This is a genomic window from Escherichia sp. KTE172 (assembly GCF_000408845.1).
GTDB lineage: Bacteria > Pseudomonadota > Gammaproteobacteria > Enterobacterales > Enterobacteriaceae > Escherichia > Escherichia coli.
This window is the reverse complement of the sequence record NZ_KE137316.1, coordinates 2,279,450-2,337,120: the sequence shown is the minus strand read 5'-3', so window position 1 is coordinate 2,337,120 and position 57,671 is coordinate 2,279,450. Positions and strand designations below refer to the sequence as shown.

Annotated in this window: 55 protein-coding genes and 1 tRNA gene (2 of these 56 running past the window's edge); 20 read left to right on the top strand and 36 right to left on the bottom strand. The window is 52.1% G+C overall.

All coding sequences use genetic code 11. From position 1 onward, the window contains the following. The 7 genes from tdcC to cyuA all read left to right on the top strand — a co-directional run. Window positions 1-236: the end of a threonine/serine transporter TdcC gene (tdcC, locus tag G434_RS12740; protein ID WP_000107721.1), read on the top strand. The gene continues 1,096 nt to the left of window position 1, outside the view; only the last 236 of its 1,332 coding nucleotides appear in the window; its start codon lies off the left edge, out of view; its stop codon occupies window positions 234-236. Between the two features lie 25 nt (window positions 237-261). Further along, window positions 262-1,470, top strand: coding sequence for a propionate kinase (tdcD, locus tag G434_RS12745; protein ID WP_001297162.1), 1,209 nt, complete (start codon window positions 262-264; stop codon window positions 1,468-1,470). 33 nt (window positions 1,471-1,503) lie between these two features. Next, window positions 1,504-3,798: a 2-ketobutyrate formate-lyase/pyruvate formate-lyase gene (gene tdcE / locus G434_RS12750; protein ID WP_000861703.1), complete on the top strand. Its 2,295-nt coding sequence runs from the start codon at window positions 1,504-1,506 to the stop codon at window positions 3,796-3,798. A 13-nt stretch (window positions 3,799-3,811) separates the two neighbouring features. After that, on the top strand, window positions 3,812-4,201 hold the full coding sequence (locus tag G434_RS12755; protein ID WP_000719979.1) for an enamine/imine deaminase: 390 nt from the start codon (window positions 3,812-3,814) through the stop codon (window positions 4,199-4,201). 71 nt (window positions 4,202-4,272) lie between these two features. Then, window positions 4,273-5,637 (top strand): L-serine ammonia-lyase, encoded by a 1,365-nt coding sequence (gene tdcG, locus G434_RS12760; RefSeq protein WP_000622115.1) that lies wholly within the window; start codon window positions 4,273-4,275, stop codon window positions 5,635-5,637. 275 nt (window positions 5,638-5,912) lie between these two features. Beyond that, entirely contained in the window at window positions 5,913-7,244 is a 1,332-nt protein-coding gene (locus tag G434_RS12765) for an SLC5/6 family protein (protein WP_000401593.1), read from the top strand. Between the two features lie 27 nt (window positions 7,245-7,271). Further along, a complete protein-coding gene (cyuA, locus tag G434_RS12770) occupies window positions 7,272-8,582 on the top strand; it encodes a cysteine desulfidase (RefSeq protein WP_000460504.1) in 1,311 nt (436 codons plus the stop codon). Window positions 8,583-8,714: 132 nt separating this feature from the next. Here cyuA and yhaL read toward each other — a convergent pair whose 3' ends face one another. Together yhaL and G434_RS12780 are read right to left on the bottom strand one after the other, a co-directional pair. After that, a complete protein-coding gene (gene yhaL / locus G434_RS12775) occupies window positions 8,715-8,879 on the bottom strand; it encodes a protein YhaL (protein ID WP_001306007.1) in 165 nt (54 codons plus the stop codon). Between the two features lie 22 nt (window positions 8,880-8,901). Further along, window positions 8,902-9,603 carry a pirin family protein gene (locus G434_RS12780; RefSeq protein WP_000633594.1) on the bottom strand — a complete coding sequence of 234 codons (702 nt, stop codon included), beginning with the start codon at window positions 9,601-9,603 and terminating at the stop codon, window positions 8,902-8,904. Between the two features lie 104 nt (window positions 9,604-9,707). Between G434_RS12780 and yhaJ the strand changes: the two genes are divergently transcribed. Next, entirely contained in the window at window positions 9,708-10,604 is an 897-nt protein-coding gene (gene yhaJ, locus G434_RS12785; RefSeq protein WP_001041010.1) for a DNA-binding transcriptional regulator YhaJ, read from the top strand. A gap of 50 nt (window positions 10,605-10,654) precedes the next feature. Here yhaJ and G434_RS12790 read toward each other — a convergent pair whose 3' ends face one another. The 13 genes from G434_RS12790 to exuT all read right to left on the bottom strand — a co-directional run bounded on the left by G434_RS12790 (window position 10,655) and on the right by exuT (window position 18,697). After that, the gene (locus tag G434_RS12790) at window positions 10,655-11,011 is read right to left on the bottom strand and encodes a DUF805 domain-containing protein (protein WP_001198802.1); all 357 of its coding nucleotides are present in this window, start codon (window positions 11,009-11,011) and stop codon (window positions 10,655-10,657) included. 241 nt (window positions 11,012-11,252) lie between these two features. Continuing rightward, window positions 11,253-11,618 (bottom strand): DUF805 domain-containing protein, encoded by a 366-nt coding sequence (locus tag G434_RS12795; protein ID WP_000384145.1) that lies wholly within the window; start codon window positions 11,616-11,618, stop codon window positions 11,253-11,255. A 291-nt stretch (window positions 11,619-11,909) separates the two neighbouring features. Further along, window positions 11,910-12,896, bottom strand: coding sequence for a glutathionyl-hydroquinone reductase YqjG (yqjG, locus tag G434_RS12800; RefSeq protein WP_000531209.1), 987 nt, complete (start codon window positions 12,894-12,896; stop codon window positions 11,910-11,912). A 69-nt stretch (window positions 12,897-12,965) separates the two neighbouring features. Then, window positions 12,966-13,358 (bottom strand): DoxX family protein, encoded by a 393-nt coding sequence (locus G434_RS12805; RefSeq protein WP_000732240.1) that lies wholly within the window; start codon window positions 13,356-13,358, stop codon window positions 12,966-12,968. 186 nt (window positions 13,359-13,544) lie between these two features. Then, a complete protein-coding gene (locus G434_RS12810; protein ID WP_000096084.1) occupies window positions 13,545-13,844 on the bottom strand; it encodes a YqjK-like family protein in 300 nt (99 codons plus the stop codon). Then, entirely contained in the window at window positions 13,834-14,238 is a 405-nt protein-coding gene (locus G434_RS12815) for a phage holin family protein (RefSeq protein WP_000785722.1), read from the bottom strand. Before G434_RS12815 ends, G434_RS12810 begins: the two co-directional genes overlap by 11 nt. A gap of 2 nt (window positions 14,239-14,240) precedes the next feature. Then, complete coding sequence (locus G434_RS12820; protein WP_000031415.1) at window positions 14,241-14,546, bottom strand: ElaB/YgaM/YqjD family protein; 306 nt, start codon at window positions 14,544-14,546, stop codon at window positions 14,241-14,243. A gap of 37 nt (window positions 14,547-14,583) precedes the next feature. Continuing rightward, entirely contained in the window at window positions 14,584-14,952 is a 369-nt protein-coding gene (gene yqjC / locus G434_RS12825; protein ID WP_001306004.1) for a DUF1090 family protein YqjC, read from the bottom strand. A gap of 146 nt (window positions 14,953-15,098) precedes the next feature. Next, entirely contained in the window at window positions 15,099-15,482 is a 384-nt protein-coding gene (gene mzrA, locus G434_RS12830; RefSeq protein ID WP_001166760.1) for an EnvZ/OmpR regulon moderator MzrA, read from the bottom strand. A 3-nt stretch (window positions 15,483-15,485) separates the two neighbouring features. Continuing rightward, window positions 15,486-16,148 carry a DedA family general envelope maintenance protein YqjA gene (yqjA, locus tag G434_RS12835; RefSeq protein WP_000422149.1) on the bottom strand — a complete coding sequence of 221 codons (663 nt, stop codon included), beginning with the start codon at window positions 16,146-16,148 and terminating at the stop codon, window positions 15,486-15,488. A gap of 21 nt (window positions 16,149-16,169) precedes the next feature. Continuing rightward, the gene (gene yqiM, locus G434_RS30480) at window positions 16,170-16,253 is read right to left on the bottom strand and encodes a hypothetical protein (protein ID WP_212735802.1); all 84 of its coding nucleotides are present in this window, start codon (window positions 16,251-16,253) and stop codon (window positions 16,170-16,172) included. 239 nt (window positions 16,254-16,492) lie between these two features. Further along, complete coding sequence (gene exuR / locus G434_RS12840) at window positions 16,493-17,269, bottom strand: transcriptional regulator ExuR (protein ID WP_000406487.1); 777 nt, start codon at window positions 17,267-17,269, stop codon at window positions 16,493-16,495. Between the two features lie 129 nt (window positions 17,270-17,398). Further along, window positions 17,399-18,697: a hexuronate transporter ExuT gene (gene exuT, locus G434_RS12845; protein ID WP_001226463.1), complete on the bottom strand. Its 1,299-nt coding sequence runs from the start codon at window positions 18,695-18,697 to the stop codon at window positions 17,399-17,401. A 482-nt stretch (window positions 18,698-19,179) separates the two neighbouring features. Between exuT and uxaC the strand changes: the two genes are divergently transcribed. The 3 genes from uxaC (at window position 19,180) to G434_RS12860 (ending at window position 22,728) form a co-directional block, all read left to right on the top strand. Then, window positions 19,180-20,592: a glucuronate isomerase gene (uxaC, locus tag G434_RS12850; protein ID WP_000187438.1), complete on the top strand. Its 1,413-nt coding sequence runs from the start codon at window positions 19,180-19,182 to the stop codon at window positions 20,590-20,592. Between the two features lie 14 nt (window positions 20,593-20,606). Further along, a complete protein-coding gene (gene uxaA, locus G434_RS12855) occupies window positions 20,607-22,094 on the top strand; it encodes an altronate dehydratase (protein WP_001199383.1) in 1,488 nt (495 codons plus the stop codon). A gap of 82 nt (window positions 22,095-22,176) precedes the next feature. Continuing rightward, a complete protein-coding gene (locus G434_RS12860; protein ID WP_016239089.1) occupies window positions 22,177-22,728 on the top strand; it encodes a YgjV family protein in 552 nt (183 codons plus the stop codon). Window positions 22,729-22,732: 4 nt separating this feature from the next. Here the strand turns inward: G434_RS12860 and sstT are convergent, their stop codons facing one another. The 5 genes from sstT to G434_RS12885 form a co-directional block, all read right to left on the bottom strand. Beyond that, window positions 22,733-23,977, bottom strand: a complete 1,245-nt coding sequence (gene sstT, locus G434_RS12865; RefSeq protein ID WP_000211655.1) for a serine/threonine transporter SstT — start codon at window positions 23,975-23,977, stop codon at window positions 22,733-22,735. Window positions 23,978-24,592: 615 nt separating this feature from the next. Then, on the bottom strand, window positions 24,593-25,558 hold the full coding sequence (alx, locus tag G434_RS12870; protein ID WP_001098823.1) for a TerC family membrane protein Alx: 966 nt from the start codon (window positions 25,556-25,558) through the stop codon (window positions 24,593-24,595). A 282-nt stretch (window positions 25,559-25,840) separates the two neighbouring features. After that, window positions 25,841-26,827, bottom strand: a complete 987-nt coding sequence (locus G434_RS12875; RefSeq protein WP_001377074.1) for a Gfo/Idh/MocA family protein — start codon at window positions 26,825-26,827, stop codon at window positions 25,841-25,843. A 78-nt stretch (window positions 26,828-26,905) separates the two neighbouring features. Next, complete coding sequence (locus tag G434_RS12880; RefSeq protein ID WP_001183054.1) at window positions 26,906-27,589, bottom strand: SanA/YdcF family protein; 684 nt, start codon at window positions 27,587-27,589, stop codon at window positions 26,906-26,908. A gap of 76 nt (window positions 27,590-27,665) precedes the next feature. Continuing rightward, on the bottom strand, window positions 27,666-28,169 hold the full coding sequence (locus G434_RS12885) for a M48 metallopeptidase family protein (RefSeq protein ID WP_001309773.1): 504 nt from the start codon (window positions 28,167-28,169) through the stop codon (window positions 27,666-27,668). A gap of 84 nt (window positions 28,170-28,253) precedes the next feature. Here G434_RS12885 and rlmG point away from each other — a divergent pair, with 84 nt between their 5' ends. The 3 genes from rlmG to higA all read left to right on the top strand — a co-directional run bounded on the left by rlmG (window position 28,254) and on the right by higA (window position 30,402). After that, window positions 28,254-29,390, top strand: coding sequence for a 23S rRNA (guanine(1835)-N(2))-methyltransferase RlmG (rlmG, locus tag G434_RS12890; RefSeq protein ID WP_000018677.1), 1,137 nt, complete (start codon window positions 28,254-28,256; stop codon window positions 29,388-29,390). A gap of 284 nt (window positions 29,391-29,674) precedes the next feature. Continuing rightward, window positions 29,675-29,989: a type II toxin-antitoxin system toxin HigB gene (higB, locus tag G434_RS12895; RefSeq protein WP_000550189.1), complete on the top strand. Its 315-nt coding sequence runs from the start codon at window positions 29,675-29,677 to the stop codon at window positions 29,987-29,989. Continuing rightward, entirely contained in the window at window positions 29,986-30,402 is a 417-nt protein-coding gene (gene higA / locus G434_RS12900) for a type II toxin-antitoxin system antitoxin HigA (protein ID WP_000560253.1), read from the top strand. The genes higB and higA overlap by 4 nt, the downstream gene beginning before the upstream one ends. A gap of 44 nt (window positions 30,403-30,446) precedes the next feature. Here the strand turns inward: higA and fadH are convergent, their stop codons facing one another. The 7 genes from fadH to ebgR all read right to left on the bottom strand — a co-directional run bounded on the left by fadH (window position 30,447) and on the right by ebgR (window position 42,409). Then, window positions 30,447-32,465, bottom strand: coding sequence for an NADPH-dependent 2,4-dienoyl-CoA reductase (fadH, locus tag G434_RS12905; RefSeq protein WP_000121438.1), 2,019 nt, complete (start codon window positions 32,463-32,465; stop codon window positions 30,447-30,449). 170 nt (window positions 32,466-32,635) lie between these two features. Then, entirely contained in the window at window positions 32,636-34,987 is a 2,352-nt protein-coding gene (gene ygjK / locus G434_RS12910) for an alpha-glucosidase (protein ID WP_000695439.1), read from the bottom strand. Window positions 34,988-35,003: 16 nt separating this feature from the next. Beyond that, window positions 35,004-36,074, bottom strand: coding sequence for a protein YgjJ (gene ygjJ / locus G434_RS12915; RefSeq protein ID WP_000767672.1), 1,071 nt, complete (start codon window positions 36,072-36,074; stop codon window positions 35,004-35,006). 133 nt (window positions 36,075-36,207) lie between these two features. After that, a complete protein-coding gene (locus G434_RS12920) occupies window positions 36,208-37,641 on the bottom strand; it encodes an amino acid permease (protein ID WP_001285446.1) in 1,434 nt (477 codons plus the stop codon). Window positions 37,642-37,703: 62 nt separating this feature from the next. Further along, the gene (locus G434_RS12925; protein ID WP_001219954.1) at window positions 37,704-38,153 is read right to left on the bottom strand and encodes a beta-galactosidase subunit beta; all 450 of its coding nucleotides are present in this window, start codon (window positions 38,151-38,153) and stop codon (window positions 37,704-37,706) included. Next, on the bottom strand, window positions 38,150-41,242 hold the full coding sequence (ebgA, locus tag G434_RS12930) for a beta-galactosidase subunit alpha (protein ID WP_001082832.1): 3,093 nt from the start codon (window positions 41,240-41,242) through the stop codon (window positions 38,150-38,152). Before ebgA ends, G434_RS12925 begins: the two co-directional genes overlap by 4 nt. A gap of 183 nt (window positions 41,243-41,425) precedes the next feature. Continuing rightward, window positions 41,426-42,409, bottom strand: coding sequence for a transcriptional regulator EbgR (gene ebgR, locus G434_RS12935; RefSeq protein WP_000212457.1), 984 nt, complete (start codon window positions 42,407-42,409; stop codon window positions 41,426-41,428). A gap of 218 nt (window positions 42,410-42,627) precedes the next feature. Here ebgR and G434_RS12940 point away from each other — a divergent pair, with 218 nt between their 5' ends. Next, a complete protein-coding gene (locus tag G434_RS12940; RefSeq protein WP_000450587.1) occupies window positions 42,628-42,960 on the top strand; it encodes a tRNA-binding protein in 333 nt (110 codons plus the stop codon). Between the two features lie 41 nt (window positions 42,961-43,001). Here G434_RS12940 and ygjG read toward each other — a convergent pair whose 3' ends face one another. Continuing rightward, complete coding sequence (ygjG, locus tag G434_RS12945; RefSeq protein WP_001309772.1) at window positions 43,002-44,381, bottom strand: putrescine aminotransferase; 1,380 nt, start codon at window positions 44,379-44,381, stop codon at window positions 43,002-43,004. Between the two features lie 417 nt (window positions 44,382-44,798). On the opposite strand from ygjG, the gene aer reads away from it, so the two are divergent. Next, a complete protein-coding gene (gene aer, locus G434_RS12950) occupies window positions 44,799-46,319 on the top strand; it encodes an aerotaxis sensor receptor Aer (RefSeq protein WP_000094732.1) in 1,521 nt (506 codons plus the stop codon). A gap of 104 nt (window positions 46,320-46,423) precedes the next feature. On the opposite strand, the gene nfeR is transcribed toward aer, so the two are convergent. Next, window positions 46,424-47,047, bottom strand: a complete 624-nt coding sequence (gene nfeR, locus G434_RS12955) for a DNA-binding transcriptional regulator NfeR (RefSeq protein WP_000018005.1) — start codon at window positions 47,045-47,047, stop codon at window positions 46,424-46,426. 276 nt (window positions 47,048-47,323) lie between these two features. Here nfeR and nfeF point away from each other — a divergent pair, with 276 nt between their 5' ends. Continuing rightward, window positions 47,324-48,088 carry an NADPH-dependent ferric chelate reductase NfeF gene (gene nfeF / locus G434_RS12960; RefSeq protein ID WP_001065878.1) on the top strand — a complete coding sequence of 255 codons (765 nt, stop codon included), beginning with the start codon at window positions 47,324-47,326 and terminating at the stop codon, window positions 48,086-48,088. Window positions 48,089-48,141: 53 nt separating this feature from the next. Here the strand turns inward: nfeF and G434_RS12965 are convergent. After that, window positions 48,142-48,217, bottom strand: a tRNA-Ile gene (locus G434_RS12965). Between the two features lie 124 nt (window positions 48,218-48,341). Between G434_RS12965 and mug the strand changes: the two genes are divergently transcribed. Continuing rightward, entirely contained in the window at window positions 48,342-48,848 is a 507-nt protein-coding gene (gene mug / locus G434_RS12970) for a G/U mismatch-specific DNA glycosylase (RefSeq protein ID WP_000228937.1), read from the top strand. Window positions 48,849-48,926: 78 nt separating this feature from the next. On the opposite strand, the gene rpoD is transcribed toward mug, so the two are convergent. From rpoD to rpsU, 3 genes are all read right to left on the bottom strand, one after another. After that, the gene (gene rpoD, locus G434_RS12975) at window positions 48,927-50,768 is read right to left on the bottom strand and encodes an RNA polymerase sigma factor RpoD (RefSeq protein WP_000437371.1); all 1,842 of its coding nucleotides are present in this window, start codon (window positions 50,766-50,768) and stop codon (window positions 48,927-48,929) included. A 194-nt stretch (window positions 50,769-50,962) separates the two neighbouring features. Next, window positions 50,963-52,708 (bottom strand): DNA primase, encoded by a 1,746-nt coding sequence (dnaG, locus tag G434_RS12980; RefSeq protein ID WP_000918827.1) that lies wholly within the window; start codon window positions 52,706-52,708, stop codon window positions 50,963-50,965. A gap of 110 nt (window positions 52,709-52,818) precedes the next feature. Next, window positions 52,819-53,034 carry a 30S ribosomal protein S21 gene (gene rpsU, locus G434_RS12985; RefSeq protein WP_001144069.1) on the bottom strand — a complete coding sequence of 72 codons (216 nt, stop codon included), beginning with the start codon at window positions 53,032-53,034 and terminating at the stop codon, window positions 52,819-52,821. A 237-nt stretch (window positions 53,035-53,271) separates the two neighbouring features. On the opposite strand from rpsU, the gene tsaD reads away from it, so the two are divergent. Next, complete coding sequence (gene tsaD, locus G434_RS12990; protein WP_001264352.1) at window positions 53,272-54,285, top strand: tRNA (adenosine(37)-N6)-threonylcarbamoyltransferase complex transferase subunit TsaD; 1,014 nt, start codon at window positions 53,272-53,274, stop codon at window positions 54,283-54,285. Window positions 54,286-54,327: 42 nt separating this feature from the next. Here tsaD and ttdT read toward each other — a convergent pair whose 3' ends face one another. Genes ttdT through ttdA form a run of 3 tightly spaced genes read right to left on the bottom strand, consistent with a single transcriptional unit; the run spans window position 54,328 to window position 57,352 of the window. Then, window positions 54,328-55,791, bottom strand: coding sequence for an L-tartrate/succinate antiporter (gene ttdT, locus G434_RS12995; RefSeq protein WP_000804946.1), 1,464 nt, complete (start codon window positions 55,789-55,791; stop codon window positions 54,328-54,330). Between the two features lie 47 nt (window positions 55,792-55,838). Further along, window positions 55,839-56,444 carry a L(+)-tartrate dehydratase subunit beta gene (ttdB, locus tag G434_RS13000; protein WP_001530899.1) on the bottom strand — a complete coding sequence of 202 codons (606 nt, stop codon included), beginning with the start codon at window positions 56,442-56,444 and terminating at the stop codon, window positions 55,839-55,841. Further along, window positions 56,441-57,352 carry a L(+)-tartrate dehydratase subunit alpha gene (gene ttdA, locus G434_RS13005; protein ID WP_000986797.1) on the bottom strand — a complete coding sequence of 304 codons (912 nt, stop codon included), beginning with the start codon at window positions 57,350-57,352 and terminating at the stop codon, window positions 56,441-56,443. Before ttdA ends, ttdB begins: the two co-directional genes overlap by 4 nt. Window positions 57,353-57,558: 206 nt before the next feature. On the opposite strand from ttdA, the gene ttdR reads away from it, so the two are divergent. Next, window positions 57,559-57,671: the 5' portion of an L-tartrate utilization transcriptional activator TtdR gene (gene ttdR, locus G434_RS13010; protein ID WP_000935206.1), read on the top strand. The gene runs 820 nt beyond the window's last position; only the first 113 of its 933 coding nucleotides appear in the window; it begins with the start codon at window positions 57,559-57,561; its stop codon lies off the right edge, out of view.

Below are 57,671 nucleotides of genomic sequence, written 5' to 3'. Positions count from 1 at the left end.
TCAGCATGATCTTCATCATGGGCTCCACCTGGGTTGTTGCCTACGCCAACCCGAACATCCTCGACCTGATTGAAGCCATGGGCGCACCGATTATCGCATCCCTGCTGTGCCTGTTGCCGATGTATGCCATCCGTAAAGCGCCGTCTCTGGCGAAATACCGTGGTCGTCTGGATAACGTGTTTGTTACCGTGATTGGTCTGCTGACCATCCTGAACATCGTATACAAACTGTTTTAATCCGTAACTCAGGATGAGAAAAGAGATGAATGAATTTCCGGTTGTTTTGGTTATTAACTGTGGTTCGTCTTCGATTAAGTTTTCCGTACTCGATGCCAGCGACTGTGAAGTATTAATGTCAGGTATTGCCGACGGTATTAACTCGGAAAATGCATTCTTATCCGTAAATGGGGGAGAGCCAGCACCGCTGGCTCACCACAGCTACGAAGGTGCATTGAAGGCAATTGCATTTGAACTGGAAAAACGGAATTTAAATGACAGTGTGGCCTTAATTGGCCACCGCATCGCTCACGGCGGCAGTATTTTTACCGAGTCCGCCATTATTACCGATGAAGTCATTGATAATATCCGTCGCGTTTCTCCACTGGCACCCCTGCATAATTACGCCAATTTAAGTGGTATTGAATCGGCGCAGCAATTATTTCCGGGCGTAACTCAGGTAGCGGTATTTGATACCAGTTTCCACCAGACGATGGCTCCGGAAGCTTATTTATACGGCCTGCCGTGGAAATATTATGAAGAGTTAGGTGTACGCCGTTATGGTTTCCACGGCACGTCGCACCGCTATGTTTCCCAGCGCGCGCATTCTTTGCTGAATCTGGCGGAAGATGACTCCGGCCTGGTTGTGGCGCATCTTGGCAATGGCGCGTCAATCTGCGCAGTTCGCAACGGTCAGAGTGTTGATACCTCAATGGGAATGACGCCGCTGGAAGGCTTGATGATGGGTACCCGCAGTGGTGATGTCGACTTCGGGGCGATGTCCTGGGTCGCCAGCCAAACCAACCAGAGCCTGGGTGACCTGGAACGCGTAGTGAATAAAGAGTCGGGATTATTAGGTATTTCCGGTCTTTCTTCGGATTTACGTGTTCTGGAAAAAGCCTGGCATGAAGGTCACGAACGCGCGCAACTGGCAATTAAAACCTTTGTTCACCGAATTGCCCGTCATATTGCCGGACACGCAGCCTCATTACGTCGCCTGGATGGAATTATATTCACCGGCGGAATAGGAGAAAATTCAAGTTTAATTCGTCGTCTGGTCATGGAACATTTGGCTGTATTAGGCGTAGAGATTGATACAGAAATGAATAATCGCTCTAACTCCTGTGGAGAGCGAATTGTTTCCAGTGAAAATGCGCGTGTCATTTGCGCCGTTATCCCAACCAACGAAGAAAAAATGATTGCTTTGGATGCCATTCATTTAGGCAAAGTTAACGCGCCCGCAGAATTTGCATAATTTAGTTGAAGTATTGTAGAGAGATTATTTTTCATGAAGGTAGATATTGATACCAGCGATAAGCTGTACGCCGACGCATGGCTTGGCTTTAAAGGTACGGACTGGAAAAACGAAATTAATGTCCGCGATTTTATTCAACATAACTATACACCGTATGAAGGCGATGAATCTTTCCTCGCTGAAGCGACGCCAGCCACCACGGAATTGTGGGAAAAAGTGATGGAAGGCATTGGTATCGAAAACGCAACCCACGCGCCGGTTGATTTCGATACTAATATTGCTACCACCATTACCGCTCATGATGCGGGATATATTAACCAGCCGCTGGAAAAAATAGTGGGCCTGCAAACGGATGCGCCATTAAAGCGTGCGCTGCATCCGTTCGGTGGCATTAATATGATTAAAAGTTCATTCCACGCCTATGGCCGTGAAATGGACAGTGAATTTGAATATCTGTTTACCGATCTGCGTAAAACCCATAATCAGGGCGTATTTGATGTTTACTCACCAGATATGCTGCGCTGCCGTAAATCGGGTGTACTGACTGGTTTGCCAGATGGTTATGGCCGTGGGCGCATTATCGGTGACTACCGCCGCGTGGCGCTGTATGGCATCAGTTATCTGGTGCGGGAACGCGAACTGCAATTTGCCGATCTCCAGTCCCGTCTGGAAAAAGGCGAGGATCTGGAAGCCACTATCCGTCTGCGTGAGGAGCTGGCAGAGCATCGTCATGCGCTTTTGCAGATTCAGGAAATGGCGGCGAAATATGGCTTTGATATCTCTCGCCCGGCGCAGAATGCACAGGAAGCGGTGCAGTGGCTCTACTTCGCTTATCTGGCGGCAGTGAAATCGCAAAATGGCGGCGCGATGTCGCTGGGGCGCACGGCATCGTTCCTCGATATCTACATTGAGCGCGACTTTAAAGCTGGCGTACTCAATGAGCAGCAGGCACAGGAACTGATCGATCACTTCATCATGAAGATCCGTATGGTACGCTTCCTGCGTACACCGGAATTTGATTCGCTGTTCTCCGGCGACCCAATCTGGGCGACGGAAGTGATCGGCGGGATGGGGCTGGACGGTCGTACGCTGGTGACCAAAAACTCCTTCCGCTATTTGCACACCCTGCACACTATGGGGCCGGCACCGGAACCTAACCTGACCATTCTTTGGTCGGAAGAATTACCGATTGCCTTCAAAAAATATGCCGCGCAGGTGTCGATCGTCACCTCTTCCTTGCAGTATGAAAACGACGATCTGATGCGTACTGACTTCAACAGCGACGATTACGCGATTGCCTGCTGCGTCAGCCCAATGGTGATTGGTAAGCAAATGCAGTTCTTTGGTGCACGCGCTAACCTGGCGAAAACGCTGCTGTACGCAATTAACGGCGGGGTGGATGAGAAGCTGAAGATTCAGGTCGGTCCGAAAACGGCACCGCTGATGGACGACGTGCTGGATTACGACAAAGTGATGGACAGTCTCGATCACTTCATGGACTGGCTGGCGGTGCAGTACATCAGCGCGCTGAATATCATTCACTACATGCACGACAAGTACAGCTACGAAGCTTCGCTGATGGCGCTACACGATCGTGATGTCTATCGCACCATGGCGTGCGGCATCGCGGGCCTGTCGGTGGCGACGGACTCCCTGTCTGCTATCAAATATGCCCGCGTGAAACCAATCCGTGACGAAAACGGCCTGGCGGTGGATTTCGAAATCGACGGTGAATATCCGCAGTACGGCAACAACGACGAGCGCGTAGACAGTATTGCCTGCGACCTGGTTGAACGCTTTATGAAGAAAATTAAAGCGCTGCCAACCTATCGCAACGCCGTCCCTACCCAGTCGATTCTGACTATCACTTCTAACGTGGTGTACGGCCAGAAAACCGGTAACACGCCAGACGGTCGTCGTGCGGGTACACCGTTCGCACCGGGCGCTAACCCGATGCACGGTCGTGACCGCAAAGGTGCCGTGGCCTCATTGACGTCGGTGGCGAAACTGCCGTTCACCTACGCCAAAGACGGGATCTCGTACACCTTCTCGATCGTGCCTGCGGCGCTGGGCAAAGAAGATCCAGTACGTAAAACCAACCTTGTCGGCCTGCTGGATGGGTATTTCCACCACGAAGCGGATGTCGAAGGCGGTCAACACCTCAACGTCAACGTAATGAATCGGGAAATGCTGCTGGATGCCATCGAGCACCCGGAAAAATATCCTAACCTGACAATCCGTGTCTCTGGCTACGCCGTGCGCTTCAACGCACTGACCCGTGAACAGCAGCAGGATGTTATTTCACGTACCTTTACCCAGGCGCTCTGACGCCGGAGGATGTATGAAAAAGATTATCGAAACGCAACGTGCCCCAGACGCAATCGGCCCTTATGTTCAGGGCGTTGATTTAGGCAGCATGGTCTTCACCTCCGGTCAAATTCCGGTTTGCCCACAGACCGGTGAGATCCCGGCTGATGTGCAAGATCAGGCGCGTTTAAGCCTCGAAAACGTCAAAGCGATCGTGGTTGCTGCCGGGCTGAGCGTGGGCGATATCATCAAGATGACCGTGTTCATCACCGATCTGAATGATTTTGCCACCATCAACGAAGTCTATAAGCAGTTCTTCGATGAGCATCAGGCGACCTACCCGACCCGGAGCTGTGTACAGGTCGCGCGTTTGCCGAAAGATGTGAAGCTGGAAATTGAAGCCATCGCAGTACGTAGTGCGTAAAGCCTCGTGAGCGGGACGGTCGCAAGGTCGTTCCGCTCCACTTCACTGAACGGCAATCCGAGGGTGTGGATATGATTAGTGCATTCGATATTTTCAAAATTGGGATTGGTCCCTCCAGTTCGCATACCGTGGGGCCAATGAATGCCGGAAAAAGTTTTATTGATCGGCTGGAAAGTAGCGGCTTATTAACCGCGACGAGCCATATTGTGGTCGATCTGTACGGGTCGTTGTCACTGACGGGCAAAGGCCATGCCACGGATGTCGCCATCATCATGGGACTGGCAGGAAATAGTCCGCAGGATGTTGTCATTGATGAGATCCCTGCATTTATAGAGTTAGTAACGCGCAGCGGGCGGCTGCCAGTGGCATCTGGTGCGCATATTGTTGATTTTCCTGTAGCAAAAAACATTATCTTCCATCCCGAAATGTTGCCTCGCCATGAGAACGGAATGCGGATCACTGCCTGGAAGGGACAGGAAGCGCTATTAAGTAAAACCTATTACTCTGTCGGCGGCGGGTTTATTGTCGAAGAAGAACACTTCGGCCTGTCGCACGATGTCGAAACGTCCGTACCTTACGATTTCCACTCAGCAGGTGAACTGCTGAAAATGTGTGATTACAACGGCCTGTCTATATCTGGTCTGATGATGCACAACGAGCTGGCGCTGCGCAGCAAAGCGGAAATTGACGCAGGGTTTGCCCGTATCTGGCAAGTGATGCATGACGGTATTGAACGCGGGATGAACACTGAAGGCGTGCTGCCTGGTCCGCTCAATGTGCCGCGTCGTGCCGTAGCGCTGCGTCGTCAGCTGGTTTCCAGCGATAACATCTCTAACGATCCGATGAATGTCATCGACTGGATCAATATGTACGCGCTGGCGGTTAGTGAAGAAAACGCAGCTGGCGGGCGTGTGGTAACGGCACCGACTAACGGTGCGTGCGGCATTATTCCGGCAGTGCTGGCTTATTACGATAAGTTCCGTCGTCCGGTAAACGAGCGGTCAATTGCCCGCTATTTTCTGGCAGCGGGGGCTATTGGCGCGCTGTATAAAATGAACGCCTCCATCTCTGGCGCGGAAGTCGGCTGTCAGGGGGAGATTGGCGTGGCCTGTTCAATGGCGGCGGCAGGGTTAACTGAACTCCTGGGCGGCAGTCCGGCGCAGGTGTGCAATGCGGCGGAAATCGCGATGGAGCATAACCTTGGGCTGACCTGCGATCCGGTTGCCGGACAGGTACAAATCCCGTGCATTGAACGTAATGCCATTAATGCCGTGAAAGCAGTAAATGCCGCACGGATGGCGATGCGCCGCACCTCGGCACCGCGTGTTTCACTCGATAAAGTGATCGAGACGATGTATGAAACCGGCAAAGATATGAACGATAAATACCGCGAAACATCACGCGGAGGACTGGCCATTAAAGTGGTCTGCGGCTGACATTACTGTCAGCTTTCATCATTGGGTGCACAAATGTGCACCTTTTTTTTTGTGATCTGCCGCAAATAGAGAATGAATATTCTCTTGCGATTAATTTAGTAGAAAATTCTTATCCATCTCCGTTATTTCAAAGTCTTGATTGTGAAGATTTTCTCTGACCTCGCGCGTATCATTTCTTTATTCTAATAACTCGCCTGCAAAAACGTAGACCGCATATCGCCTTGATGCGGCTCGGAAAAAAATAATAAGCCCTACAAAATATTGAGCGAGAAATTATGGAAATTGCATCGAATAAAGGCGTCATTGCAGACGCTTCGACCCCGGCGGGTCGTGCTGGAATGAGTGAGAGCGAGTGGCGAGAAGCGATCAAATTCGACAGTACTGACACCGGCTGGGTGATTATGAGTATCGGGATGGCGATTGGCGCGGGGATTGTTTTTCTCCCGGTGCAGGTCGGTTTGATGGGATTGTGGGTATTTTTGCTCTCATCGGTGATTGGTTACCCGGCAATGTATCTGTTTCAGCGGTTGTTTATTAATACGCTGGCAGAATCACCAGAATGTAAAGATTACCCGAGCGTCATTAGCGGCTATTTAGGTAAAAACTGGGGCATCCTGTTAGGTGCACTCTATTTCGTAATGCTGGTGATTTGGATGTTCGTCTATTCCACCGCCATCACCAACGATAGTGCTTCCTACCTGCATACCTTCGGCGTGACGGAAGGGTTGCTGTCAGACAGTCCCTTTTATGGTCTGGTACTGATTTGCATTCTGGTGGCGATCTCCTCACGCGGCGAGAAATTGTTATTCAAAATTTCGACGGGCATGGTGCTGACCAAGCTGCTGGTGGTCGCGGCGCTGGGCGTGTCGATGGTGGGAATGTGGCATCTGTATAACGTCGGTTCGCTACCGCCGCTGGGGCTGCTGGTGAAAAACGCCATTATTACGCTGCCGTTTACCCTGACGTCGATTCTGTTTATCCAGACGTTAAGCCCGATGGTGATCTCTTATCGCTCGCGGGAAAAATCAATTGAAGTGGCGCGGCATAAAGCATTGCGGGCAATGAATATCGCGTTTGGCATTTTGTTTGTCACCGTCTTTTTCTACGCCGTGTCGTTCACGCTGGCGATGGGACATGACGAAGCGGTAAAAGCCTACGAGCAGAATATTTCCGCGTTGGCGATTGCCGCACAGTTTATTAGCGGTGACGGCGCAGCGTGGGTGAAAGTGGTCAGCGTCATTCTCAATATCTTTGCTGTAATGACTGCATTCTTTGGCGTCTATTTAGGCTTTCGCGAAGCAACGCAAGGGATCGTAATGAACATCCTGCGTCGCAAGATACCTGCCGAGAAGATTAACGAAAATCTCGTTCAGCGCGGCATCATGATTTTCGCCATTTTGCTGGCCTGGAGCGCCATCGTACTGAACGCCCCGGTGTTGAGCTTCACCTCTATCTGTAGCCCGATTTTCGGCATGGTAGGGTGCCTGATCCCGGCGTGGCTGGTTTACAAAGTACCGGCATTGCACAAATACAAAGGGATGTCTCTGTACCTGATTATCGTCACTGGTTTGTTGCTTTGTGTTTCTCCGTTCCTGGCATTTTCTTGATTTACCTGAAATTTTAAGGTTTTTAATATGTTTGATTCGACTTTAAATCCGTTATGGCAGCGTTACATCCTCGCCGTTCAGGAGGAGGTAAAACCGGCGCTGGGGTGTACTGAACCGATTTCACTGGCGCTGGCAGCGGCGGTTGCTGCGGCTGAACTGGAAGGTCCGGTTGAACGTGTAGAAGCCTGGGTTTCGCCAAATCTGATGAAGAACGGTCTGGGCGTCACCGTTCCCGGCACGGGAATGGTGGGGCTGCCGATTGCGGCGGCGCTGGGAGCGTTAGGTGGAAATGCTAACGCCGGGCTGGAAGTGCTGAAAGATGCAACTGCGCAGGCAATTGCCGATGCCAAAGCACTGCTGGCGGCGGGGAAAGTCTCAGTTAAGATCCAGGAACCTTGCGATGAAATCCTCTTCTCACGCGCCAAAGTCTGGAACGGTGAGAAGTGGGCGTGTGTCACCATTGTCGGCGGGCATACCAACATTGTGCATATTGAGACGCACAATGGTGTGGTGTTTACCCAGCAGGCGTGTGTGACAGAGGGCGAGCAAGAGTCGCCGCTGACGGTGCTTTCCAGGACGACGCTGGCTGAGATCCTGAAGTTCGTCAATGAAGTCCCGTTTGCGGCGATCCGCTTTATTCTCGATTCTGCGAAGTTAAATTGTGCGTTATCGCAGGAAGGTTTGAGCGGTAACTGGGGGCTGCATATTGGTGCGACGCTGGAAAAACAGTGCGCGCGCGGTTTGCTGGCGAAAGATCTCTCTTCATCCATTGTGATTCGTACCAGCGCGGCATCCGATGCGCGTATGGGCGGCGCTACGCTTCCGGCAATGAGTAACTCCGGCTCGGGTAACCAAGGGATCACCGCAACAATGCCTGTGGTGGTGGTAGCAGAACACTTCGGAGCGGATGATGAACGGCTGGCGCGTGCGCTGATGCTTTCGCATTTGAGCGCGATTTACATCCATAACCAGTTACCGCGTTTGTCTGCGCTTTGTGCCGCAACGACCGCAGCAATGGGGGCCGCCGCCGGGATGGCATGGCTGGTGGATGGGCGTTATGAAACCATTTCGATGGCGATCAGCAGTATGATCGGCGATGTCAGCGGCATGATTTGCGATGGTGCGTCGAACAGCTGCGCGATGAAGGTTTCGACCAGTGCTTCGGCTGCGTGGAAAGCGGTGTTAATGGCGCTGGATGATACCGCCGTGACCGGCAATGAAGGGATTGTGGCGCATGATGTTGAGCAGTCGATTGCCAACCTGTGTGCGTTAGCAAGCCATTCGATGCAGCAAACGGATCGGCAGATTATCGAGATTATGGCGAGCAAGGCCAGATAAACGCCAGGTTTTGGGTATCGTGCCGGATGCGATGCTGGCGCGTCTTATCTGGCCTACGAATTGCACAATTTGTTGATGTTGTTGGGTTTTGTAGGCCGGATAAGGCGTTTACGCCGCATCCGGCACCTGTCTTTACGCGGTAGCTTCATCCTCGGCTAAACGCGTTTCAGCATCCGCGACGATGGCTTCCAGCTCGCTCAACATCTCTTCATAGCCAAAATTATTGGCGGTGCGAGCAGGTTCTTTCGCCACCACGGGCTTCACTGGCTGACGCTTTTTGGCCGATTTTTTACTCATCATCATCTCCCTGTAAAAACAACTAGACAGGCAAATCTATCAGCAAAGCGCGCAGTGGGGAATCGGCAACCAGCGTAATGTTAGCCTCGTCACGAATAAACGCCCCATCACCGCAGGTTAGCGCCGCTTTCTCTTCATGATGCGTAAGCGCATGAAATTTCCCGTGAATCGATTGCAAATACGCGCGTGGCCCATGCAACTGGAAATTCGCACTTTCGCCTTTGTCGAGCACGATATGGTGCAGCCACACTTGTTGGCGTAATTGCAGGCTTCCCATCGCACCCTCTGGCGAGGCGATTAATTGCTGCTTGTCCATATTAAGCGCCAGCTTTTGAATCAGCGGATTCTCTCGCTGCGGGCAGGCATCCAGCCAAAGCTGCATTCGCGTTAACGGTTTGTCTTTGCTGAGATTGTGTTCGCTATAGCTGACACCCGGCTGGGTAGAGAGCAGCAACGCCTCACCGGAGCTGGCCTGAACATGATTGCCTTCGCTGTCGCGATACTCTGCTTCTCCATCCAGAATCACATTTAAAATATCGACTTTGGGATAGGTTCGCGGCTGAAAGGCGGCACCTGGGGCCAGCACTTCCTGGTTAAGCACGCGCAGGGAGGCATAGCCTAACAATTTCGGGTCGAAGTAGTGTCCAAAGGAAAAAGTATACCGGGCCTGCAACCATCCGTAGTCTGCTTGTCCACACTGCCTGGCAGTTCGGGTAGTAATCATAATTCTTGACCTCTCTTTACTTCCTTTTATGGTAAGGGGCTGGACGCTACATTGTTAGCCAGATATTCTGCCCGGTATGTTCAAATTTCCTGAATGAGAACGAAATGGCCAAAGAAAGGGCATTAACGCTGGAAGCACTACGGGTTATGGATGCGATCGATCGCCGGGGCAGTTTTGCGGCGGCGGCGGATGAGCTGGGACGCGTGCCTTCCGCACTTAGCTACACCATGCAAAAACTGGAAGAAGAGCTGGATGTGGTGCTGTTTGACCGCTCGGGCCATCGCACCAAATTCACCAATGTCGGGAGGATGTTGCTGGAGCGAGGGCGCGTTTTGCTGGAAGCCGCAGATAAACTGACTACCGATGCGGAAGCTCTCGCGCGCGGTTGGGAAACGCATCTCACCATTGTGACCGAGGCGCTGGTACCGACACCTGCCTTTTTCCCGTTAATCGACAAACTGGCGGCAAAAGCCAATACCCAACTGGCAATTATCACCGAAGTGCTGGCGGGGGCGTGGGAACGGCTGGAGCAGGGGCGGGCGGATATTGTTATCGCGCCGGATATGCATTTTCGTTCCTCGTCGGAGATCAACTCGCGCAAGCTCTATACGTTAATGAACGTCTACGTTGCCGCGCCTGATCACCCGATTCATCAGGAGCCGGAACCGTTATCTGAAGTGACGCGCGTGAAATATCGTGGAATTGCGGTGGCGGATACCGCTCGTGAGCGCCCGGTGTTGACCGTACAGCTGCTGGACAAACAGCCGCGCTTAACGGTGAGCACGATTGAAGATAAACGTCAGGCATTACTGGCGGGGCTTGGCGTGGCGACGATGCCGTATCCGATGGTCGAAAAAGATATTGCGGAAGGGCGGTTGCGTGTCGTCAGCCCGGAATCGACCAGCGAGATCGATATTATTATGGCCTGGCGTCGTGACAGTATGGGGGAAGCGAAATCCTGGTGTCTGCGGGAAATTCCCAAACTTTTTAGCGGAAAATAATATTTGTTATTGTTAATAACAAGGGGCGAAATATCGCCCCAATTTTAATATTAATTTGAACCAAATTTCGGATCGTTTCCGTAACGATTGCTGCCAGAATTGCCCTCTAAACAGGCAAATACAAACAGAACTAACCAGCCAATGATCGGTACCAGATAGAGAAGCGCCCACGCACCTGAACGGTCAGTATCATGCAGACGACGAACGCACAGAGCAATGACCGGAATGATTGTTGCTGCCAGGTAAATGAGAGAAAGGAACGGAAACTCTAAACCTAAAATCAATTGAATGACATTGATAATAGCGCCGACGATGGCGTTAATCAGAGTAAACATCCAGTACTCTTTACGACGTGCGCGACCAGAGAAACCAACATAATTTTTTAATACGGATAAATACCACTGCATAAAAACATCCCTTTAATTAAAAGTGACGAAAGTCTATTCCGGGTATTGTGTAAATGCTATTCGTATCTTTCTTTTTCGGATGTTATAAAGGTTTTAATATTTAAGATAAATATATGGTTGTTTTTTATATGTAATTTATATAACGACATTGAAATATTTTAACTAAACATTAGTAAATTATTCATTCATCAACATGATGATAAAAGCCGGATGAGTCAGACATCCGGCGAGCAGATTTGTTTTAAGGTTCCAGTTTTGGATCAGGTCCAAAGCGGTTTTCGCCTGGCGTACCCGCCTGGCAGTTAAAGACGATGATAATAAGCCAGCCGATAAACGGGATTAAGAACAGCAGTGCCCACCACGCCGAGCGGTCGGTGTCGTGCAGGCGGCGGAACTGAACCGCCCACCACGGTAAAAACACCAGAATACCGTAGATTGTTGTCAGGATGCCTTCGCCACCAGCGCGTTGCCAGCCTAACATTTTATCCAGCAGCCCCAGCACGAACGTAAAGATGATGTTGACCAGAATAAACATCCAGTACTCTTTGCGCCGCGCACGACCCCGGAAACCGACATAATTTTTTAGTACTTTCAGATACCAGTCCATTTTTGCCTCAATTTTGCTCAATCACTTGTTTTTAAAGCAGCAAATTAAGAATAGACGTGAATGAAATGGCAGTAAATATTCGTTCAAGGAATTAATAAAGTGCCGTGAAGGCGCGCTAAGACTGATGACAAGCGCAAAATCGCCAGATGCGCTACGCTTATCTGGCCTACGCGGCATTGTAACATATTGAATATAAACGTTTTGTAAGTTGGAGAAAACGTTCACGCCGCATCCGACATAAATAACACGCACTTAGCTAATAATCAGAGGCACCTCGTAAGGTGCCTTTTTTTAACCGAAGCGAACATCTCGTCCATGCGGTTCATCGAGATCCTGCCACGGACCAATTGAAATAATCCCCGTAGGGTTGATGGTCTTATGGCTGCGGAAGTAGTGATTACGGATGTGATCGAAATTGACAGTTTCGGCAATCCCCGGCATCTGGTAGATATCGCGCAGGAAACCATACAGATTCAGGTAATCGCTGATGCGGTGCTTATCACACTTGAAGTGGGTGACATACACCGGATCAAAACGCACCAGCGTGGTCCACAGGCGAATATCGGCTTCGGTTAGCTGGTTGCCGGTCAGGTAACGATGCTGGCCTAAAATCTGCTCCAGTCGCGCCAGCGATTCAAACACTTTCACTACCGCCTCGTCGTAGGCTTGCTGGCTGGTGGCAAAACCGGCTTTATACACGCCATTGTTAACGGTGTCATAAATCCAGCCGTTAAGTTCGTCAATTTTCGTTTGCAGGGCTGATGGGTAGTAATCACCAGCTTTCGCGCCCAGCGCATCAAACGCGGTATTGAACATGCGGATGATTTCTGCTGATTCGTTGCTGACGATGGTGTGGTTCTTTTTGTCCCACAGCACGGGAACAGTAACTCGTCCGCTGTAGTGTGGATCGGCGTGGAGATAAAGCTGATACAAAAATTCATGTTGATAGAGTGTATCGCCGGTTGCACCCGGAAAACTGTCATCAAAGGTCCAGCCGTTTTCCAGCATCAGCGGGTTCACTACGGAAACGGAAATAAACGGTTCCAGTCCTTTGAGTTTACGCATGATCAGCGTGCGGTGCGCCCACGGGCAGGCGAGTGAAACATAGAGATGATAACGATCTTTCTCTGCGATAAAACCGCCTGTGCCAGTGGGGCCTGGCGCGCCATCGGCAGTGAGCCAGTTACGAAATGCGGAAGCTGAACGTTGAAATTTACCGCCGGTAGATTTGGTATCGTACCAGGTGTCATGCCAGACGCCGTCAATCAGTTGACCCATATTTCTCTCCTCCAATAGCAAAAACGAGGAGCTTCCTCCTCGTTTTTTATCGTTAAGTATAGCGCGTGCTTACCACTTTTTATTCAGCAGGCGGTCGATGCTATACGCGCCCGGACCGGTAATTGCCAGCAGCAGGAATCCGCCAGAAATTGTCAGGTTTTTCATGAACATCAGCGAGTTGACGCCTTCAGCAAAGTTGCTGTGAAATAAAAATGCCGTCAGCAGCGTAAAGCCCGCAGTAAACAGGGCTGTGGTGCGAGTCAGGAAACCGAACAGGATTGCCAGACCACCACCAAACTCAAGCAGAATCACCAGCGGCAGCATAAAGCCTGGGACACCCATCGCTTCCATATATTGTTGGGTACCCGCGTAGCCAGTAATTTTTCCCCAGCCTGCGGTAATAAACAGAATCGGCATTAAAATGCGCGCTACCAGTACACCAACATCTTCTAATTTTTTCATCATACTCTCCACTGCGCCACTCAGGCTGCTGATTGTTTTTTTGTGCAAGGGCGCGGTATTAGCGTCGTTGCTGTCGATGGAGAGAATCATAAACGTGGTGAATGATGATTGTTAGCAAGGAAAACTGTCAAAAATCTTCAAAAAATTTGAGGGATAAGGCCGGAATGGCTCCGGCCAGAGAGGTTATTAACCGCGAAGCTGTTGCTGCTTGAGGGTCGTTTTAACCAGACGCCAGGCGCTCCATAAGCCAAAACCGCGTCTGGCCCAGCGGACCAGCATATTAGGATGGCGAATCGTCCAGATCGCCATCACGCTACTGCCAACCAGCGCCCAGGAGCGCAGACTTAGCAGCATATTCCAGCGACGATCGTAAGCGCCTGTTGCCTCCAGCCATTCACGACGACTGGCAGAAAGATCCAGCCGTTGTTGCTGGATCTGGCTAAGCAGTTGCGCCTTACGTCGTTCACGTTCGACTTTACTGCTCACGGGACTCCTCCTCGAGCAGCTGCCGATCGTTTGCCAGCTCATGGCGTGTATGGCGCAGCAAGGTGGATTTACGCGATTTACGTAACGTCCAGATACCGCCAATCAGTGCCAGTAGCAGCAACACCACGGTGGTGGCAATCATCGCATTCAGGCGATATTGCGGATCAACCGCCCAAATAATCAGCACCATCAGGCTCATAAGACCAAATGCAGCGAAAAGCATCGTCAGGCCCAGCATCAGTAAAAGTTGAAAGAGATTCGCTTTTTCCTCTTCCAGCTCCACCACCGCCAGCCGCAGACGTGTTTCCACCATTTCAACCATGATGGAAACAATTCGCTGCCCGATGCCCAGAACGCTTTTACCGGGCCCTTGCGCGTGATGAGTGTCCGCCATAATTAACGACGCGATAGCAGAACGCCGAGCACTACACCGATTGCAGCGCCAATGCCCACGCCCGTCCATGGATTTTCACGCACATACTCATCGGCACGCGCCGCCGCGACACGGGTTTGTTTGGCGATGGCATCACCGGTTTCACCCAGGCGATAACGGCTCTGTTTCAGTGCCTGCTCCGCTTTGCTACGAATCTTACTCAACTCTTCTTTCGACTTCTCGCCAGATGAGCTAAGCACCTCTTCCAGCGTATCGGAAAGGGATTTCAACTCAGCACGCAGATGTTCCGTAGTGTGTTCTTTCGACATAGTTTTCTCCAGGTGAGTAAGTAGTGACTATTGTGAGTTAGTAGTCGCGCGCTTCCAGCTTTTTCAGCTCTTCCTGCGCTTCTGCCAGTTTCCGTTCGCGTTTGGCAATCTTATCGGCATCGCCTTTTTGCTTCGCCTCGGTTAAATCTTGCTGGCGTTCCGCCACCTCATCTTTCTGCTTTGCGATTTTCTTCTGATGATCGGCACGCAGCTGGCTATCTGAACAGTTGGCCCGGACTTCACTCAGGGCTTTATTCAGACCGTCAATACGATTCTGGTTTTGGTGTTTTTCGGCATAGCTGATCTCCTTAAGGATATTTTGCTCCTTTTCCTGACACAGGGTAGTGGCATAACTACCGGCACTAAGAGCAAAGAGAGAAACAGCTAAAGCGATGCGGTATTTCATTCTTGAACCTTCCATTGTGATTCGGACCTATTACAAAGGAACGATTGTCCAGACAACGAAGCGGTAGTGTTAACCACCGCCTCATTAATCATAGACAGTTACGGTGAAATCACCAAAGTCAGTGATATGTTTCGGATAACAGGAAGTTATCCGAAGCGATGAGAGTTATCCCGCAACCGGGTCAGCCACTGCATAGCCTGACTATTATTGTCCTGCTGCGCGATGATGTAGCCATGGGGCAATGTTCTGTCGAGGACCGCTTTTGCGGCGGCACTCTGGTCGCTGGAGTCAAAGGTAATTAACAGAGTGTCATTTTTGGGGGTGATACTTTTGAAAGGAATGCCGTGAGCGTCAAGGTGATGCCAGATTGAAAAACCGTCTGGCATCGTTGTCCCTTGATGAACGGCACGAATCGCCAGCGTAGACTCTTGCTGGCGAACCGCGGACCAGGCCAGCAACAGTGTGCCGACCAGAAGTAAAACAGCGCCGGACCAGGCTAGCTGGCGAAGCGACATGCGAGGTATTTGCATCCCTTACCCCCGATTTCCATATTTCTTTTTCCATAACACGACCAGAGAACCTGCCAGGCCAAACACCAGCAGCACCACCGGGAGCAGCATCAGGCATGACATCAGCTGGTCCTCGTACTTTAAAAATACCGGCGTTTTGCCGAGCATGTAACCCAGAGTTGTCAGGATCAATACCCACAGCAGACCGCTCATCCAGTTGAAGAACTGAAAGCGCGCGTTATTCAGCCCTGATAATCCGGCAATCGTCGGCAGCAGTGTTCTGACAAATGCAATAAAGCGACCAATTAACAGCGCCGATAAACCGTGTTTATGAAAAAGATGGTGTGCGCGTTGATGATAATGCGCGGGTAAATGAGATAGCCAGTTTTGTACAGTGCGGGTATTGCCCAACCATCGCCCCTGAATATAGCTGACCCAGCAACCGAGGCTGGCGGCAACGGTCAGCAGCAGAATCGTTTGCGGATAGCCCATCGCGCCTTTCGCAATCAATACGCCGACCAACACCAGTAAACTGTCGCCCGGTAAAAAGGCCGCCGGAAGCAAGCCGTTTTCAAGGAACAAAATTACAAACAAGACAAAATACAACATGCCAATCATCGACGGATTGGCCAGGGTTTCAAAATCCTGCGCCCACAGGGCTTGCAGCAATTGGGTCAAAAGTTCCATTCATTATTCCTGGTGAATCGGTTAACGCCACGCTGGTTTTAAAAGATGCACTACCGCAATGTTATTGCTGTTTTGGTATGTTTTGCGGGTTTGATACATCAACACAGCCTGAACTATTCCCTGTTAAATCGTGAGATAAGAAAGCATTCAAAAGCATAAATTCAAATTGAATCTAATTGTAACAAAGGTCAACGTTGTTCGTTATCAAAATTACATGTCCGTGGAGTCTGATTTTGCTGATTGCAGGGGAGGGTGGCGAGAGGATTTACACAGGCTGACACTTTATACTTTTCGCTTACCGACGAAGCAAACAGGCGCATTGCAGCGCCTGTCGGATGGAAATTTCATTTGCTGCCGCTGGTGGCCGTATCGAGATGCACTACCGGGTTTTCTGCGAACAGATAGCGGTCGGCATTGAACTCGAAATCGTCGCTGGTTTCGTTAAATAACATGATTTTGGTGTTTTCCAGATGCTGCCACATTGCCAGCTTGGCAGCATGAGGATCTTTGCGAATTAACGCCTTGAGGATCTGATCGTGGTCATCGCACCAGTTATCGACAGTACGGGCATCAATGTGTTCGTGTAGTTTTTTCCAGTACGGGTTATGGCTACGTTGGGTCCACATTTTTTCAACGATAGCCGCCAGGGCGGAGTTCTGCGTCGCCAGGGCTACCTGAATGTGGAACTGCAAATCCCACTCGGAATCACGGAAGCATTGTTCGCCGCGCGCCTGCTCCTGGATGGCCATCAGTTTCATGATGTCCTGTTTCGTTACCTGAGTTGCCGCGAACTCGGCAATATTACTTTCGATGAGCTGGCGAGCCTGGAGCAACTCAAACGGACCGTAATTGGCGAATTCCATATTATTGTCCGCCGCCTGCTGATGACGCGGCTGGTTGGAAACCACGTGAATACCTGAACCTTTACGCACCTCCACATAGCCTTCAACTTCCAGCATGATGATGGCTTCACGAACTACCGTACGGCTGACGTTCTTTTCATCGGCAATAAAGCGCTCAGCAGGCAGTTTATCACCCACCAGATAGACGCCCTGTTCGATGCGCTCTTTCAGATCAGCGGCAAGTTGTTGATACAAACGGCGTGGTTCAGTGATTTCCATATGCGCTCCAGGCATGATACGGCAGACTATATTTGTTATACCACTTTTGCGAGTTTAGCTCTACTCACAGTGATGAAAAAGCCGCCTGAGAAGGCGGCTTTGAAGGGAAACTAAAACTTACACGAAGCCTTAATGTTGCGGTGCAGGATCGTTATGTGTTTCCTGCGCCACCTCAATCGCCGGTTTGTTCTGCAACACCGTCCAGATAACCAGCGCACCCAGCAGGTCAAATACTGCCAGAACTGCGAACAGCGGGCTGAAGCCGATGGTGTCAGCCAGTGCACCGACAACCAGCGCAAACAGCGTACTTGCCAGCCATGCGGACATCCCGGTTAAACCGTTTGCCGTTGCCACTTCGTTACGACCGAACACGTCAGAAGAGAGCGTAATCAGCGCGCCAGACAGTGCCTGGTGAGCAAAACCACCGATACACAGCAGCATAATTGCGACATACGGGTTGGTGAACAGACCGATCATACCCGGGCCAATCATCAGCACAGCACCCAGCGTTACGACCATCTTACGAGAAACGATCAGGTTAACACCAAACCAACGCTGGAACAGCGGCGGCAGGTAACCACCGAGGATACAACCGAGGTCAGCAAACAGCATCGGCATCCAGGCAAACATCGCGATCTCTTTCAGGTTAAAGCCGTAAACTTTAAACATGAACAGCGGGATCCACGCGTTAAAAGTACCCCAGGCCGGTTCTGCCAGGAAACGCGGCAGTGCAATACCCCAGAACTGACGGTTACGCAGGATCTGACCAACGGACATTTTCTTCGCCGTGCTCACCTGGTGCTGGGCTTCCTGACCATTAATAATGTAGTCGCGTTCTTCATCGGTCAGATGCTTCTGGTCGCGCGGATGTTTATAGAAAATCAGCCATGCCATTGCCCAGATAAAGCTCAATGCACCGGAGATGATAAATGCCATCTGCCAGCTGTGCATCACGATTGCCCATACAACCAGCGGCGGCGCAATCATCGCACCAATAGAAGAACCTACGTTAAAGTAGCCTACTGCGATGGAACGCTCTTTCGCCGGGAACCATTCGGAGCTGGCTTTCAGACCCGCCGGGATCATCGCTGCTTCCGCGGCACCGACCGCACCACGAGCAATCGCCAGGCCACCCCAGCTACCTGCCAGCGCGGTTGCACCACAGAATACGGCCCACAGTACAGCAAACATTGCGTAACCGATTTTCGTACCCAGCACATCCAGTACATAACCCGCTACCGGTTGCATGACCGTATAAGCAGCAGAATAGGCTGCGATGATATAGGAATACTGTTGGGTGGAGATGTTTAACTCTTCCATCAGAGTTGGCGCAGCTGCCGCCACAGTGTTACGCGTCAGGTAACCAAGCACGGTGCCGAGCGTCACCAGTGCGATCATATACCAACGTAACCCTTTAATTTTACGCATGTAAAACCTCATCGTTTTGTTATATCCGCAGGAAGCGCGGCCATCATCCCGCCAGAGGCTGAAGATGTTAGTTACGACCGGGTAACCGAAAAAAAACCGGCACGCCCCGAACGTTGCCATGAAAGTTTCGTGCTAATTCGGCTTCCGTACCGGTTAACCCGATTCATCTAACAAATGAATGAATCGGCAATTTGCATTCCGTCGACTTATGATTTGCGACGGCAGAAAGATAACTTGTCATACAACTTTAAAAGGTGAGAGCCATCACAAATGTGGGAATATTTGTAGGGACATTACCTGACGACAGCGAGGCCAGTACTGGCGCGGCCTGCAGCGAGATTTACCACTTTGAGAGTAATTTTTTTAACTACGTTTATTGATCTATCTCACGAAAATATCTTCGGACTCTGGAAATTGGTGTGATAACTTTGTCAGCATCGCACCATAAGCAAGCTAGCTCACTCGTTGAGAGGAAGACGAAAATGACTCCGTTTATGACTGAAGATTTCCTGTTAGATACCGAATTTGCCCGCCGTCTGTATCACGACTACGCAAAAGACCAGCCGATTTTCGATTACCATTGCCATTTGCCGCCGCAGCAGATTGCGGAAGACTATCGTTTTAAAAATCTGTATGACATCTGGTTGAAGGGCGATCACTACAAATGGCGCGCTATGCGTACCAACGGTGTGGCTGAGCGTCTGTGTACTGGTGATGCGTCTGACCGTGAAAAATTTGACGCCTGGGCGGCGACTGTTCCGCACACTATCGGCAACCCGTTATACCACTGGACGCACCTCGAACTGCGTCGTCCGTTCGGTATCACTGGCAAATTGCTTTCTCCGTCAACTGCCGATGAAATCTGGAACGAATGTAACGAACTGCTGGCGCAGGATAACTTCTCCGCGCGCGGCATCATGCAGCAGATGAACGTGAAAATGGTCGGCACCACTGATGACCCGATCGATTCTCTGGAGCATCACGCAGAGATCGCCAAAGACGGCTCTTTCACCATCAAAGTGCTGCCGAGCTGGCGTCCGGACAAAGCCTTTAACATCGAACAGGCGACCTTTAACGACTACATGGCGAAGCTGGGTGAAGTCTCTGATACCGACATCCGCCGCTTTGCTGATCTGCAAACTGCCCTGACCAAACGTCTGGATCACTTCGCCGCTCACGGCTGTAAAGTGTCTGACCACGCGCTGGATGTGGTGATGTTTGCTGAAGCGAACGAAGCGGAACTGGACCGCATTCTGGCGCGCCGTCTGGCAGGCGAAACCCTGAGCGAGCACGAAGTGGCACAGTTCAAAACTGCGGTGCTGGTGTTCCTTGGTGCCGAATACGCACGTCGCGGCTGGGTACAGCAGTACCACATTGGCGCACTGCGTAATAACAACCTGCGTCAGTTCAAACTGCTGGGGCCGGATGTAGGTTTTGATTCCATCAACGACCGTCCGATGGCAGAAGAGCTGTCTAAGTTGCTGAGCAAGCAGAACGAAGAAAACCTGCTGCCGAAAACCATTCTCTACTGCCTGAACCCGCGCGATAACGAAGTGCTGGGCACCATGATCGGTAACTTCCAGGGCGAAGGTATGCCGGGCAAAATGCAGTTCGGTTCCGGCTGGTGGTTTAACGATCAGAAAGACGGTATGGAACGTCAGATGACCCAACTGGCGCAGCTCGGTCTGCTGAGCCGCTTTGTCGGTATGCTGACTGACAGCCGTAGCTTCCTGTCATACACCCGTCACGAATACTTCCGCCGCATTCTGTGCCAGATGATTGGTCGCTGGGTGGAAGCGGGCGAAGCGCCGGCGGATATCAACCTGCTGGGCGAGATGGTGAAAAATATTTGCTTTAACAATGCGCGTGACTACTTCGCCATTGAACTGAACTAAGGTCTGGGGTTGATATGCAATACATCAAGATCCATGCGCTGGATAACGTCGCGGTCGCTTTAGCAGATTTGGCGGAAGGCACAGAAGTCAGTGTCGACAACCAGACTGTTACGCTGCGCCAGGATGTTGCTCGTGGACATAAATTTGCGTTAACGGATATCGCAAAAGGGGCCAACGTCATCAAATATGGCCTGCCGATTGGTTATGCATTGGCGGATATTGCGGCGGGGGAACACGTTCACGCCCACAATACGCGCACGAATCTGAGCGATCTGGATCAGTATCGCTATCAACCTGATTTTCAGGATCTGCCTGCGCAAGCGGCAGATCGTGAAGTGCAGATCTATCGTCGCGCTAACGGCGATGTCGGGGTGCGCAATGAGCTGTGGATCCTGCCAACCGTGGGCTGTGTTAACGGCATCGCGCGGCAGATCCAGAACCGTTTTCTGAAAGAGACCAACAACGCTGAAGGTACCGACGGCGTGTTCCTCTTCAGCCACACCTACGGCTGCTCACAGCTGGGCGACGATCACATTAATACCCGCACCATGCTGCAAAACATGGTGCGCCACCCGAACGCAGGCGCAGTGCTGGTGATTGGTCTGGGCTGTGAAAACAACCAGGTTACCGCATTCCGTGAAACGCTGGGCGATATCGATCCTGAACGCGTTCATTTCATGATCTGCCAACAGCAGGATGATGAGATCGAAGCCGGGATCGAGCATCTGCATCAGCTGTATAACGTGATGCGCAACGACAAGCGCGAGCCAGGCAAACTCAGCGAACTGAAGTTTGGTCTGGAGTGCGGTGGTTCTGACGGTCTTTCTGGTATTACTGCTAACCCGATGCTGGGGCGTTTCTCTGACTACGTGATTGCTAACGGCGGTACTACCGTACTGACCGAAGTGCCGGAGATGTTTGGCGCAGAGCAGTTGCTGATGGACCATTGCCGCGACGAAGCAACGTTTGAAAAACTGGTCACCATGGTCAATGACTTCAAGCAGTACTTTATTGCCCATGACCAGCCGATCTATGAAAACCCATCGCCGGGGAACAAAGCGGGCGGTATCACCACGCTGGAAGACAAATCACTTGGCTGTACCCAGAAAGCGGGTTCCAGCGTCGTGGTTGACGTGCTGCGTTACGGTGAGCGTCTGAAAACACCGGGGCTGAACTTGTTAAGTGCGCCGGGTAACGATGCCGTAGCGACCAGCGCCCTGGCGGGTGCGGGCTGCCATATGGTGCTGTTCAGTACTGGTCGTGGCACGCCGTATGGTGGATTTGTGCCGACGGTGAAAATCGCCACCAACAGTGAACTGGCGGCGAAGAAAAAACACTGGATCGACTTTGACGCGGGTCAGCTGATCCACGGTAAAGCGATGCCGCAGTTGCTGGAAGAATTTATCGATACCATCGTTGAGTTTGCCAATGGTAAACAAACCTGCAACGAGCGTAACGACTTCCGCGAACTGGCGATCTTCAAAAGCGGCGTAACGCTATAAAGTCGAAATGAGTTGTTAATAAAAAACGGCGTTTCATAATGTGAAGCGCCGTTTGCTTTTCCATACCTGCTAAGGATTTATCATGACCGCGTATTGGCTGGCCCAGGGCGTGGGTGTCATCGCCTTTCTGATCGGTATCACAACATTTTTCAATCGTGACGAACGTCGCTTCAAAAAGCAGCTTTCGGTCTATAGCGCCGTTATTGGCGTACATTTTTTTCTTCTGGGCACCTATCCCGCTGGTGCCAGTGCCATCCTTAATGCCATTCGTACGCTGATTACTTTACGCACGCGCAGCTTATGGGTAATGGCGATTTTTATTGTGCTGACTGGCGGAATTGGCCTCGCGAAGTTCCATCATCCTGTCGAACTACTGCCGGTAATCGGCACGATTGTCAGTACCTGGGCGCTGTTCCGCTGTAAAGGGCTGACCATGCGCTGCGTAATGTGGTTTTCAACGTGTTGCTGGGTGATTCACAACTTCTGTGCGGGGTCGATAGGCGGCACGATGATTGAGGGGAGTTTTCTGCTGATGAATGGTCTGAATATCATTCGTTTCTGGCGGATGCAGAAAAGGGGAATTGATCCGTTTAAAGTAGAGAAAACCCCTTCCGCCGTAGACGAAAGGGGTTAAACAATTAATTACGCAGGGCGCTATTTGCCAGACGATCGTCTTCTGCCTGGCAAGCTGCCGCAGTGAACAGCACGTCAGTTGAAGAGTTCAGCGCGGTTTCGCAAGAGTCCTGCAATACGCCGATGATAAAGCCGACGGCAACCACCTGCATGGCGATATCGTTCGAAATACCGAACATATTACAGGCCAGTGGGATCAGCAGCAGAGAACCCCCCGCCACGCCGGATGCGCCACAGGCACACAGAGAAGCCACTACGCTCAACAGCAGCGCTGTGGGCAGATCGACCGGAATACCCAGCGTATTAACCGCAGCCAGCGTCAACACGGTAATGGTGATTGCTGCGCCCGCCATATTGATGGTGGCACCCAGCGGAATAGAAACGGAATAGGTATCGCGATCCAGATTCAGCTTTTCACACAGCGCCATATTCACCGGAATGTTCGCCGCAGAGCTGCGGGTGAAGAAGGCGTACACGCCGCTTTCGCGCAGGCACAGCAGCACCAGCGGGAACGGGTTACGACGAATTTTCCACCACACCAGCAAGGGGTTAACCACCAGCGCCACCAGCAGCATACAGCCAACCAGCACGACCAGCAGTTGCGCGTAGCCCCACAGTGTGGAGAAACCGGTGGTTGCCAGGGTAGAAGAAACCAGACCAAAAATACCGATCGGTGCGAAGCGAATGACCAGTTTCACCATAAAGGTGACGGCATTCGACATATCGTTGACCAGGTTTTTGGTGGTCTCGTTACCGTGACGCAGTGCGAAACCGAGGCCAATTGCCCACACCAGAATCCCGATGTAGTTACCTTTCAGCAGCGCGTCGATGGGGTTGGAAACCATGCTCATTACCAGCCCGCGCATCACTTCGACAATGCCTGACGGCGGCGAAATATCACCCGCGCTACTGGACAAGTGCAGGGTAGAAGGGAAGGCAAAGCTGAAGACTACTGCGGCCAGAGCAGCAGAGAAGGTGCCCAGTAGATAGAGGAACAAAATAGGACGGATATTGGTTTTCTGCCCGTGCTGGTGGTTAGCAATAGACGCCATTACCAGCATCAACACCAGGATGGGGGCAACGGCTTTCAGTGCGCCGACGAACAAAGTACCTAACAGACCAACAGCTTCCGCCGCGGGTTTTGAGATCCATGCCAGAAGAATCCCCAGAACAAGGCCGACCAGGATTTGTTTTACCAGGCTGCCATGAGCCAGACGCCGGAATAGCCCCGGTGAACGTTGCGTAGTCATTTTTCGATCCTTTCATTGTGTTGTCGCACATCCCTGGTGCGTTCTGTCGACGCATCTTTCAGGATGTAACAAAGTGTTTGCAAGGTCGAGTATAAGGAAAGTTACAGCTTCGGGAAGCGAAAAATGCTGGATTTTAAAGAGAGGTCATATTTTGCAACTTCATGGTTACATTTATTTGACATAAACAGAGGGAAGGACTGGCTACTAAGGCTGATTAGATAACATATGGGCAAAACTATTTGGAATATGAGAACGGTTGCGCTCCTTTAATGTGCTATGCCATATAAAGTCAATGCCGCAGGGAGCGCGCAGGGGGCGGCCAATCGCCGCCGCCCCCTGCACCCCCAGGCTCTGGCGAACAAAATCGCCGCTGCGCGGTTCCCTCAGCTTATCCCTTGCGGCTACCGGGTCGGGCGCAAGGGAACGTCCCTGTAAGATGCGCCCTCGCCGCGCATCCATGCGCGTCGCCCCGGCCTCCAGGGAACGCTTCGGCGATTTTGACGCCACCAACACCCGTGCGGTCTTTTTGTAAAGAGCTATAAGCCGATTACATAATTAATAGCTCACCTTTGTCTGGAATGAGTTATCTCTAGTAATGGCTTAATATACAGCGAATCATTCTCCCCGCTGCTTATCATGCCGATAATTCACCCAGGCGTTGATAATAAACGTCATCACCAGAATGCCAAACACCACGCCCAGCGAGACGGCGATTGGAATATGGTAGAAGTCGACAATCAGCATCTTGATACCGATAAACACCAGAATCACCGCCAGGCCATATTTGAGCATCGAGAAACGTTCTGCTACGCCCGCCAGCAGGAAATACATCGCACGCAGGCCGAGGATCGCAAACAGGTTTGAGGTCAGCACAATGAACGGGTCAGTGGTCACGGCGAAGATAGCCGGAATGCTATCCACGGCGAAAATCACGTCGCTCAATTCCACCAGAATCAGCACCAGCATCAGCGGCGTGGCATACAGCAAGCCATTCTTACGCACAAAGAAATGCTCGTTGTCGATGGTGTCGGTCATGCGCAAATGACCGCGTAGCCAGCGCACCAGCGGCTTGTCGCCAATGCCTGATTCATCTTCATGGGCCAGCGCCATCTTCACGCCGGTAAACAGCAGGAAGGCACCGAAGATATACAGGATCCAGTCGAACTGCGAAATCAGCCAGCTGCCAGTGAAGATCATGATGGTACGCAGAACAATCGCCCCGAGCACGCCATACACCAGCACGCGCCGTTGTAACGCCGCCGGAACAGAGAAATAGCTGAACAACATCAGCCAGACAAAGACGTTATCGACCGCCAGCGATTTCTCAATCAGATAACCCGTGAGAAAGGCCAGTGCCTGTGGATCGGCAACGGCGCGACCTTCGGTTTGCACCAGATACCACCAGAAAGCGGCGTTAAACAGTAACGACAGCGTCACCCAGACCAGCGACCAGGCCGCAGCCTGTTTCATGGTCATGCCATGTGCCCCACGACGCCCCTGCAACAACAGGTCGATAGCCAGCATAATGGCGACAACAACAGCGAATCCGCCCCATAGCAACGGCGTGCCGACAGTATTCATAGAAGTTCCTTACACATAAAAAAACGGCCAACGTCGGAAGACGTCAGCCGCTGCTTTTTATGCATAGACCTCGCCTTCCGGCAAGGTCTCACTTACAACAAAAAAGGAATACGTCTGCGTATTCCTTTCGGGTTGCCCGGTGACCGGATGTGGTTTTTCACACATCGTAATGACGATCGACCGGCAATGAAGTTACTCCCCTTTGCAGGTAACAAAGTATGACAGACCATTCAGTCAGTCAATGGTCTGTTACATGCCTTTTACACTGCTTTACTTTGGCAATTATAGTTTTACGCTATCTGCCGGAAAAATCACCCCAGTCTGGCGGCGGATCTCGGTCAGCAGTTTGGCGGTGATGCGACTGACCGCCAGCCCTGGATGATCCACCAGATGTTCATCCACCAGTTCAGCAAACAGCTCTGCTTCGTAGAGCATGGTATTAATATGCTGCGGTTGGGTGAGATCCTGCATCTGGCTGCCACGCGGAACAAAGCAAACTTTCTGGCATTCAGACAGTTTTTCAATCACCAGCGATCCTGCTTCGCCCTGAATCTCGCTTGCCAGGACAGAATCGCTCACTTTTGAGTGCTGCAACGTAACGCTGAAATCACCGTAATCCATCACCACCACGCCGTGGGCATCCACACCGCTTGCCAGCAAACTGGCGGTTGCCTGCACGCTTTTCGGTTCACCGAATAATGCCACCGCCGACGCCAGGCAGTAAAAGCCGATATCCATAATTGAACCGTTAGAGAATGCCGGATTAAAGGTGTTGGGATTCTCACCATCCAGGTAACGTTGATACCGCGAGGAATACTGGCAATAGTTGAAAAAGACTTTACGCAGTTTGCCGACTTTCGGCAGTGCCTGGCGTAACAGATGAAAGTTCGGCAGGCTGGCGGTTTTAAATGCCTCAAACAGCACCACCTGATTTTCCCGCGCACAGGCAATGGCGGCATCCACTTCCGCCAGATTCGATGCCAGCGGCTTCTCGCAAATCACATGAATTTTGTGGCTAAGGAAAAGTTGTGTCTGGGAAAAGTGCAGGGCATTCGGGCTGGCAATATACACCGCGTCAATGGCATCGCTTTCTGCCATCGCTTCCAGCGACGTAAACAGATGCTCGACAGAAAAATCATTGGCAAAGTGCTGGGCCTGTTCAAGGCTGCGGGAATATACGGCGGTTAACTTGTATTTACCGCTCTCATGGGCGGCCTCGACGAACTGGCGAGTGATCCAGTTCGTACCAATCACAGCGAAACGTATCATAACGCGTGGATACTCCATAAAGGGATTCTGCCGTCAATGTAGCACGCCTTTTTCATCTTCGACGTGCGCAGATACGCATTATTTCTGCGCCGGACAGCCATGCTCACTAAACGGCCCAATCATGACCGATGGCCCGAGATATTTCGGCTGGCGATGGAGGATTTTGGCGTCAATCACCGCGCTGACTCTGGCGAGTTTCTCCCGTAACTGAGTATAAAAACCGTGCTTCATATTGAGGTCTGGCGCGTTAAAGCCGATAGCGTCGATGCCGTACTGTTTTGCCAGCCAGATGGCGCGTTGGTTATGAAATTCTTGCGAAATAATGGTGATATGGTTTTCACCAAACACCTTTTTGGCACGCACCACGGAATCAAGCGTTGAGAATCCGGCATAGTCGCAGAAGATCACTTTCGCCGGTACGCCTTTAGCGATCAAAGCCTGCTGCATACCTGAGGCTTCATCGTAATTTTTACGTCCGTTATCGCCACTTACCAGTAGCCATTTCACTTTTCCGGCGTGGTACAACGCTGCTGCGGTATCAATACGTCGGGTAAAGTAGCGATTACCCGGCCTCGCCCCCAGCAATAAACCCACGTTACGCGCCGGAACTGCGTTGACATCGCTCCAGGTCAGCTGCTTGCTGGTGTTGACCATAACGCGATCGGCAATAAAAATGGTCGCTCCTGCTATAAGCAACAATAAACAGCCAATCTTAAGAGTCCGGCGAGAAAAACAAATACGGAGAAGAAGGCGGGGCTGCATGGTCGTTATCCTTAACGAAAGGGGGGAGGTCGATTTTAGGCGCTATAGGAAGAAAAGATAACGCCTGACATCATTTTCAGATTTTGTCCTGCCCAAGCGACAACTGCGTTAGCCACAGCCGGGTGTCGAACTCAAGCTGGTGGTACTGCGGCTCCATATGGCAGCACAATTGATAGAACGCTTTGTTATGCTCTTTCTCCTTCAGGTGCGCCAACTCGTGCACCACGATCATGCGCAAAAACGGTTCCGGCGCGTTGCGAAACACGGTAGCGACGCGGATCTCCGCCTTTGCTTTCAGCTTGCCGCCCTGCACACGCGAAACAGCGGTATGTAACCCGAGCGCGTTTTTCAGCACATGGATCTTGTTGTCATACATCACTTTAGTGATCGGCGGGGCATTGCGCAGAAACTGATTTTTAAGATCCTGAGTATATTGCCAGAGGGCTTTATCGGTGGAGTAGTCGTGTGTTCCCGGATAGCGTTTTGCCAGCACATCGCCCAGACGCTGTTCGTTAATCAGCGTTCGCACCTGGGAAAGTAGGTGCTCGGGATAACCCTGAAGATAAGTAAGATTGCTCATAACCGCCCACGAAAAAGAGAAAAAGGGTATACTCACGCACCCTTTTCAGGGGCAACGTCGAAATTTTATCATTCAGGAGGGCCGATGAGCCACTTAGACAACGGTTTCCGTTCACTGACACTACAACGTTTTCCGGCGACGGATGACGTTAACCCACTACAGGCGTGGGAAGCGGCGGATGAATATTTGCTGCAACAGTTGGACGACACAGAAATCCGCGGCCCGGTGTTGATCCTGAATGATGCCTTTGGTGCGTTAAGTTGTGCGCTGGCGGAACATAAGCCATACAGCATTGGCGACTCATACATCAGCGAACTGGCGACGCGCGAGAATTTACGCCTCAACGGGATTGATGAGTCGAGCGTGAAGTTTCTCGACAGCACCGCTGACTACCCGCAACAGCCGGGAGTGGTGCTGATCAAAGTACCGAAAACACTGGCATTGTTGGAACAGCAACTGCGCGCGCTGCGCAAAGTGGTCACGCCAGATACGCGCATTATTGCCGGTACCAAAGCCCGTGACATTCACACTTCCACCCTGGAACTGTTCGAAAAAGTGCTCGGCCCGACCACCACCACGCTGGCATGGAAGAAGGCACGCTTAATTAACTGTACTTTCAACGAGCCGCCGCTGGCCGATGCGCCGCAGACCGTTAGCTGGAAACTGGAAGGTACTGACTGGACTATCCACAACCATGCGAATGTCTTCTCCCGCACCGGGCTGGATATTGGCGCGCGCTTCTTTATGCAGCATCTGCCAGAGAATCTCGAAGGTGAGATTGTCGATCTCGGTTGTGGTAATGGCGTTATTGGTCTGACGCTGCTTGATAAAAACCCGCAGGCGAAAGTGGTGTTTGTCGATGAATCGCCGATGGCGGTTGCTTCCAGCCGTTTGAACGTTGAAACCAACATGCCAGAGGCGTTGGATCGCTGCGAGTTTATGATCAACAACGCGCTCTCCGGCGTGGAGCCTTTCCGCTTTAATGCTGTGCTCTGCAACCCGCCGTTTCATCAGCAACATGCGCTGACCGATAACGTCGCCTGGGAGATGTTCCACCACGCCCGCCGCTGTCTGAAAATCAACGGCGAGCTGTATATCGTTGCCAACCGTCACCTGGATTACTTCCATAAACTGAAGAAGATTTTCGGCAACTGCACCACCATCGCCACGAATAATAAATTTGTGGTGCTGAAAGCAGTGAAGCTGGGGCGTCGTCGGTAAGATTGGCAGCTACCTGCCAGATAAGGCGTAAACGCCTTATCTGGCATACGTTCAGCACATTACCCCCAGGTCGGATAAGACGCGGCAAGCGTCGCATCCGGCAATGTCTGCCCAGTTCTGGAATCGCGTTTCCATAAAACAAAAAATCCCTGTCACCATCCTCTACATTCTCTTGTTTAGCATTTTTCTACGTTTATTCTTCCGTCACACAGATAAATTCATTCGTTGCCAATCTGTCAACGGATGTTATCATATTGCCAATTTGTCAACGGACGTGATGAAGAATGCACCTGATAACTCAAAAAGCATTGAAAGATGCTGCGGAAAAATACCCGCAACATAAAACGGAGTTGGTGGCTCTGGGGAACACGATTGCTAAGGGATATTTCAAAAAACCTGAATCATTAAAAGCAGTATTCCCATCTCTGGATAACTTCAAATATCTGGATAAGCATTATGTTTTCAATGTCGGGGGCAATGAATTACGTGTTGTAGCAATGGTCTTTTTTGAATCGCAAAAGTGCTACATACGTGAAGTTATGACGCATAAAGAATACGATTTCTTTACCGCCGTTCATCGTACTAAGGGGAAAAAATGATTGCGATTGCCGACATCTTGCAAGCAGGAGAAAAGCTAACTGCTGTGGCACCTTTTCTGGCGGGTATTCAGAACGAGGAACAATACGCCCAGGCGCTGGAACTGGTCGATCATCTGCTGCTCAACGATCCTGAAAATCCCTTGCTGGATCTGGTGTGTGCCAAAATAACCGCGTGGGAAGAATCAGCGCCCGAATTTGCTGAATTTAATGCCATGGCTCAAGCCATGCCTGGCGGTATAGCCGTGATTCGTACCCTTATGGATCAATATGGTTTAACCCTTTCCGATCTTCCGGAAATTGGCAGTAAATCCATGGTGTCACGCGTTTTGAGCGGGAAGAGGAAATTAACGCTGGAACACGCTAAAAAACTGGCAACGCGATTCGGCATTTCTCCCGCCTTGTTTATTGATTAACGCGACGTGCCGGATGCGTCGCATCCGGCGCTTCAAATAACGATTTAAATCTCCAGCGCCAGCCGTGTTCCCTGGGCAATTGCCCGTCGTGCGTCCAGCTCCATAGCTACATCGCAGCCGCCAATTAAATGCACAGTTTTCCCGCCATCAATCAGCGGTTGCGCCAGCGCGCGGTTTGGCTCTTGCCCTGCGCAGATCACCACATTGTCCACTGCTAATACCTGCGGTTCGCCGTTGATCACCACATGCAGCCCGTCATCGTCAATCTTCTGATAACTTACGCCTGGGATCATTTTCACACCCCGCGAGAGCAGGGTGGTGCGATGGATCCAGCCGGTGGTTTTGCCTAACCCCTGTCCCGGTTTGCTGGCTTTGCGCTGGAGCATCACAATCTGCCGTGGGCTACGCGGGATCTGCATTCCCTGCGGGCTTAAGCCACCAGCCTGTTGCAGGCTGCTGTCGATCCCCCACTCATTACAGAACTCGGCAATGTTCTGGCTGGTGGACTCACCCGGCTGACTTAAAAACATCGCCGTATCAAAACCAATCCCGCCACAACCGATGATTGCTACCTTTTTGCCCACAGGCGCTTTGTCGCGCAGTACGTCGAGATAACTCAACACCTTCGGATGATCGATTCCGTCGATAGGTGGAATGCGCGGTACGATCCCGCTAGCGAGGATCGTTTCATCGAACGACTGTAACTGATCCGCCGTCACGGTGTGATTGAGTTTCAGCGTCACGCCTGTTACTTCGATCATCCGGCGGTAATAGCGCAGCGTTTCGTAAAACTCCTCTTTGCCAGGGATCTGTTTGGCGATATTAAACTGACCGCCGATCTCACTGTGAGCATCAAACAACGTTACCTGATGACCACGTGCCGCCGCGTTAATGGCAAACGCCAGCCCAGCCGGACCAGCGCCGACCACCGCCAGATTTTTTTTCTGCACGGCGGGAAGGATCGGCATTTTGGTTTCGTGGCAGGCGCGAGGATTCACCAGGCACGAGGTGACTTTGCCAACGAAGATCTGATCGAGGCAGGCTTGATTGCAGCCAATACAGGTGTTGATCTCATCGGCTCGCCCCGATTGCGCTTTTGACAGCAGTTCCGCATCAGCAAGAAACGGTCGCGCCATCGATACCATATCGGCATCACCGCGCGAGAGAATGTCGTCGGCAACCTGCGGATCGTTAATCCGGTTGGTGGTCACCAGCGGCAGCGAGACGTGGCTTTTCAGTTTGCGCGTGACCCAGCTAAAGGCACCGCGCGGCACGGGCGTGGCAATGGTCGGAATACGTGCTTCATGCCAGCCAATGCCGGTGTTGATAATGGTCGCGCCCGCCGCTTCAATGGCCTGCGCCAGCCCTACCGTTTCTGCAAAAGTACCGCCGCCTTCTACCAGGTCGAGCATCGACAGACGGTAGATAATAATGAAGTCATTGCCGACGCGTTCGCGCACTGCTCGCACCACTTCAACTGCAAAGCGCATCCGGTTGCGGTAATCGCCGCCCCACTGGTCGCTACGCTGGTTGGTGCGCAGGGTCAGAAACTCGTTGATCAAATACCCTTCGGAACCCATCACTTCTACGCCGTCGTATCCGGCCTCCCGCGCCAGTTGCGCGCAGCGGGCGAAATTGTCGATCAGTTGCAGGATCTCTTCATGGCTTAACTCATGGGGAACGAAACGGTTGATGGGAGCCTGCAATGCGGAAGGAGCGACCAGATGCGGTTGGTAGCTGTAGCGCCCGGTATGCAAAATTTGCAGGGCGATTTTGCCGCCTTCCTGATGTACGGCTTCGGTTATGGTGCGATGGTGCGGGATCTGGCTTGCGTCATTGAGCATTGCGCCGCCTTCCATGCCAACGCCTGTTAAATCTGGTGCAATACCGCCGCTGACAATCAACGCCACGCCGTGACGGGCGCGTTCAGCATAAAACGCTGCCAGCCGTTCAGCGCCGTCCGGGTATTCCTCCAGTCCCGTGTGCATTGAACCCATCAGTACTCGGTTTTTTAACGTGGTGAAGCCTAAATCCAGCGGGGCGAACAGCGACGGGTAGCTCATAAAATTGTCCAGTATGTAAAATAATTGTTATGTGGTCGGATGAGTTCTAATTTAGCCGTCGCCGGAGAAAAGGGAAAAGGGGAGTGTGGGGTTTGTGATGGGATTCAAAAAGAATACGCCTGTTCGTCATGCCGGACGGCGGTAATACAGTCGTCCGGCATCGGGAAAAATTACTGCTTACGGAAAAAATCGTTATACAACATATACAAATGCGCGGCGCTCCAGGAGAAATTTGGTGCGCCTTGCTGCGCGCCAGTGAGCGGGTTGTAATTTTCCTGAATCGGGCCGTCGGCGGTTAACCCTTTGGCGTGCCGGAAGAACGTATCCGCCAGTTTCAGGGCATCATCACGATAACCGTAACGCTCCATCCCTTTCAGACCAAACCAGAACTGATCCACCCATACGCGCCCGCGCCAGTAGATATCAGCGCCAAAAGCCGGATTGGTTAACGCCGCCGTTCCCAGCGGAACAAAGGTGTTGAACTCTTTAGGATCGAGCATCACCTTCACCACCGCGTCGGCGTTGGCCTGCGTTGCCGCACCGTTAAACAGCGGTGACCAGCCTTCTGGCCCTTTACCGCGCTCGACAATCGGTTTGCCCGCGCAGCCGTTCGGCAGCGGTTTATCTTCAATGCGCACGTCATAGTAGAACTGGGTAGTCGGGTCGAACATACAGGTGTTGATGTAGTCCGCGAGCTGCTGTGCCAACTGGCGATAGCGTTTGGCCTCTTCCGGCTTACCGAGTATGGTTGCCATCTCCGCCAGATAATGGTTATCGCTGTACATATAGCTGGCCTGATCCACCGACTCCTGCAATAGCGAGTACCCCAGCAACGTTCCGTCCTGACTGCGGTTTTCGGCGAATTTCACCGTCCAGTCGCTACGTTTGCCGCCATTAGCGACATATTTATCCAGCTGTTCTTTGTCGATAAACCCAAAGACGGCGGCGTCATCACGACCTGATTCCCACGACGCAGCAACCTGTGCCGGAATTTCCAGACTGTCGTACTGGCCTTTCTCCACCACACGGGCGTAGTTGTTCAGCCCAGACTGCGTCTCTTCTTTGTCGCCTTTTTTCACCGTAAACAGCATCTCGCCGCTCTCGGTGTTGTGGGCTTTGTCGCGGGTCGCACCATATTCCGGCACGCCGTTGCCGTTGTGATCGCGATTACGTAACCACCAGTCGTGATAGGCCACCAGCTTCGGGTACATCTCTGCCAACCAGGCTTTATCCTGGGTGACGTTATACACTTCCATTACTGACCAGGCGGCAAGGCTGGGTTTGGTATTACGTTCGTTCCAGTTGCCGCCATCGCCGCCACGCTCGGGGCTAAGGTTCCACGCTATCAGGTCGGGGACAAAGCCCACATCCTGCGGACGCACGCTGTCGCCAGGCTGGATCTGCCAGGAGAAGACCGCGCGGATATTCTCTTTGGCGATGTCCGGATTGAAATGCGCCATCGCAAACGCCTGCTTCCAGGTATCCCACGGCCAGGTCTGGTTGCCGGAGAACCAGCGTCCGGTCACCGACGGCGTGACGGTGTTATATTTCACCGCCCCGCCCGGCGAGCGCCAGTTACCGTTGAGCGTTTCGATCGCTTTCACCGCGACGCGCGTCTGTTCCGGCGTCGCATCCGGATTGGTTAACCCTTTCTTCAGATACTCTTCCCAGCGTTGCTGCGAGGCGGTGAGATAAAACGCCGGACGCGCCAGAATATCGCGGATCTGCATTTGCTCTTTGCTAACTTCCTGAGCGGTCAGCAGGTGGGAGTAGGTGGTATAGAGCGTGGTCGAACCGTTGATATGCGCCTTACTGGTAAAGCGATTGCCGTTGATTTCAGTCTGCACCGGCAGGGATTTATGCACCTGATATTCCGATTCGCCGGAGGTCAGCAGATCCCAGGTGGCGCGCACTTTGCCAAAGGTGACTTTCAGGCCATCACGGGTGGCGCTGATTTTGCGCTGGTAGTCAGGGTATTCGCCAGCAATGGTTTTATCGGAAAGCGGTTTCCCTTCTTTCGCTTCCAGTTTTTCCAGCAGTTCGCCGTCCCACACCAGATCCAGCGGTTTATTGCTGATGATTTTAGTTTCCAGTAGTGACGTGCGTGGCGTGGCGAAGCGAAGAGTCATTTCAACCTGTACATCTTTTGCTGTCAGTTTTTGCACCAGCGCGCCGGGAATACTGTATGCCTCCAGCGTGAAGTCGACTTTCTTACCGTCCTGCCAGACGGTCAGGCGGTCGAAATTGCTGGCCATAAAGTTGATGTACTCTTCCGTCAGCAGCGCAACGCCCGGAAAACCGCCCATGGTATTCGGGCCGTCTGGCAACAGATGACCATGCCAGGCTCCGAGATCGAAAAACGGATTAAAACGCTGGTGATCGTCGTAATCGTAATCCTTCATGTACTGCGGTGCGCCAGTACGGTTAATCACGTTTTTATAATTGTCAGCATTAGCGGCATGGGCGGAAAAGCTCATCAGCAGAGCACAGGCTACTGGCGTTAAAATAGTTTTTATTTTCATGAGATTACTGTCCTTATTACCAGTAAAAATATTGCATCAGGAAGATTTGGTCGCTGGGATCGTTAGAGGCATTTTTCATGTAGAAGCGGCTATCAAAAGCCGTTGCGAAACGTCCGCCGCCGTATTCGTACCAGATACCAAACTGCATGAAAGAGGTGGTTTCATCGTCAGCGTGGTCAGGGCGATGTTTGGCGTAGGTGTAAGCGGTGGAGAGATAAACGCCCTTTAACGCTTCATACATGGCGCTCACCATCATCCCGCTTTCACTTCCCGGTACATCCAGCCCGTCGGCGCGTCCGGTATGGTGCCAGGCGCGAGCGGCAAAGTTAGGGGTAAGCAGTCCCGTCAGATAGAGTTGCCCTGTGCCGTCGGTGATTTCCAGACCGTTCATCCAGGTGATGCCTTCGGCAAGGTCATACTGGATGTAACCGTTCATCATTGCCGGATAGGTGTATTTGTCGTCGTAGCGATCGTACTTGCCAAAATGTAGCCAGGCTTTGCTTTCGTCATGATGTCCGGCAGGTGTGGCGGTAACGCTATAACGAAAGTTGCCGCTTAAGTTCTGCACCTTCAGCGCGGTCATAATGTCGCGGGTATTGGGAATGACGTAGCCCAGATCGGGCGTGAAATCGCCCCACCATTGCAGGTCATCCAGCGAGGAATCCTGACGCAGACTGAGCATGATTTCGGTGCCATCATTGGTTCGATAACCGCCATAGAAACGGTTAATCCCACCTTCGAACCCCCCCCAGCTATGGTCAGGCACCCAGGCATTACCGTCGTGGTCGGCCTGTACGGTCCAGCCTTCGCCGTAAATCAGGCCGAACCAGGAGCCGTACTTCATCTCCAGGCCACCTTCAATATAGGTGCCGTCGCTGTATTTATGTTTATTCTCACCCTCTAAATCCATATATCCACCAACCCCTAATTCGCCGTAAAAACGAAATGAAGGAGAAGATGTCGAGGTAATGGCGGGTGTTTTTGTGTCGTCATGTTCTGCCGGACGAGCTTCTTCAGCGACCGCAGAAAACGCGTAGCAAAACGGCAGAGCAAGTAATGCTCTGCATGGTGCAGTGATTAATTTCATTGTGTTAATCCATGAGCTAAAGAAAAAGTACAGCCTTTTATCGTTGTAATTATAAAAATATAAAGGCAGAAACTATTTTCCCTCTCCCCATCCAGGAAGAGGGAAAATGCCTGCTCATTTTTTATTAATCTGCTTAATCAACATTGCTGGCTGGCGTCGCTTCAATATGGCGCTCTTCAGCCGTTAATCCCTTTATATATTTACTGTATTTCCACCACGCAAAGCCGAGGAAGATAACAATACCGCCGACGTTATAAAAAATGATGGTCAGAATATTCGCGCCAGTCGGGAATGTCGAAGCGACAAACCCTACGGCAAATATCGCAATCAGCATTGAAACAACGATAATACCGGTGCGGCGGGAGCCCATACGGAAATCACGTGGCAGGTGATCTAATTTGGCGCGTAAATTCAGGTAAGCCAGCATGATGAATAACGGCGGAAGCATGGACGCTGCGGCGGTCATATTAATAATAGTATTCATCAGATCCTGCACAGTATTGGAACCGAGCATCGGGATAATCATCAGCGGGATAACGATCAGGAACTGGATCCACGCTGCACGCGCCGGAACGCCGTTTTCGTTAAGTTCGACGGTTTTCTTACCAAAGATGCCTTCCGGGATTTCGGAGAAGAAAATTTTCACCGGCGTTGCGGTCCACATCAGCAGGGAACCGAACATCGCGGTAAAGGACACCAGACCGACAAAGCGATTCATCAACGCTTCCGGCAGACCAAAATACGCCGCCATGCCGTGGAATACCTGCACCGAGCCGCCAGTAAATTTCAACTCTTTGCTGCTGACGAAGACGTTAATCAGCACCGAGGAGACGGAATACAGCACACCGATAAAAATCCCGGCGAGGATGATCACTTTAACGAACGATTTCGAACCGCCTTTGACGTCGTTAACGTACACCGCGACGGACTCCGCGCCACCTGCGGCCATAAAGATCCAGGTGGTAACGCCGAGGAACGCCCAGTTGAAGTTCGGGATCATCGCGTCAACGGTGATCGGATCGGCAGGCTGTACGCCGCCAACCAGTGCCGTACCTGCCAGTAAAATGTAGGAGAGCGTTAACAGCAGCATCAGCGTTGAAGTGACGGAGGTAATTGGCCCCAGCATTTTCGCCCCGTTGGTGGAAACCCAGGTGGAGAAGGCGAACAGCACCATACTGATAATGGTGGTGGCAACCGGCGTCATAATATATTCGTAGCCGAGGAAGGCATACGAAGCATAAGCAATAACGCGCGGCAACAGCGAGGTGAAAAAGAACAGGTTTACGAACCAGTAGGTATAGGCAGTAATAAATGCCCAACGCCCGCCCAGCGAACTTTTTACCCACGCGTAGACACCAGCTTCTGAGTTTTTATTTAACGAAACAAATTCTGCGATGATCAGACAGAAGGGAATAAAATAAAAAATCGTCGCGAGGAAAAACATCGGTGCCGAGGCCAGTCCAAGCTCAATATTATTATTGATAACGTTGTTAAAGCTGTAAACGGCGGCAAAAGTCAGCGAGAGCAAGCCGAATTTGCCGATTGTATTACGTTTGGTATCAGACATAACACATCTCCGAAAATGAGTAGGGTAGCGGCGGCGGCAAACTCCTTTTGCCGCCGTAGTTGTTATTTGTTATGGAAATAACCATCTTCGATGGTGACTTTGAGAACCACTTTTTTGACCGCGTTATTGCAGATAAACCGATATGCTTCATGGATATCGCAAATAACGATTTGCCCTTCGTGGACCTCAACGGTTTCTCCGCAGCCTTTTAAATATTCACGGTCAGTTTCATCACGATAATATTCCACGACCTGTAATGTCTCTTTCGGCGCATATTCAATTTTTTGCTGCCCTTGCAGGTAGTAATGCACTTCAAAATAGCGTCGATGCCCAGTAAATAGCGCATCGGTCGCGGAGTCTGTCTCCACGCGGTAAGTCAATGAGTCACCGATGGAGTGGGCGACGCCAGGCTGAATGTTGTCGATATTTTCAATCGCTTCAACGCAGCGTTGCCACTTCTTGCCAGAGGCGTAAATCTGGCGGAACTGTTCTAAGTTATCGATGATCCTCATTGCTTATTCTCGCTGTGCAAATTCGTGGAAAAGAACCCTGCGCCGAACTCATACGACGCCAGGCTTTGCGCGGTAGCTTCTCCGCCAGAAACCGGCAGCAACGTAAAGCCGTAGCTGAAGTCACGGAACCAGACGCGCCAGGAGTCCAGCACCTCGCTGCCCCAGGAGTTAGAGCCGAGGCCAAGCAGCTGGTGGTCGAGATTCAGGGTGATATCATCACTGCGCTGCAGCTCGTTACAGTGCTGGGCAGCGTGGATGTTTTCCTGGGTATAGTGCCAGGCGCTGAAGTTAATTGGGCGCTGCGGAACCACCAGCAGACCGTTGCCGTGGCGGTTAGTGAGTGCCGTCCAGCGGACATGCTGACGGTTGCCGTTGTTCTGTGGGAAGGGATAGTTCTCGAACATGGCATCGACGGTGCTGCGCCAGATATCGATGATGTTAGCCTGCTGGCTGTCGGCGTAGTTTTCGCCCGGTCCACGACCGTAATACGCCACCTGATCGTATTCGCCGTTAATCCCCATGGTGAAACCGATGCACGGAATGATGTGCGGATAGTCGCCGTAACGCTCGCCGGAAAGCGCCACATTAACCTGGCCATCGGCAGCGATGCGCCAGATGTAGGTGCAGCGCATCCCGAAGTCAAACACCGGTGGGGCAATAACCGTGCGGCTGATGATCAACACTTCACCATCGCTCTGTTCTACGGCAAAGTCGCGCAGATGTTCCTGCATGATCTGCAAATGATTCGGCTGCCACAGCCCTTCGTACTCCTGCTTGTGGTTGTCGATCATTGGCTTGAAGAAGTTGATTTTTGGCTCGCGGGTCAGCAGCGACTCGCCATTCACCTGCCAGGATGTCGGTTTGCCACTCATTTTTGAGAAGGTGATCGCGAAGTTGTAGCCGCGAACGGTGCAGCTCAAACGATCGTCTTCCAGCGTCAGCGGACGCGCATTATTTGGCGCGAAAGGTACAGGCTGCGCGGTATTTTCCTTCAGCGGGAACTGATAAGTGGCTATAGGGTGTCCGGCTTCGCTGTAGCGGGTGCGGGAATCTTTGGTCACCGTAATGTTGAGGAACGCTTCGCGGGCGTCCAGCTGTGGCAGCGTGATCTGCAAGGGGGCTTCGCTGTTCGGCGCAACGTCGCGCAGTTTAATCTGCTGCGTCGCGAGCGTTTCACCTTCGGCGCGCACCTCTGCGTGCAGGGTGTAGTCATCAAGCGTGGTAAACCACAGTTTATTTTCGACTTTCAACTCGCCGCGAGTCAGATCCAACGCGTGGATTTTTACCGGCGCGATAACCTGTTTGTACTCTTTCAGGCCAGGCCCAGGCGTCTGATCGGAATAGATCAAACCATCAAGACAGAAGTTATAGTTGTTGGGATAGTCGCCGTAGTCGCCGCCGAATTTATACCAGACATTGCCGTTGTCATCCTGCGCCTGGATCCCGTGGTCGCACCATTCCCAGACATAATGTCCCTGAATGCAATCGTGCTTATAGAAGACGTTCTGGTACTCCGTCAGCCCGCCCGGTCCGTTTCCCATCGCATGAGCATATTCACAGATGATGCGCGGCTTCGGATGCGGGTATTCACCAAACTCATTCATCAGCGGCACGCGGGTGTACATGGTGGAAATAATATCGACCACTTCAGCATCGCGATCTTCTTCGTAGTGCACCAGTCGCGTGTCATCCAGCGCCTTCGCCGCGTGGTACATCGCGCGGATGTTACAGCCATAGCCGGATTCATTGCCCAGCGACCAGATGATGATCGACGGATGGTTTTTCTGCGCGTGAATATGGCGAACGATGCGCTCGACGTAGACGTTTTCCCACTGCGGATCGTCGGTAATACGGCTGATATCGCCGACATTGGCAAAGCCGTGCGATTCGACGTCGGTTTCCGCCATCACAAACAGGCCGTAGATATCACACAGTTCGTAAAAACGCGGATCGTTCGGGTAGTGAGCGGTACGTACGGAGTTGATGTTGTGCTGCTTCATCAACTGGAGATCTTTCTCGACGCGATCCATCCCAACGGCGCGGCCTTTGCGATGATCGTTGTCGTGGCGGTTGACGCCGTGCAGCATCACATAACGGTTATTGATCCAGAACAGACCGTCGCGCACTTTGATATCACGAAAGCCAACGCGTTGCGGCACCACTTCCAGAATGTTGCCGTCGGCGTCTTTCAGCGTCATGACCAGATGGTAAAGATAAGGAGACTCTGCCGACCATTGCTGCGGCTGTTCGACAGTAAACGCAAAGCTGGCGCTGGTCAGTTTTTCAATTGCCAGATGATCAATGGAGCTGCTGTGCACCACACGCTCGCCGTCGAACAGGCTATATTCCAGCGTCGTTGCGACAGGGGAGGCGGCGAGATTTTCCAGCACCACTTCGCAGGAAAGCGTGGCATCGCAATAGGCTTCGTCAAAGTCGGTACGAACGGTGAAATCGTTAATATGTGTTAGTTGTTTTCCGATCAGATAAACATCGCGGAAGATCCCCGCTGACCACCACATATCCTGGTCTTCCACGTAGGTAGAGTCCGCCCATTGCATCACGCGCACACACAACAGGTTGTCGCCGGTTTTAACCATCGCGCTGATGTCAAACTCTGCGGTCAGGCGACTGCCCTTGCTGAAACCCACATACTGACCGTTAACGTAGACTTCAAAATAGGTTTCGACGCCGTCAAATTTAATCAGCGTCTGTTTACCCTGCCAGCCGTCGCTGAGGGTGAAAATACGTTGATAGGCACCGGTTGGGTTATCGCTGGGGACAAACGGCACATCGATAGGGAACGGAAAACCTTCGTCGGTATATTGCAGTTTGCCGTGACCTTCCATTTGCCACATGGCGGGGACGGTAATATGCCCCCAGTCAGCCATTAACTCAGAGGTGAAGGCTTCTGGCACTTGCAGCGGGTGGTCAAAAAAGTGGAAATTCCACTGACCGCTTAAGGGCAGAAACAGGCTGCTGGTTTCGCGGGCAAAGGTACGCGCTTGCGCAACAGAATCATATGAAAAAAAGTACGCACGCGGCGCAAGTCGGTTTTCGTGGGTGAGCTGAATGTTTTCCCAGCGATTCATAGGGCCTCCCGGTAGAGAGAAATCGGAACCATTCATGGTGATGGTAGTTTGTGTAATTGCTGGGGAGTTTAGTAAAATTTTTACTAAAAAGTAGCGGGTAAATGCATTTACTTTAACTGGATCACGAAAATAAACGGCAGCACTGTCCGGCAAAAACGATTGCCGGACAGTGTGTAAGGGGATTTAGCGGGTCGTGCCGCGCAGTTTTAATTTGCTGGGAACGAAGACTAACAGCGGCAGCGCGCGACCATCGCGAGCCTTTTCATACAACAGGTTAACGCCCTGACTTCCCATCATCTCGGAATGGATGCGCACGGTTGAGAGCGGCGGAAAGGTAAATCGCGCGGTGGGGATGTCGTTCACGCTGATAAGCGAAATATCCTGTGGGATGTTCAGGCCTCGTTCATGAATTGCCCGCAGTACGCCGATAGCAATGGAATCAGAAGCGACAAACAACGCCTTCGGGTAGTCTTCCCGCGCCAACATTTGTTTTGCCAGTTCATAGCCCGACGAACTGGAAAAGCCTCCGCGCCAGATATCCTCTTCGCGTACCACTTGTTTCAGTCGGCCATATTCCGCAAAGGCGACCTCACGAATATCCGCCTTGCCAGGCTCATCTTCACCGCCAATAAAACCAATGCGATTAACGCCCTGGTTGATATAGAAGTCGATGATTTCTTTACTGATGCGTGCCAGATCGATATCCACCGCATCGTAACCGCTGCCGGGTTCGTGAAAGTCGATAAAACAGATATTGTCGGTCAACGCACAGGCGGCGGCGCGCAGGGCGGGCGTGGGTTTGCCGACAATTAAAATACCGGTGACGTTTTTAATGTCTGGTAATCCGCTGTGTTCATAACAGTTGGTCAGTTCGATCGCCAGCTTTTCGCACTGAGTTTCAATGCCGTGGCGGATCGCCAGATAGTAAGGATCGTTGATCTCCAGCTCCTGTTGGTAGCTGTAGATAGCCAGAATATGGTGTTGGTTGACTGCACCTGTCTGGAGTTTACGGGCACTACTGGTCTTGTACTCCAGCTTTTCGGCGATCTCGAGAATGCGATGTTTCGTCTCTTCTTTCACATTCAATGTCGGATCGTCATTTAAGACCCTGGATACTGTCGCCAGGGATACGCCAGCTTCGATTGCGATGTCTTTTAGTGTTGCCATGTTTACCTTTTTTACTTTCCCTGATGTGCGCCCCCATTGTAGAGGAAGTGCTTATCGGGTCACCTGTTTTCAGTAAATAAAGCGCGTTTCTTTGACGCTGTAACGGTAACACAGCGGCTCACGAATGTGATCACGCCTGCATTCTCCATTTTTAGCCTACAGGATTGAGAAAAACTTTTGCTATAGTTTAGTAAAATTTTACCCGAAGGGAGGAAACAATGGAAACCGTGGCTTACGCTGATTTTGCACGTCTGGAAATGCGCGTCGGAAAGATTGTGGAAGTGAAACGCCATGAAAACGCCGACAAGCTGTACATCGTACAGGTTGATGTGGGGGAAAAAACACTGCAAACCGTGACCAGCCTGGTGCCGTACTACAGCGAAGAAGAGCTGATGGAAAAAACGGTGGTGGTCTTATGTAATCTGCAAAAAGCGAAAATGCGCGGTGAAACGTCGGAATGCATGCTGTTGTGTGCGGAAACCGATGACGGCAGTGAAAGCGTGTTGTTAACGCCGGAGCGGATGATGCCTGCGGGCGTACGTATTGTATAAAAAGATCGAATGGCGACGTCGTATCGCCATTCGACTTGATATTACGCTTCTTCGACACTTACTCGCATGGCCGCCAGCGCCTTACGCGCCGCTTTGATCACCAGTTCACACTGTTCAATGGTCAGTGTCAGTGGTGGTTCAATGCGGATCGTTTTAGCGTTGTTGAGTGTTCCGGCCACCAGGACGCGCTGGCGGAACATCTCGCTGGCAAAGTTATAGCCGATTTCGTTATCAACAAACTCAATCGCCATCAACATCCCTTTACCACGCGCTTCCTGTACCAGATCGGGATATTCCCGCGCCAATTGACGGAAACCGTCCAGCAACATATCGCCTTTTTGTTCAGCCTGAGCCGGTAAGTTCTGCTCCAGCAACACATTGATGGTCGCCAGCGCCGCCGCACAGGCCAGCGGGTTGCCGCCAAAGGTAGTGGTATGCAGGAACGGGTTGTCGAACAGAACGGAAAACACCTCTTCAGTGGCGATGGTTGCGCCAATCGGCATCACGCCGCCGCCGAGGGCTTTTGCCAGACACAGGATGTCCGGCTGTACGTTCTCATGCTCGCAGGCGAACATCTTGCCCGTGCGCCCCATACCGGTTTGCACTTCATCGAGGATCATCAGTGCGCCGAACTCATCGCACAGCTTACGCACGGCGGTGAGATATCCCGGCGGCGGCAGAATGACGCCACCTTCGCCCTGAATCGGCTCAAGGATCACTGCAGCAACATCATCACCGGTTTTTTTGCACTCGCTAAGGGCCGTGCGCATGGCTTCGATATTGCCAAACGGCACATGACGGAACCCTGGCAGCAGCGGCATAAATGGTTTGCGGAAGGTCGATTTCGCCGTGGCCGACAGCGCGCCAAGGGATTTACCGTGGAACGCGCCGCTGGTGGCAATAAAAGTAAACTTGCCGCGCGGTGACTGATAAGCCTTCGCCAGCTTCAGCGCTGCTTCAACGGACTCGGTGCCGCTATTACAAAAGAAGCTGTATTTCAGTTTACCGGGCGTCAGTGCAGCAAGTGTTTTTGCCAGCATCGCCCGTAACGGATCGAGCAGCTCCTGGCTGTGCAGCGGTTGTTTCGCAAGTTGATTCTGTACGGCGGAAACCACAACTGGATTACGGTGCCCCACGTTGAAAATTCCAAAACCTCCAAGGCAGTCGATAAACTCCTGTCCCTGGGTGTCGACAAGCGTATTTAAACCTCCCGCTTGCCACTCTACGGCTCCGTAATCCCCGCCGGCGGTAACAGATTTGCGATACTCTAAAAACCCCGGATTGACATGCTCTTTGAAGTATTCAATCACCTCTCGGTTAAGTGCTTTCATCTCCTCATGATCCAGCGTTCGCTTCTCAATGAGATTCAGGGCGTGGGCGCTGCACGCTAAAGCCGATGCGCTCGAAGGTAACCTGTTCAAAATATGCTCCGGAGGCTCGCGTATCACATGATACCGATTTAAGTATTGCAGGGATTGCGCCACTCCGGCTGCGATCGCGAAAATCGGGATAAACACAAATGTGGTTATCATTTGCGCAATATTTAATGCTATTTGTTAACATCTGTTGTTATTTTGCACGGTTTTTGTCGGGTATGGATTTGGCGATTGCTGCGCAAATGCACACTTTCAGGGCAACAACTGCCTGATTTTTGGGCAAGATAATTAACGTTTTCGTATAGTAACAGAGTGAAAGTATTTTAAATCAAGGGATTAGATTTATGCTTTAATCGCAAATTGCGATCTAAATCAAATTAATCAGTTAAAGATAACCGCAGCGGGGCCGACATAAACTCTGACAAGAAGTTAACAACCATATAACCTGCACAGGACGCGAACATGTCTTCTCATCCGTATGTCACCCAGCAAAATACCCCGCTGGCGGACGATACCACTCTGATGTCCACTACCGATCTGCAAAGCTATATCACTCATGCTAATGACACTTTTGTGCAGGTGAGCGGCTATACCTTGCAAGAGTTACAAGGGCAGCCGCACAACATGGTGCGTCACCCGGATATGCCAAAAGCGGCGTTTGCGGATATGTGGTTCACCCTGAAAAAAGGGGAGCCCTGGAGCGGCATCGTGAAAAATCGCCGCAAAAATGGCGACCATTATTGGGTGCGGGCCAATGCGGTACCGATGGTGCGCGAGGGAAAAATCAGTGGCTATATGTCGATTCGTACCCGGGCGACGGATGAAGAGATCGCGGCGGTGGAGCCGCTGTACAAAGCGTTGAACGCCGGACGTACCAGTAAGCGTATTCATAAAGGCCTGGTGGTGCGTAAAGGCTGGCTGGGGAAACTGCCTTCATTACCGCTTCGCTGGCGGGCGCGTGGCGTGATGACCCTGATGTTTATCTTGCTGGCGGTCATGCTTTGGTTTGTTGCTGCCCCGGTGGTGACGTATATCCTCTGTGCGTTAGTGGTATTGTTGGCAAGCGCCTGTTTTGAATGGCAGATTGTCCGCCCGATAGAAAATGTCGCCCGTCAGGCACTGAAGGTGGCGACCGGAGAGCGTAATAGTGTTGAGCATCTGAATCGCAGCGATGAGCTGGGGCTGACATTACGCGCGGTAGGGCAGCTTGGCCTGATGTGCCGTTGGCTAATTAACGATGTCTCAAGCCAGGTGTCCAGTGTCAGAAACGGCAGTGAGACGCTGGCGAAAGGTACCGATGAACTGAACGAACATACCCAGCAGACAGTTGATAACGTTCAGCAAACGGTGGCGACCATGAACCAAATGGCGGCGTCGGTGAAACAGAACTCTGCCACGGCGTCGGCTGCCGATAAACTTTCTATCACCGCCAGTAATGCGGCAGTGCAGGGCGGGGAGGCGATGACCACGGTGATCAAGACAATGGACGATATCGCCGACAGTACCCAGCGCATTGGCACCATTACTTCGCTGATTAACGATATTGCGTTTCAGACCAATATTCTGGCCCTGAATGCGGCGGTGGAAGCGGCACGAGCCGGCGAACAAGGCAAAGGTTTTGCAGTGGTGGCAGGGGAAGTGCGTCATTTAGCCAGCCGCAGCGCCAGTGCCGCCAACGATATTCGCAAGCTGATCGATGCCAGTGCTGATAAGGTGCAATCCGGTTCGCAGCAGGTACACGCAGCCGGACGGACGATGGAAGATATTGTGGCACAGGTGAAAAACGTCACCCAGTTGATCGCCCAGATTAGCCATTCAACGCTGGAACAGGCCGATGGGCTTTCCAGCCTGACCCGTGCAGTGGATGAGCTTAACCTCATCACCCAGAAAAATGCCGAGCTGGTGGAAGAGAGTGCGCAGGTGTCGGCGATGGTAAAACACCGCGCCAGCCGACTGGAAGACGCGGTGACGGTGCTGCATTAATCGATATGCCGCATCCGGCGGTTGGCGCACAATGCCTGATGCGATGCGGCGCATCTTATCAGGCCTACGGGGGGGTAGGGCACGCCACATCCGGCAATCGGTGATTAATCCAGTTGCGTAATATCAAAAGCGGCGCGGTCGATCACCGCAATGATCTTTTTTATTTGTGCATCAGTGATATCGCTCTGGTTGACGCGTAAATCCAGCACCGCTTTAAAATTATCCAGCGCCCGCTTCATTTGCGGGTTCTGGCGGAGTGCAGCACCAACGCAACGCGCTTTGATGCGTTCTTCGATCATCTCCACCTGTTCGCGGTTTTCTTCCAGCCACTGCGCGCCCTGTTCGGTCAACGCAATCTGCTTCTTACCACCTTCCTCTTCGCGGATGGTAATCAGCGACTGCTCCTGCAGAAAATCCAGCGTCGGGTAGATGACACCCGGGCTTGGGGTGTAATTCCCCTGGGTTAGATTCTCAATCGCTTTAATCAATTCGTAACCGTGGCTGTCATCGCGCGAGAGAATATCCAGAATCACCAGACGCAATTCACCGTGACCAAAGAAACGCTGCCGACGACCGCCGCCGCGACCGTGGCGACCACCGCAGCATTGACCGTGTTCATGCTGGTGACCGTGTCCGCAGTGCTCATGTTCTGACTTCTCACCTTTGCAGCAGCCTTCATGGCGTGGCTGGCCTTCATGTTTACAACACCCTTCGTGATGATGGCTCATATCAGCCTCCTTTTGCTTAATTAGATATATCTAATTTATATCTGATATGAGCGCTTTTGCAAGTATAAAAATGATTTTTAAACGTGAATACACCTCACATCCAGGCCGGATAATTCGTTCACGCCGCATCCAACAGCCTTGCTACGACGCTGAATGTCTTCTCATACTTCAGATATATCAGTTCTACAAATCGCTTGCATTTATCATGATTAACAATCATTATCATTTGCGAAATTTATTTAGATATATCTGATTACTATCACGAAGGCGATAACAATGAATAACTCCCCCCGCTACCCGCAGCGCGTTCGCAATGATCTGCGCTTCCGTGAACTGACTGTGCTACGCGCTGAGCGTATTAGCGCCGGTTTTCAGCGCATTGTCCTTGGCGGCGAGGCGCTGGACGGTTTTACATCGCGCGGCTTTGACGATCACAGCAAACTCTTCTTTCCTCAATCTGATGCTCACTTTGTGCCGCCAACGGTAACGGAAGAGGGCATCGTCTGGCCGGAAGGACCACGCCCACCGTCGCGTGACTATACGCCGCTGTATGACGAACTACGCCATGAACTGGCGATTGATTTCTTTATTCACGAAGGTGGCGTCGCCAGCAGCTGGGCAATGCAGGCGCAACCGGGCGATAAACTCACGGTGGCAGGTCCGCGCGGTTCGCTGGTGATGCCAGAGGATTACGCGTATCAGCTGTATGTCTGCGATGAATCCGGAATGCCCGCACTGCGCCGCCGCCTGGAAACGTTGAGCAAACTTGCTGTTAAACCGCAAGTTAGCGCGCTGGTTAGCGTGCGGGATCACGCCTGTCAGGATTATCTCGCGCACCTTGATGGTTTTAATATCGAATGGCTGGCACATGATGAGCAGGCGGTAGATGCGCGTCTGGCGCAGATGCAAATCCCTGCCGATGATTACTTCATCTGGATAACCGGCGAAGGCAAAGTCGTTAAGAATTTAAGCCGCCGCTTTGAAGCGGAACAGTATGATCCACAGCGGGTACGTGCAGCGGCTTACTGGCACGCAAAGTAACTGATATATAAAAAGAAAAAGGCTGACGATTTCTCGTCAGCCTTTGCTATATCTGGTGGCCCCTGCTGGACTTGAACCAGCGACCAAGCGATTATGAGTCGCCTGCTCTAACCACTGAGCTAAGGGGCCATGGTAGCGGATTATAAAGTAACTCCGTGTCGCAATCCAGCCATTACCGCGCGCCTGCTGTTTTTATAAACAATGTATTTTCAATCCGTTATACTTTTCCTGGTGATGTTAGAAAGGAGTAAATATGGTTGAGGATATTTTGGCTCCAGGGTTACGGGTCGTGTTTTGCGGTATCAACCCTGGGCTTTCATCCGCCGGGACTGGTTTTCCCTTTGCTCATCCGGCAAATCGCTTCTGGAAGGTGATATATCAGGCCGGGTTTACCGACCGTCAGTTGAAGCCGCAGGAGGCACAGCATCTGCTGGATTATCGTTGTGGCGTCACCAAACTGGTAGACCGTCCAACGGTGCAAGCCAATGAAGTTTCAAAGCAGGAGCTGCACGCAGGCGGGCGTAAGCTAATTGAAAAAATAGAAGATTATCAGCCACAGGCGTTGGCGATTCTGGGCAAACAAGCATATGAACAGGGATTCAGCCAGCGCGGTGCACAGTGGGGGAAACAAACGCTCACCATTGGTTCGACGCAGATTTGGGTGCTGCCAAATCCCAGTGGTTTAAGTCGCGTTTCACTGGAGAAACTGGTTGAAGCGTATCGCGAGCTGGACCAGGCGCTGGTAGTGCGTGGGCGATAAAAAACGCCACCGAAAAGGTGGCGTTTGTGCAGAGGGCCTAGTGCCGGGTGCGGCGTAACGCCTGATCCGGCCTACCGATTAATCGTCCAGGAAGCTACGCAGCACTTCAGAACGGCTCGGGTGACGCAGTTTGCGCAGCGCCTTCGCTTCGATCTGACGGATACGTTCGCGGGTAACGTCGAACTGTTTACCCACTTCTTCCAGCGTGTGGTCGGTGTTCATATCGATACCGAAGCGCATACGCAGAACTTTCGCTTCACGCGCGGTCAGGCCAGCCAGCACGTCGTGCGTTGCCGCACGCAGGCTTTCGGTGGTCGCAGAATCCAGCGGCAGCTCGAGGGTGGTATCCTCGATGAAATCCCCCAGATGCGAATCTTCATCATCACCGATCGGCGTTTCCATGGAGATTGGCTCTTTGGCGATCTTCAGCACTTTGCGGATCTTGTCTTCCGGCATCAGCATACGTTCAGCCAGTTCTTCCGGCGTCGGTTCACGGCCCATCTCTTGCAGCATCTGGCGAGAAATACGGTTGAGTTTGTTGATAGTCTCAATCATATGCACCGGAATACGGATGGTGCGCGCCTGATCCGCGATAGAACGGGTGATCGCCTGACGGATCCACCAGGTTGCGTAGGTGGAGAACTTGTAACCACGGCGGTATTCGAATTTATCAACCGCTTTCATCAGGCCGATGTTACCTTCCTGAATCAGGTCAAGGAACTGCAAGCCACGGTTGGTGTATTTCTTGGCGATAGAAATAACCAGACGTAAGTTCGCTTCAACCATCTCTTTCTTCGCACGGCGGGCTTTCGCTTCACCGATGGACATACGACGGTTGATATCTTTAACCTGCTCGATGGTCAGGCCGGTTTCTTCTTCAATCTGCTGCAGTTTCTGCAGGGCGCGATGCACTTCTTCAGAGACATCGTGCAGTTTTTCCGACCACGGCTTGTTCATCGCAATTGCCGCGTTGAACCAGGTATCGCTGGTTTCGTTGCCGGTAAACAGGGTAATGAAGTTTTTCTTCGGCATTTTGCACTGCTCAACACAGAGCTTCATGATCAGACGTTCTTGCGTACGAACGCGGTCCATCATGACGCGCATGCTGTTGACCAGGTAGTCAAACTGCTTCGGCACCAGGCGGAACTGTTTGAATACTTCAGACAGTTTCAGGATCTCTTCCTGAGCGGCAGCGTGACTGCGACCTTTCGCTTTGATGGTGTCACGCGTTACAACGTACTGAGCGCGCAGTTCCGCAAATTTTTCACGAGCCAGTTCCGGGTCGATGCTGTTGTCATCATCGGCGCTGTCGTCATCGCCATCTTCTTCGTCTTCATCTTCGTCATCGTCCAGATCTTCCTGGGAAAGCTCAGAACCGACGTGAGTGGCGGTAGGTGCCAGATCTTCTTCTGCGTTCGGGTCAACAAAGCCGGTGATCAGATCGGACAGACGCGCTTCTTCTGCTTCAACACGATCGTACTGTTCCAGCAGATAGGTGATCGCTTCCGGATATTCAGCAACGGAGCATTGAACCTGGTTGATCCCGTCTTCAATACGCTTAGCGATGTCAATTTCGCCTTCGCGGGTCAACAGTTCAACGGTGCCCATTTCACGCATGTACATGCGTACCGGGTCAGTCGTGCGCCCGATTTCAGATTCCACGCTGGAAAGCACCTGCGCGGCGGCTTCGGCAGCATCTTCGTCCGCGGTGTTTTCAGCCAGCATCAGATCATCGGCATCCGGTGCTTCTTCCATCACCTGAATGCCCATGTCGTTGATCATTTGGATGATGTCTTCGATCTGATCTGAATCGACGATATCTTCCGGCAGATGGTCATTGACCTCGGCATAGGTCAGATAGCCTTGCTCCTTACCACGGGTGACAAGAAGTTTCAGCTGTGACTGCGGGTTTTGCTCCATAAGACGGTATCCACACTTATTTCATGAGGTTGGTGTTGGGCGATTGACCCGATGTCCTTCAGCCGTTAACGCTGAAATCCAACGGTTGTTTACCGCCAACGATAATTACGAGGGCGTACTTATATATTTGCCGCTGCCTCTCAGTGCGGCTGTCGGGGGCTTCCCGATCGCTCTTCGGCACTTAAGCCGTTAAATCACTTTTTCGCCAGCTCCTGGTTTAATGTCCAGAGCTCCAGGCGTTCTTCGTTGCTTAAACCATGCGTGCGCTCACGAGCGATTAACTCTTCCTGGCGCAGTTCAAGCAGCGAATCAAACATATGGTTGAGTGAGTCGGTGAAGGTTTGCTCAGCAATATTCTTATCTGCTATATCGTCCCACATCGACAGTTTTTCAAGGGTGGCAGCATTATTTGTACCACGATAGTGCTCTAAAAGTTGCCCGGTGGTCAGACCTGGCTGAGAGAGACAAGTGTTGACCAGTTCTCTGAATAAGCCAAGTCCAGGGAGCTTATTTTCATCCAGATTCTCAAGCGGCGGGACCAACGTCGCTAATTCTGGATTTTGCACCAGCAACCCTATAAGTATACGCATGGTCGTGCGTTTTAGCTGCGGAACAGGGCGAGAAACGCCGCTCTCTGCCGCTTTTGGCATTAATCGTTCAAGCTGGCTGTCATCAAGTATGCCTAATTTGTTGCCTAATTCCTGACGAAGATATATTCGCAGCGTTTCGCCCGGCACTTGCGATATCAATGGCAGTGCCAGCGTACTCAAACGTGCGCGCCCGTCAGGGGTACTCAGATCAACTTGCGGCATCAGACTGTTAAACAGAAATGCGGAGAGTGGCATCGCCTGCTCCATCCGCGCTTCAAACGCTTCTTTACCTTCTTTTCGTACCAGCGTGTCAGGGTCTTCGCCATCAGGCAAAAACATAAAGCGTAGCTGACGGCCGTCTGTCATGTAAGGCAGCGCCGTTTCCAGCGCTCGCCAGGCGGCATCGCGGCCTGCACGGTCGCCGTCATAACAGCAAATGACATTGTTGGTCGCGCGGAACAACAGTTGTATGTGATCGGCGGTGGTTGACGTACCTAACGACGCAACGGCGTAATTAATGCCGTATTGCGCCAGCGCCACCACGTCCATATAGCCTTCGACCACAAGCAGACGATTGGGTTCAGCGTTATCCTGCTGCGCTTCATAAAGACCGTAAAGCTGGCGGCCTTTATGGAAAATGTCCGTTTCCGGCGAGTTCAGGTATTTGGGGGTATCGTTGCCCAGCACGCGTCCGCCAAAACCAATCACCCGACCGCGTTTATCACGAATGGGGAACATCACCCGCTCGCGGAAACGGTCGTAACTGCGCCCCTGATCGTTAGTGACCAACATCCCCGCATCAATCAATGACTGGCGATTTTCTGGATTGCCGCCAAACCGCTTCAGGACGTTGTCCCAGCCGGGGGGCGCAAAACCAATCGCAAAGCGGGCGATAACCTCGTGGCTTAATCCGCGTTTTTCCAGATACTGGCGCGCAGACGTGGCAACAGGTTGTTGTAAAGATTGTTGGTAAAACGTATTCAGACCGTCCATCAACTGATAAAGCGTTTGCCGCTGATGGCGCTCGATCTGGCTGGGGCCGCTGCCTGCTTCAAATGGCACTTCAAGATTGTGCATTGCTGCCAGCTCTTCGACCGTTTCGACGAACTCGAGCTTGTCGTAGTTCATCAGGAAGTCGATCGCGTTGCCGTGCGCGCCACATCCAAAGCAGTGGTAAAACTGTTTCTCACCGTTAACGGTGAATGACGGGGTTTTCTCGTTGTGGAATGGACAACACGCGTGGAAATTCTTGCCCTGCTTTTTCAGCTTTACACGGGCATCGATCAGATCGACGATGTCAGTGCGTGCCAGCAGATCATTAATGAATACGCGTGGGATTCGTCCAGCCATAGGCCCCGATTTTTAGCAATTCATAAACGAAAATAAGCCGCGCATTCCTTTCGGAAGCACGGCCTTACAACTACAACTCGGTCTGATCGGAGAGCAACGCTCTCGGGGAATTAGTACAGACGAGTGCGGCGTGCGTTTTCGCGAGCCAGTTTCTTCGCGTGACGTTTCACTGCAGAAGCTTTAGCGCGCTTACGTTCGGTAGTCGGTTTTTCATAGAACTCACGACGACGAACTTCCGCCAGAACACCTGCTTTTTCGCAGGAACGCTTGAAGCGACGCAGAGCTACGTCGAACGGCTCGTTTTCACGTACTTTAATTACCGGCATGTGCCTCTCACCTTTGATTAATTCGGTTTGCCGCTGGCATCAACGCCAGCTTATTTCAAAATGGTGCGGAATTTTACTGCAATTGCTGCTGCTTTGTAAAGCACCGCGGCCTTTTTTGAAAGGGACTTTTATAAGGGTGAGGAGTATACACGAGGCTTTCTCCAGGGGCGAACAAAGTTTTACATCAACCCGCATTGGTCCTACACTGCGCGGTAATAAAGCGAGGTAAAACAAGTCATGCGTGTACTGGGTATTGAAACTTCCTGCGATGAAACCGGCATCGCCATTTACGACGATGAAAAAGGTTTGTTAGCCAACCAATTGTATAGTCAGGTGAAATTGCACGCTGACTACGGCGGCGTCGTGCCTGAACTGGCCTCCCGCGATCACGTGCGTAAAACCGTACCGTTGATCCAGGCGGCGCTAAAGGAGTCTGGTTTAACGGCAAAAGACATTGATGCTGTGGCCTATACCGCAGGCCCTGGATTAGTCGGCGCGCTGCTGGTTGGCGCGACCGTGGGGCGTTCTCTGGCGTTTGCCTGGGACGTTCCGGCGATCCCGGTACACCATATGGAAGGGCATCTGTTAGCGCCGATGCTGGAAGATAACCCACCGGAATTTCCGTTTGTGGCGCTACTGGTTTCCGGCGGTCATACGCAGTTAATCAGCGTCACTGGCATTGGTCAGTATGAGCTGCTCGGCGAGTCTATTGATGATGCCGCCGGGGAAGCGTTTGACAAAACCGCGAAGCTGCTGGGGCTGGATTATCCTGGCGGGCCATTACTGTCGAAAATGGCGGCTCAGGGTACTGCCGGGCGCTTTGTCTTCCCGCGCCCGATGACCGACCGTCCGGGGCTGGATTTCAGCTTTTCTGGTCTGAAAACCTTCGCGGCAAATACCATTCGTGATAACGGCACCGACGACCAGACGCGTGCTGATATCGCCCGCGCCTTTGAAGATGCGGTGGTCGATACGTTGATGATTAAGTGTAAGCGAGCGCTGGATCAGACGGGCTTTAAGCGACTGGTAATGGCAGGTGGCGTGAGTGCTAACCGCACGTTACGGGCGAAGCTGGCTGAAATGATGAAAAAACGCCGTGGCGAAGTGTTCTACGCGCGTCCGGAATTTTGTACTGATAACGGCGCGATGATCGCCTATGCCGGAATGGTGCGGTTTAAAGCAGGCGCGACGGCGGATCTTGGCGTTAGCGTGCGTCCGCGCTGGCCGCTGGCAGAGTTACCGGCCGCGTAAAACTCTTAGGTGCCGGAGAGTCACTTCCGGCACCGTCCTCACTTAAAGCAACACCACGGGCATCCACAGTAAGCCGGTAATCACCAGCAACACGAGGAATATCAGCCCAAAAATTGCCCCCAGTCGCCAGTAATCCACCGTTGGCAGATAACCACTACCGTAGTAAATCGGACTGGGTCCGGTGGCGTATGGCGTAAGAATGCTCCCCAGACCAATTGCCGCGCCAACCATCAGGCAGAACACCGGCAGCGGGATTTCCGGCATCGCCAGCGCGGCGGCAATCATCATCGGCGCGAGAGCGGAGGTATACGCCGTGGCGCTGGCAAAGAAGTAGCGCAGCAGATAAAAGACCACAATCAACGCCACCATCACCATCGTCGGCGAATAACCGCTTAAGCTGCCTGCTAACAGTTTGCCAAACCAGCTAATAAAACCGGTGTTGTTGAGTCCGGTAGCGAGGGTGATAAGCGAGGCCAGCCAGAAGAAAACGTTCCACGCGGCTTTATTACTGACAATGTCGTCCCAACTGATAATGCGCAGAAGCAGCATCAGCGCCACCACGCTGTAACCGACCATCGCGGCATCGATATAATCACCGCCGAAAATCCACAGCACCAGCGCGCCTACCATCAGCCCCAGCATCCGTTTTTCACGCGAACAGAGCGGGCCCATTGCCTGCAGTTCCGTCTCTGCCCAGCGCGGCACCTGATCACCAGACTTCAGTACCGGCGGGTACAGCACGTAAGCCAGCCAGGGAACCAGCAGAACCAGTAAAATGCTGAGCGGCAACATCCCGAGGAACCAGTCGCCCCAGCTCAGCGTGGCGTGAGATGCGCTTTTCATCAGGCCAATTAACAGCAAGTTAGGTGCCATCGCCGTCAGGAAAATGGCGCTGGTCACGCAGTCGGCAACAATCCCCATCCACATGATGTACGAGCCAATGCTGCGCGAACTGCTGTCGTTTGGTTGTGATTGATAGAGCGGTGGCAGGTTACGGATGATGGGATAGATAATCCCCGCACCACGCGCCGAGTTGGACGGTGTTACAGGCGCAAGTATCAGCTCGGAGAACATCACTGCATAGCCGAGAAACAGCGTACGATGCCCCATCTTTTTCACCAGAATCAGCGCGATGCGACGTCCAAGCCCGGTTTTTTCATAGCCCGTACCAAACATAAAGGCGGCGAAAATCAGCCAGATAACCGAATTAGAAAAACCAGAAACCGCCCAGGAGAGGGATTTGGCGGTGAACTTAAAACCTGGCTGGGCGAGCTGCTCCGGGCTGAACAGCAGCAAGGGAGAGAGAATGGCGATAATGGAGATACCCACCATCGCCACCACGGCACCCGGCACGGGTTCGAGGATCAGTCCAACGATCACGCCAGTAAAAACAGCAAAGTAGAGCCAGGTATGACTCTCCAGCCCTGCGGGAAGCGGAAGTAGAGCAATAATGGCGATGACCGCCAGCGGCGCAAGGTATCGCCACCATTCAGTGGAAGGTTTCATCGTGTTATGCCTGCGAAAAAGGAGAGGGGTGAGCCTCTCCGGGAGGGTTATTTGATGTAATGGACGTGCTCGCAGATCTCTTCCACGATGGGATCGCGGCGTTCGGCGAACAGCTTTTTGTTTTCGGCTATCAGGTTGTTGCCGTGGGTATCAATAGAGACAATCAGCGGGCCGAACTCTTTGACCCGGCAGACCCACAGTGACTCCGGCATTCCGAGCTTTGTCCAGTGCACTTCTTCAATCTCTTCCACCTGGGTTGCCGCCAGCACCGCGCAGCCTGCCGGGAAAATCACATGTAGCGCCTTGAATTTCTGGCAGCCTTCTTCGGTCAGCGGCCCCATACCACCTTTGCCAACCACCAGTTTCACGCCGGTCTGCTCAATAAATTCACGTTCAAAACTTTCCATACGCATACTGGTTGTCGGGCCGACGGAGACCATCTCCCATTTGTCGCCGTTTTTGCGCACGATGGGGCCAGCGTGGAAAATCGCTTTGCCGTTGAGATCGTAAGGGATCGGACGTTTCAGTTCGATCAAACGGCGGTGACAAACGTCGCGGCAGGTCACCAGCGTACCGGTCAGGTAGATCACATCGCCGACGCGAATATCTTGCAGATCTTCAGCTTTGATCGGGGTTGTCAGGATCTTTTTCATAACGCGCTCCGGGTGTGAGACAGATTTTCAAAGGTGAGATCGGCATGAACCAGCAGCGTGCCGCGACGATGCGCCCAGCAGCCGGTAGAGACAGCAACGCCGATGGTTGACGGATGGCGGGCGGCAGATTCGATATGTACGCCCATCACTGAACTGTTGCCGGTCAGCCCTTGTGGACCAATCCCCAGACGGTTGAGTCCTTCTTCCAGGCGTAGCTCCAGTTCTGCCGCTTTTGGATTGGGATGGCGGCTGCCAATCGGGCGCAAAATGGCTTTACGCGAGAGTACGGCGGCGGTTTCCACCGAGGTGGCGATGCCCACGCCCACCAGTACCGGTGGACAGGCGTTTACGGCGAGGGTGGAGATATTTTCGAAGACGAATTTCACCACGCCTTCGTAGCCTTCTGACGGCATTAACACTTTCGAGCGGCCAGGTAGCGTGCAGCCGCCGCCTGCCATGTAAACTTCGATTTCCGCATCGTCATTGTCGGGGATGATGTCCCAGGTGACCCACGGTACGCCGCTACCGGTATTTTTGCCGGTGTTTACTTCGTCAAAAATTTCTACCGCATTGTGACGTAGTGGCGCTTTGACGGTTGCCTCTTCCACGGCTTGTTTGAGTATGCTTTGCAGCTCGCCAAGCAGTGGGAAGCGGGAACCGACTTTAACGAAGAACATAATCTCCCCGGTGTCCTGACAGGCAGGACGATTCAGGTCAATCGCTTTTTGCATGTTGTCGAACATCGTATGGTAGATAATTTTCCCCATCGACGACGTTTCGGCATCCTTTAGCTGTTTTAGTTTATCCACCACGTCATCAGGCATTCGGGTAGAAATCATGGCGGTAAAGTTAGCGACAATCTCTGTCAACTTATTCACTGCCTGTTGCTTATTACTTTCGCTCATCATGGCAACTCCAGTTTTTGTATTTGTCTGGAAAAATTCACCGCCACAAACTACCACTAAAAATGTGGTTTTATATTTTTTGCCACCGTGAATATGTAATTAACAGTTCGTGAATCAACGCGAAAATAAGAATGAATATTGCGCCAGAGCAGGGAATGGCAATGTTTTGCGAAATACACTGCGCTTATCACAACTGCGGATAATTAACGATGCTGAATAGCTGGCCTTTAGCCAAAGACTTGCAGGTACTGGTAGAAATCGTTCACAGCGGGAGTTTTAGCGCCGCAGCGGCGACGCTTGGGCAGACGCCTGCATTTGTCAC

Coding starts and splice junctions, on each gene's coding strand:
- higB (WP_000550189.1), top strand. CDS start 29,675: ATGCACCTGATAACTCAAAAAGCATTGAAAGATGCTGCGGAAAAATAC.
- sstT (WP_000211655.1), bottom strand. CDS start 23,977: ATGACTACGCAACGTTCACCGGGGCTATTCCGGCGTCTGGCTCATGGC.
- tdcD (WP_001297162.1), top strand. CDS start 262: ATGAATGAATTTCCGGTTGTTTTGGTTATTAACTGTGGTTCGTCTTCG.
- G434_RS12755 (WP_000719979.1), top strand. CDS start 3,812: ATGAAAAAGATTATCGAAACGCAACGTGCCCCAGACGCAATCGGCCCT.
- nfeF (WP_001065878.1), top strand. CDS start 47,324: ATGAATAACTCCCCCCGCTACCCGCAGCGCGTTCGCAATGATCTGCGC.
- yhaJ (WP_001041010.1), top strand. CDS start 9,708: ATGGCCAAAGAAAGGGCATTAACGCTGGAAGCACTACGGGTTATGGAT.
- higA (WP_000560253.1), top strand. CDS start 29,986: ATGATTGCGATTGCCGACATCTTGCAAGCAGGAGAAAAGCTAACTGCT.
- yqjG (WP_000531209.1), bottom strand. CDS start 12,896: ATGGGTCAACTGATTGACGGCGTCTGGCATGACACCTGGTACGATACC.
- uxaA (WP_001199383.1), top strand. CDS start 20,607: ATGCAATACATCAAGATCCATGCGCTGGATAACGTCGCGGTCGCTTTA.
- yhaL (WP_001306007.1), bottom strand. CDS start 8,879: ATGAGTAAAAAATCGGCCAAAAAGCGTCAGCCAGTGAAGCCCGTGGTG.
- G434_RS12790 (WP_001198802.1), bottom strand. CDS start 11,011: ATGCAGTGGTATTTATCCGTATTAAAAAATTATGTTGGTTTCTCTGGT.
- aer (WP_000094732.1), top strand. CDS start 44,799: ATGTCTTCTCATCCGTATGTCACCCAGCAAAATACCCCGCTGGCGGAC.
- exuT (WP_001226463.1), bottom strand. CDS start 18,697: ATGCGTAAAATTAAAGGGTTACGTTGGTATATGATCGCACTGGTGACG.
- nfeR (WP_000018005.1), bottom strand. CDS start 47,047: ATGAGCCATCATCACGAAGGGTGTTGTAAACATGAAGGCCAGCCACGC.
- G434_RS12920 (WP_001285446.1), bottom strand. CDS start 37,641: ATGTCTGATACCAAACGTAATACAATCGGCAAATTCGGCTTGCTCTCG.
- tsaD (WP_001264352.1), top strand. CDS start 53,272: ATGCGTGTACTGGGTATTGAAACTTCCTGCGATGAAACCGGCATCGCC.
- G434_RS12875 (WP_001377074.1), bottom strand. CDS start 26,827: ATGATACGTTTCGCTGTGATTGGTACGAACTGGATCACTCGCCAGTTC.
- rpsU (WP_001144069.1), bottom strand. CDS start 53,034: ATGCCGGTAATTAAAGTACGTGAAAACGAGCCGTTCGACGTAGCTCTG.
- ebgR (WP_000212457.1), bottom strand. CDS start 42,409: ATGGCAACACTAAAAGACATCGCAATCGAAGCTGGCGTATCCCTGGCG.
- G434_RS12815 (WP_000785722.1), bottom strand. CDS start 14,238: ATGGCGGACACTCATCACGCGCAAGGGCCCGGTAAAAGCGTTCTGGGC.
- fadH (WP_000121438.1), bottom strand. CDS start 32,465: ATGAGCTACCCGTCGCTGTTCGCCCCGCTGGATTTAGGCTTCACCACG.
- tdcG (WP_000622115.1), top strand. CDS start 4,273: ATGATTAGTGCATTCGATATTTTCAAAATTGGGATTGGTCCCTCCAGT.
- cyuA (WP_000460504.1), top strand. CDS start 7,272: ATGTTTGATTCGACTTTAAATCCGTTATGGCAGCGTTACATCCTCGCC.
- dnaG (WP_000918827.1), bottom strand. CDS start 52,708: ATGGCTGGACGAATCCCACGCGTATTCATTAATGATCTGCTGGCACGC.
- alx (WP_001098823.1), bottom strand. CDS start 25,558: ATGAATACTGTCGGCACGCCGTTGCTATGGGGCGGATTCGCTGTTGTT.
- rlmG (WP_000018677.1), top strand. CDS start 28,254: ATGAGCCACTTAGACAACGGTTTCCGTTCACTGACACTACAACGTTTT.
- G434_RS12885 (WP_001309773.1), bottom strand. CDS start 28,169: ATGAGCAATCTTACTTATCTTCAGGGTTATCCCGAGCACCTACTTTCC.
- tdcE (WP_000861703.1), top strand. CDS start 1,504: ATGAAGGTAGATATTGATACCAGCGATAAGCTGTACGCCGACGCATGG.
- G434_RS12780 (WP_000633594.1), bottom strand. CDS start 9,603: ATGATTACTACCCGAACTGCCAGGCAGTGTGGACAAGCAGACTACGGA.
- mzrA (WP_001166760.1), bottom strand. CDS start 15,482: ATGCAAATACCTCGCATGTCGCTTCGCCAGCTAGCCTGGTCCGGCGCT.
- exuR (WP_000406487.1), bottom strand. CDS start 17,269: ATGGAAATCACTGAACCACGCCGTTTGTATCAACAACTTGCCGCTGAT.
- G434_RS12860 (WP_016239089.1), top strand. CDS start 22,177: ATGACCGCGTATTGGCTGGCCCAGGGCGTGGGTGTCATCGCCTTTCTG.
- G434_RS12925 (WP_001219954.1), bottom strand. CDS start 38,153: ATGAGGATCATCGATAACTTAGAACAGTTCCGCCAGATTTACGCCTCT.
- ttdT (WP_000804946.1), bottom strand. CDS start 55,791: ATGAAACCTTCCACTGAATGGTGGCGATACCTTGCGCCGCTGGCGGTC.
- G434_RS12940 (WP_000450587.1), top strand. CDS start 42,628: ATGGAAACCGTGGCTTACGCTGATTTTGCACGTCTGGAAATGCGCGTC.
- yqjC (WP_001306004.1), bottom strand. CDS start 14,952: ATGAAATACCGCATCGCTTTAGCTGTTTCTCTCTTTGCTCTTAGTGCC.
- G434_RS12795 (WP_000384145.1), bottom strand. CDS start 11,618: ATGGACTGGTATCTGAAAGTACTAAAAAATTATGTCGGTTTCCGGGGT.
- G434_RS12765 (WP_000401593.1), top strand. CDS start 5,913: ATGGAAATTGCATCGAATAAAGGCGTCATTGCAGACGCTTCGACCCCG.
- ttdA (WP_000986797.1), bottom strand. CDS start 57,352: ATGATGAGCGAAAGTAATAAGCAACAGGCAGTGAATAAGTTGACAGAG.
- G434_RS12805 (WP_000732240.1), bottom strand. CDS start 13,358: ATGAAAAAATTAGAAGATGTTGGTGTACTGGTAGCGCGCATTTTAATG.
- ygjK (WP_000695439.1), bottom strand. CDS start 34,987: ATGAAAATAAAAACTATTTTAACGCCAGTAGCCTGTGCTCTGCTGATG.
- mug (WP_000228937.1), top strand. CDS start 48,342: ATGGTTGAGGATATTTTGGCTCCAGGGTTACGGGTCGTGTTTTGCGGT.
- G434_RS12880 (WP_001183054.1), bottom strand. CDS start 27,589: ATGCAGCCCCGCCTTCTTCTCCGTATTTGTTTTTCTCGCCGGACTCTT.
- ttdB (WP_001530899.1), bottom strand. CDS start 56,444: ATGAAAAAGATCCTGACAACCCCGATCAAAGCTGAAGATCTGCAAGAT.
- yqjA (WP_000422149.1), bottom strand. CDS start 16,148: ATGGAACTTTTGACCCAATTGCTGCAAGCCCTGTGGGCGCAGGATTTT.
- G434_RS12820 (WP_000031415.1), bottom strand. CDS start 14,546: ATGTCGAAAGAACACACTACGGAACATCTGCGTGCTGAGTTGAAATCC.
- rpoD (WP_000437371.1), bottom strand. CDS start 50,768: ATGGAGCAAAACCCGCAGTCACAGCTGAAACTTCTTGTCACCCGTGGT.
- ygjJ (WP_000767672.1), bottom strand. CDS start 36,074: ATGAAATTAATCACTGCACCATGCAGAGCATTACTTGCTCTGCCGTTT.
- ebgA (WP_001082832.1), bottom strand. CDS start 41,242: ATGAATCGCTGGGAAAACATTCAGCTCACCCACGAAAACCGACTTGCG.
- uxaC (WP_000187438.1), top strand. CDS start 19,180: ATGACTCCGTTTATGACTGAAGATTTCCTGTTAGATACCGAATTTGCC.